Origin of the sequence: Pseudomonas sp. 86_A (assembly GCF_017491705.1) — a bacterium.
GTDB lineage: Bacteria > Pseudomonadota > Gammaproteobacteria > Pseudomonadales > Pseudomonadaceae > Aquipseudomonas > Aquipseudomonas koreensis.
In genome coordinates, this window is sequence record NZ_JAFGYS010000003.1 from 56,076 (window position 1) to 112,764 (window position 56,689).

Here is a 56,689-nt window from a genome sequence, read left to right on the forward strand (position 1 = left end):
ACGGGTCCACAAGGCGCTGGCGCGGTTGACGGTTTCCCATTCAACGGCAGGCTTCTCTTCGCCTTCGGCAGCGGCCACTTCTTTCGGCAGCTCGATCGGCAGCGCGATGTGGTCGGAGTACTTCTTGATGATGTTGCGCAGACGCCAGCCATCGGCGAACTCGTCTTCACCGGATTTCAGGTGCAGGACGATGCGGGTACCGCGCTCTGGCTTGTCGATAGTGGCAACTTCGAACTCGCCCTCGCCTTTCGACGACCAGTGCACGCCTTCGCTGGCAGCAGTGCCGGCGCGACGGCTGTACACATCAACTTTGTCGGCCACGATGAAGGCCGAGTAGAAGCCGACGCCGAACTGGCCAATCAGGTGCGAATCTTTCTTCTGATCGCCCGAGAGATTCTTCATGAAATCGGCGGTGCCCGATTTGGCGATGGTCCCCAGATGGGTGATCACATCGTCACGGTTCATGCCGATACCGTTGTCTTCGAGGGTGACGGTCTTGGCGTCCTTGTCGAAGCTCACCCGGATTTTCAGCTCGGCGCCACCTTCAAGCAACTCAGGCTTGGCCAGGGCTTCGAAGCGCAGCTTGTCGACAGCGTCAGAGGCGTTCGAGATCAATTCGCGAAGGAAAATTTCCTTGTTGGAATACAGCGAATGGATCATGAGGTGCAGCAGCTGCTTTACCTCGGTCTGGAAGCCCAGGGTTTCCTTTTGAGTTTCCACACTCATGGTCATCAAACTCCAATCAGATGGCAGTGGCCGCGACCCAGAAGGTCGGCGGCGGGTTGTTCACTGAGTTTGGGGCAGCGTTCAGGATTTCAAGGGCTCATCGATTTTGAAATGCGCGCGGGCGGTGGCAATCGGTTCGCTCTCGGTGCTTTGCCAGGCCGTGATAGCGACGTTGGCCACGCGCCGGCCCTGGCGACAGACCTGACACTTGGCCCAGGTGTCGCGAAACTGCCCGGCGCGCAGGTAATCCAGAGAGAAGTCGATGATCTTCGGCACCCCGGGCGCCCCGGTGAAGATCAGCAGATGCAACGCGGCCGCCAGCTCCATGAACCCGGCGATCACCCCGCCGTGAATGGCCGGCAATAAAGGGTTACCAATGTTGTCCTTGTTCGCCGGCAGCTTGAACAGCAATTCATCACCGACTCGCGAGCATTCGACGCCGATCAGCCCGGCGTAGGGAATCATCCCCAGCAGCGGTGCGTAATCGCCCTGGGCGTGGGCCAGCAGCAATTGTTGCTTCCAGTCATCGCTCATGAGCGCTCTCCTTTGATCCTGCCGCCAAACCCGTGAGTGCCCTTCAGGCCCTTGCCCATGCGCATGAATGTGCCGACGACATGGGCGATCGGCTGCTGCGGGTCATCCTGATAGGCAAAGCCGCGGGCGAAGATCACGTCGGTGGTGACCCGGTAACACTGGGCAAAGCCGTAGACAGCCTTGTTGGGTTCGGCGGCGTGCATATAGTCGATGCGCAGATCCAGGGTCGGGCAGACTTCGAATTCCGGCAGCACGCACAACGTGGACATGCCGCACGCAGTGTCCATCAGCGAAGTGATGGCGCCGCCATGGATGACCCCGGTCTGCGGGTTGCCGACGATTTGCGCGCTGTACGGCAGCTTCACCGTCAGCCCTTCGTTGCTGGCGCTGTGCAGCGTCAAACCAAGCACCTGACAGTGACGCAACGCCGAAAGAAATCGTGTCGCGCGCTCAAAAACGGGGTTCTCAGCCATTTGATAATTACTCTCGTTAGAGCCTTGTGCCAGTAGTAGGAAATACGGCAAAAGTTCCACTAAAAAACAAACTTATATATCTGAACGAAATGAGGAACTTAACCTTTGGGGCTGCGCTCTTAAGGCCAGTAGTTAATTTCCATAAGGAGAAACACCCCATGCGTAAGACTTTAGCTATTGCCTTGATGTTGACCGCTTCCCTCGGTCTCGCTGCCTGCGATAAAAAATCCGAGGACAAAGCTCAAGATGCCAACAAACATGCTGAGCAAGCTCAGCAAGACATGAACAAAGCTCAGGATAAAGTGAACGACGCAGCAAAAGAAAACGCCGAAGCTGCCAAAGCTCAGGCTGAATCGAATCAAGCCGCTCAGGAAGAAGCTGCCAAGAAGCAATAATTGCGACTTGATGCAGAAAAAGAAAACCCGCCAAGTGCGGGTTTTCTTTTGCCTGTGATTTTTTGTCAGTGTTCGCTTCGAGGCTGTATTAGAGCAATACAGTTCTAAAAGTCGGACTAATCATGAGCAACAAACTGCAAATCAGGCCGACCAGCCACATCAGGCTACGCGCGGACGGCTTATCGGCCAGATAGAGCCACAGGTAGAGAATTCGCGCGATCACGAAGATGATCGCCAGGGCATCAATCAACCATCCCTGAGTCTGCGTGGTGTGCGCCATCAGCACGCCGACGGCAAACAGGATGAACGCTTCAATGCTGTTCTGATGCGCCGCCAGTGCTCGCGCGCCATAACCAGTGAGTTGCGCCTGTTGCTGGCGCGGCAGGTGGTTGTTGTAACCGCCCTGCTCTTTCATGGCTTTGCCCACCGGCATACGCGCGATGTAAATCAACAATGCACTGATAAACACACACCAGAACGGAATACTCATCAAGCAGCCTCTTTATTGGATTCGGGCAACGACGCCTCTGTAGGGGTATAGACCATCACGTCAAGAACGTCGGAATGAAACTCGCGGCGATACAACACCAGCACGACCCCGGCACTCATCAACATGAACAGCCACGGGCTGACAAACCACGCCAGCATGCTCATCCCGAAGTAATAAGAGCGCAGGCCGAAGTTGAACTGGTTGGCCGCCATCGAAATAACCCGCGCCGCCCGCAGCGCGAAGGCTTTGCGCTCCTGCTCGGAAACCTGACGCTCACCGATCATCGGCGCCGAGCCGACCAGCACCGCCGCAAAGTTGTACTGGCGCATGCACCAGCTGAACGTGAAGAAGGCGTAGACAAACACCAGCGCCAGGCACAGCAACTTGATCTCTGACATGCCCTGCGACGCCTGCTGGACCATCGGAATGTCCGCCAGCAACGACACGGCGCGCTCGGAGGCCCCCAGTACGGTGAGAATGCCGGCGAGGATGATCAGGGTGCTGGAGGCAAAGAACGAGGCGTTACGCTCCAGATTGCCGATCACACTGGCGTCGGCAATGCGGTTGTCGCGCAGCAGCATGCGGCGCATCCAGTCTTCGCGGTACAGGTGCAACACGCTGGCCAGGCAAGCCGTGTCGCGGGCTTTCCACGACGCATAACGGGTGTAGCCGCCCCAGCAGATGACAAACCAGAGCGCGGCCAGCAGATGGATCAGGTTGGCTTGGATGAACGACATTCGTTTTCCTGTGAAGTGTGAATGCATTACATAAAATCTTTGCAGTGCTTCGACGCTGACTCAGAGAAAAAGACACTGCCAGACGCCCATAAAAAATGCCCCGTATCGATTGATACGGGGCATTTCTGTTTAAGCGCTGAAGACCCGCTTGTGGCGGGTCAGACAACGTCAGGCAACCGCTTCACTGCGCTTGCCCAGCAGACGATCGCAGACCACGGCGACCACCAGGGTCATGACACAAGGCACCAGCCACGCCAGGCCCTGCTCGCTCAGCGGCAGATGCGACAGCTGCGACGGCATCCAGTCAGCCAGACCGGCGCCCTTCAGCGCGTCGATGGTGCCGAACACGAACGACACCAGCATCACCGGGCCGAGGATGCGGCCGTGTTCATGCCAGAAGTCCTTGCAGAAGCTCAGGGCCACCAGAACGATGCACGGCGGGTAGATCGCAGTCAGTACCGGGATCGAGAAGGCAATCAGCTTGGTCAGGCCCAGGTTTGACACCAGCAGCGAGAACGCGGCCAGGATGATCACCAGAGTCTTGTAGGACAGTGGCAGCACGCGGCTGAAGTATTCCGCGCAGGCACAGGTCAGGCCGACCGCCGTCACCAGGCATGCGAGCGAGATCAGCACTGCAAGGAAACCACTGCCCAGCGAACCGAAGGTGTGTTGCACATAAGCGTGCAGCACCGCCACGCCGTTGGTGGCACCCGCAGCGACTTCATGGCTGCCGGAACCGAGGCGGAACAGGCTGATGTAAACCAGCGCCAGGCCGACACCGGCGATCAGGCCGGCAATGATTGCGTAACGGGTGATCAGCGCAGGCGAGTCAACGCCACGGGAGCGGATCGCGTTGACAATGACGATGCCGAACACCAGGGCGCCCAAGGTATCCATGGTCAGGTAACCATTGATGAAACCCTGGGAGAACGGCGCCGCGACGTATTCAGGCGTGGCCTGACCGATATCACCGGCCGGCAAGGCGAACGCAGCAATACCGAGCACCGCCAGGGCGATGATCTTCAGTGGCGCGAGAAAACGGCCAACGGTATCGAGCAGACGGCCCGGATACAGCGAGATGAAGAACACCAGCAGGAAGTACACCGAGCTGTAGAGGAACAGCGCCAGCGGGCTTTCGCCGGTCAGCGGCGCCAGGCCCACTTCGAACGACACGGTCGCGGTCCGCGGGGTGGCGAACAGCGGACCAACCGCCAGGTAGCACGCAGCGGCGAGCACACCGCCGGCGACCTTGCCGATCGGGCTACTCAGCGCGTCCATCGCGCCGCCAACCTTGGCCAGGGCAACGACAGTGACCACCGGCAGACCGACCGCCGTGATCAGGAAGCCCAGCGCCGCCATCCAGACGTTGGGTCCGGACTGCAAGCCGACGATCGGCGGGAAGATGATGTTACCGGCCCCGACGAACAGGGCAAATGTCATAAAACCAAGTGCCAGGATGTCCTGACCTTTCAAAACTTTCATTAAGGAAATACCACACTACTGAATCGGAATTTAGAGGGGGATTTCCCTGTGGGGTTAGGGAAATGCTGTCAGTCCGTATAAGACTGACCCGTTTAGCGCGTTGCATGCCTTGTGGGCGGCAGACGCAAAAATGGCTGCTAGCCTAACGAATTTGTCTGACAAACGCACTGTTTGAGGGCGAACTATCCGATACGCGACGTGTCTGTGTCGCGTTTACGCATTTATTTTTCCTAACCATAACCCTGTGGCGAGGGAGCTTGCTCCCGCTGGGTTGCGAAGCAGCCCCAATGCAGACGACCGGGCTCTTTCCGTTAATCCGCTGTCAGATGGTTTACGCCTGCTGCGCAGTCGAGCGGGAGCAAGCTCCCTCGCCACAAAAACCCGTTATGTTCCAGATTGCAGAAACGACAAAGGCCACCCGAAGGTGGCCTTTGTTTGGTGAAGCGTCAGCTAAGCGCGAGGCTTACTTGACAGCCCAACCGGTCAGCTCGGCCAGGGCCTTGCCGATGTCTGCCAGCGAACGCACGGTTTTTACGCCTGCGTCTTGCAGCGCAGCGAATTTCTCGTCTGCAGTGCCTTTGCCGCCAGAGATGATTGCGCCAGCATGGCCCATGCGCTTGCCCGGAGGAGCAGTCACACCAGCGATGTAGGAAACAACCGGCTTGGTCACGTGTGCCTTGATGTAGGCAGCCGCTTCTTCTTCAGCCGAACCGCCGATCTCGCCGATCATCACGATCGCTTCGGTCTTCGGGTCTTCCTGGAACAGCTTCAGGATGTCGATGAAGTTCGAACCCGGGATCGGGTCACCACCGATGCCGACGCAAGTCGACTGACCGAAACCGGCGTCAGTAGTTTGCTTCACAGCTTCGTAGGTCAGGGTGCCGGAACGCGAAACGATACCGACCTTGCCTGGCAAGTGAATGTGACCTGGCATGATGCCGATCTTGCATTCGCCTGGGGTGATCACGCCTGGGCAGTTAGGGCCGATCAGGGTAACACCCAGCTCGTCGCACTTAACTTTAGCGTCCAGCATGTCCAGGGTAGGAATGCCTTCGGTGATGCAGACGATCAGCTTGATGCCACCGAAAGCCGCTTCCAGGATCGAATCCTTGCAGAAAGGAGCTGGAACGTAGATCACGCTGGCGGTAGCGCCAGTGGCGGCTACTGCGTCTTTAACGGTGTTGAACACTGGCAGACCCAGGTGCTCGGTGCCGCCTTTGCCTGGAGTAACACCACCGACCATCTTGGTGCCGTACTCGATGGCTTGCTGGGTGTGGAAACTACCTTGCGAACCGGTAATACCCTGGCAGATAACTTTGGTGTCTTTATTGATCAGGACGCTCATTATTTGCCCTCCGCAGCTTTGACAACTTGTTGAGCAGCGTCGGTCAGGCTGGTAGCAGCGATGATGTTCAAACCGCTTTCTGCCAGTACTTTAGCGCCCAGCTCAGCGTTGTTGCCTTCAAGGCGAACAACAACCGGGATTTTCACGCCGACTTCTTTCACGGCGCCGATGATGCCTTCGGCAATCATGTCGCAACGAACGATGCCGCCGAAGATGTTAACCAGTACTGCAGCGACGTTGGTGTCGGACAGGATGATCTTGAACGCTTCAGTTACGCGTTCCTTGGTTGCACCACCACCTACGTCGAGGAAGTTGGCTGGCTTGCCGCCGTGCAGGTTGACGATGTCCATGGTACCCATGGCCAGACCGGCACCGTTGACCATGCAGCCGATGTTGCCTTCCAGCGCTACGTAGTTCAGTTCGAACTTGGCAGCGTGCGCTTCGCGCGGATCGTCTTGCGACGGATCGTGGAAAGTCTTCAGCTTAGGCTGACGGTACATGGCGTTGGCGTCGATGTTGATCTTGGCGTCCAGGCAGTGCAGATCGCCGTCAGCCTTGATCACCAGCGGGTTCACTTCCAGCAGAGCCAGATCGTGATCCTGGAACAGTTTGGCCAGACCTACGAAGATCTTGGCGAACTGGGCAACTTGCTTGCCTTCCAGACCCAGTTGGAACGCCAGCTCGCGACCCTGGAATGGCTGAGCACCAACCAGTGGATCGATAGTGGCTTTCAGAATTTTTTCTGGAGTGTCGTGAGCGATTTTCTCGATGTCCACGCCACCTTCGGTGGAAGCCATGAACACGATGCGACGGCTCGAACGGTCAACGACAGCGCCCAGGTACAGCTCTTTAGCGATATCAGTGCACGATTCAACCAGGATCTTGGTGACTGGCTGACCATTGGCGTCAGTCTGGTAAGTCACCAGACGCTTGCCCAGCCACTGCTGTGCGAAGGCCTTGGCGTCTTCTTTGTTGCGAACCAGCTTGACGCCGCCCGCTTTACCGCGACCACCGGCGTGGACCTGGGCTTTGACAACCCACTCGCTGCCGCCGATTTTGTCGCAAGCTTCTGCTGCTGCTTCCGGGGTGTCTACTGCGTAACCAGTGGAAACTGGCAGGCCGTATTCAGCGAACAGCTGCTTACCCTGATACTCGTGAAGATTCATGCTTTTTACCGTCTTCGTTAGGTACTGCGCATTCGGCGCTGCGCTCTTGATGAGTGCCGCGCCACCTGTGACTGCTGCTTGCGTAGCCTTTCCGGGTACCCGGTGCAGCTACGCAAGACTGCGTCCAGCGGACATTCCGCGGTGAGACTTGCTCGCAAGGCTCACGACGGGCCGTTACCGCCGTGGTTTCTTATTGTGTCTTAACGCTTCTTGCGGTTGGCAATGTGGATGGCGCCGCCATTCACCGCCAGAGCAGCTTCGTGCAAGGCTTCAGACAGGGTCGGATGGGAGAAAACCATCATGCCCAGGTCTTCAGCGCTGGTGCCGAATTCCATACCGATCGCGCCCTGCTGAACCAGTTCTGCAGCGCTCGGGCCAATCACGTGCACGCCCAATACGCGGTCGGTCTTGGCATCAGCGATGACCTTGACGAAACCACCGGTATCGTTGGCGGCCATGGCACGGCCGGAAGCGGCGAACGGGAAGGTGCCGACGTTAACTTCAACGCCTTCGGCTTTCAAGGCCTGCTCGGTTTTGCCAACCCACGCGATTTCCGGGTGAGTATAAATAACCGAAGGGATCAGGTCATAGTTCATCTGGGCTTTATGACCCTTGATGCGCTCGACAACCATGATGCCCTCTTCCGAGGCTTTGTGCGCCAGCATCATGCCGCGAACCACGTCACCGATGGCGTAGACGCCCGGTACGGTGGTGGCGCAGTGATCGTCAACGTGCACGAAACCGCGCTCGTCCAGGGTCACGCCGCTGTCGGCAGCCAGCAGATCAGTGGTCACCGGACGGCGACCAACGGCTACGATCAGCTTGTCGAACGTGATGGACTGTTCGCCGTTGGCATCGGTGTAGTTCACAACGACTTCGTCGCCGTTGACTTTCGAACCGGTTACGCGAGCGCCCAGCTTGATGTCCAGACCCTGTTTGGTCAGGGTTTTCAGCGCTTCCTTGGAAACAGCGGTATCCGCTGCCATCAGGAAGGTGTCCAGCGCTTCGAGGACAACCACTTCGGAGCCCAGACGCGACCATACCGAACCCAGTTCCAGACCGATCACGCCAGCGCCGATGACGCCCAGACGTTTTGGTACGGATTGGAATTCCAGCGCGCCAGTCGAATCGACGATGACTTTCTGATCGACCGGAGCCGGTGGAATGTCGATCGGACGCGAGCCTGGAGCCAGGATGACGTTTTCAGCTTCGATGACTTCAACCGAGCCGTCTGGCTTGGTGACTTCGACTTTCTTGCCAGCCAGCAGCTTGCCGTGGCCCTGGATCGAAGTAACGCCGTTGGCCTTGAACAGGGTGGCAACGCCGCCGGTCAGGTTCTTGACGATGCCAGCCTTGCGGCCAATCATCGCAGCGACGTCCATTTTGACTTCGCCAGTCGAGATACCGTGAACGTTGAAGCTCTCTTTGGCTTCCTTGTACTTCCAGGAGCTGTCCAGCAGCGCCTTGGACGGAATGCAGCCGACGTTCAGGCAAGTACCGCCGAGGGCTTGCTTGCCTTCAGCGTCGGTGTACTTCTCGATGCAGGCAGTGGTGAGACCCAACTGCGCGGCCTTGATGGCAGCTACATAGCCGCCAGGGCCGGCACCGATCACTACTACGTCAAATTTCTGCGACATTCAAAAAATCCTCTTTAGCGAAAAGCTTCAAGCCGCGCGCTGCAGGCCGTACCGCCGTTTCCGGCGGTACGCCACCTGCAGCGCATGGCTGCTTCTATCAGATATCCAGCAACAGACGCGCCGGATCTTCCAGCAGGTTCTTGATGGTCACCAGGAAAGTCACAGCTTCTTTGCCATCGATCAGACGGTGATCGTAGGACAGTGCCAGGTACATCATCGGACGGATCACGACCTGACCGTTGATGGCCATAGGACGCTGGATGATGTTGTGCATGCCCAGAATCGCTGCCTGCGGCGGGTTGACGATCGGGGTCGACATCATCGAACCGAAGGTACCACCGTTGGTGATGGTGAAGGTACCGCCGGTCATCTCTTCCATCGACAGTTTGCCGTCACGGGCTTTCTTGCCGAAAGTGGCGATGCCGCCTTCGATTTCAGCCAGGCTCATCAGCTCGGCGTTACGCAGAACCGGTACAACCAGGCCACGGTCGCTGGAAACGGCAACACCGATGTCGGCGTAGCCGTGGTAAACGATGTCCGCGCCGTCGATCGAAGCGTTGACTGCCGGGAAGCGCTTCAGTGCTTCGGTGGCGGCTTTCACGAAGAACGACATGAAGCCCAGGCGTACGCCGTTGTGGGACTTCTCGAACAGGTCCTTGTACTTCGAACGCAGTGCCATGACTTCGGTCATGTCGACTTCGTTGAAAGTGGTCAGCATGGCCATGTTCGACTGGGCTTCAACCAGACGCTCGGCAACCTTGGCACGCAGACGGGTCATCGGTACGCGCTTCTCAACGCGGTCGCCGGCAGCGAATACCGGAGCAGCAGCGGCTGGGGCAGCGGCTTTCGCAGGAGCAGCAGCCGGAGCGGCTTTCTTCGCGGCAACAGCAGCGACCACGTCTTCCTTGGTCACACGACCGCCTTTGCCGGTACCGGCAACGGAAGCGATGTTGATGCCGTTTTCTTCAGCCAGCTTGCGCGCAGCCGGAGCAGCAACAGGATCGTCTTCGCCTTCGGCAGCAGCCGGGGCAGCGGCAGCAGCGGCCGGAGCAGCAGCGGCGGCTGGAGCAGCGGCAGCAGCGCCGCCCGCTTCGATGGAGCCCAGGACTTCGTCGGACAGAACGGTGTCGCCTTCGTTCTTGACGATTGCGCCCAGCACGCCGTCGGCGGTCGCCAGCACTTCCAGTACGACTTTGTCGGTTTCGATGTCGACGATCAGGTCGTCACGCTTGACGGCGTCGCCCGGTTTTTTGTGCCAGGTGGCAACGGTGCCATCGGCAACCGATTCCGGGAAAGTGGGGGCTTTGATCTCGATAGCCATTATCTGTGGTTCCTTAAATTCGGTTTCAGGTGCGCGAAGGCATTAAACGGTAAACGCGTCTTGCAGCAGTTTTTCCTGCTGCTCGGCGTGCATCGATGCGTAACCACAAGCTGGGGCAGCAGAAGCCTCACGGCCCGCGTACTCGAGTACGAGAGACTTGTCGAGGTTACCGATGCTGCGACGCAGGTGGTGCTGGCTGCAGTACCAGGCGCCCTGGTTCATCGGCTCTTCCTGACACCAAACGGCATGCTTGACGTTGGTGTAAGGCGCCAGGACTTCTTTCAAGTCGTCCTCAGGGAATGGATACAGCTGCTCGATACGCACGATGGCGATATCGTCACGGCCTTCGGCACGACGTTTTTCCAGCAGGTCGTAGTAGACCTTGCCGCTACACAGAACTACGCGCTCGACCTTTTTCGGGTCCAGGGCATCGATTTCCGGGATCACGGTCTGGAACGAACCTTCAGCCAGATCTTCCAGAGTCGAGACGGCCAGCTTGTGGCGCAGCAGCGACTTAGGCGTCAGCACTACCAGAGGTTTGCGCAGCGGGCGAATCACCTGACGACGCAGCAAGTGGTAGATCTGGGCCGGGGTGGTCGGCATGCACACCTGAATGTTGTGCTCGGCGCACAGCTGCAGGTAACGCTCAAGACGTGCCGAGCTGTGCTCAGGGCCCTGACCTTCGTAGCCGTGTGGCAACAGCATGGTCAGACCGCAGAGACGGCCCCACTTGTGCTCACCGCTGGTGATGAACTGGTCGATAACAACCTGTGCACCGTTGGCGAAGTCGCCGAACTGGGCTTCCCAGATCACCAGCGCGTTTGGCGTGGTGGTCGAGTAACCGTATTCGAAGGCCAGTACCGCTTCTTCCGACAGGAACGAGTCGTACAGGTCAAAGCGTGGCTGACCGTCGTACAGGTTCTGCAGCGGAATGTAGGTGCCCGCGTCTTTCTGGTTGTGCAAGACAGCGTGACGGTGCGAGAACGTACCGCGGCCGATGTCCTGACCGGTCATGCGGATCGGGTGACCTTCGAACGCCAGGGTCGCGTACGCCATGGTTTCGGCGTAACCCCAGTTGATCGGCAGGCCGCCGGCTTGCATCTTCTGACGGTCTTCGTAGATCTTCGCGACCTGACGCTGAACCACGAAGCCTTCCGGAATTTCCAGCAGCTTGGCGGACAGTTCTTGCAGGGTCTTCAGATCGAAGCGCGTGTCGTGACGCGCAGTCCAGGCGTGGCCCAGATACGGACGCCAGTCCACGAACAGCTCTTTGTTCGGCTCTTTGACCAGCGATTTCACTACGTGCAGACCGTTGTCCAGCGCGTTGCGGTACTCGTCGACCTTGGCCTGAACACGCTCAGCGTCCAGTACACCGGCCTGAGTCAGACGATCAGCGTACAGCTCACGGGTAGTGCGCTGCTTGGTGATCTGCTGGTACATCAGAGGCTGGGTGCCGCTTGGCTCGTCGGCCTCGTTGTGGCCGCGACGACGGTAGCAGACCAGGTCGATCACCACGTCACGCTTGAACTGCATGCGGTAGTCGATGGCCAGCTGGGTCACGAACAGCACGGCTTCCGGATCATCACCATTCACATGGAGGATCGGCGCCTGGATCATCTTCGCAACGTCGGTGGCGTACTCGGTCGAACGCGAGTCCAGCGGGTTGCTGATGGTGAAACCAACCTGGTTGTTGATCACGATGTGCACGGTACCGCCGGTCTTGAAACCGCGGGTCTGCGACATCTGGAAGGTTTCCATGACCACGCCCTGACCGGCGAATGCCGCGTCACCGTGGATGGAGATCGGCAGAACCTTTTCACCCGTCGGGTCGTTACGACGATCCTGACGAGCGCGAACCGAACCTTCTACCACCGGGGAAACGATTTCCAGGTGGGACGGGTTGAACGCCATGGCCAGGTGAACTTCACCGCCGGCGGTCATCACGTTGGACGAGAAGCCCTGGTGGTATTTAACGTCACCGGAACCCAGTTCGACCTTCTTCTTGCCTTCGAACTCGTCGAACAGCTCGCGCGGGTTCTTGCCGAAGGTGTTGACCAGCACGTTCAGACGACCACGGTGGGCCATGCCGATGACGACTTCCTTGGTGCCGTAGGAACCGGAACGCTGGATCAGCTCGTCGAGCATCGGGATCAGGCTTTCGCCGCCTTCCAGACCGAAACGCTTGGTGCCCGGGTATTTGGTGCCCAGGTATTTTTCCAGGCCTTCACCGGCAGTCACGCGCTCAAGCAGGTGGCTCTTGATGTCGGCGGAGTACGTCGGACGACCACGCACGCTTTCCAGACGCTGCTGGAACCACTGGCGCTGCTCGGAATCGGTGATGTGCGTAAATTCAGCGCCGATGGTGCGGCAATATGTCTGCTGCAACGCTTCGTGAATTTCGCGTAGGCTCGCTTCCTCTTTGCCGATGAACAGGTCGCCGGCACGGAAGGTCGTATCAAGATCGGCATTGGTCAAGCCGTAATGATTGATCGACAGGTCTGCAGGTGCAGGACGCTGCCACAGCCCCAGCGGGTCAAGCTGGGCTGCCTGGTGGCCACGCATACGGTAGGCCTGGATCAATCGCAGCACTTCAACTTGCTTCTTCTCGTGCTCACTGCTCACGCTGCCGGCGGAAACCGGTTGGGCGCGGCGCTGGTTCTTTGCCAGCAGCACGAAATGATCGCGAATTGTGGAGTGCGAAACATCAGTGGCAGAGCTGCCGTCGGCTGGCAGCTTCTGAAAGTAGGTGCGCCACTCTTCTGGCACAGCGTTAGGGTCGTGCAGGTAGAGCTCATAAAGCTCTTCCACATAGGCAGCGTTTCCACCTGAAAGGTAGGCGCTGTTCCACATGCGCTGCATCACGCTTTCTTGCATGCTTGGTCACCCTCGGTTAGGGGAACACCATCGGCGTCAATACCGAGCAAACTTGCAGAAGTCCGAATGCAGCGACCAAAACAAGCCACTTAGGATCACGCTGATAGTCCGGGTACCAGCCCGGATGCCCCTGCTTGTCTCATTTCTTCAAAATAAGAGCTGCAGCTTGTGGCTACTGCTCTGGTTATAGCCATGACGCGGGTTGAAGCCCGCGCCACAGCCTCTTCGGTACAGCGGTTCTACGGTTACAGCAGCTGAATCACACGCCGCTCGAGAGCAACATGTTACGGATGTGACCGATGGCCTTAGTCGGGTTCAGGCCTTTCGGACATACGTTGACGCAGTTCATGATGCCCCGGCAGCGGAAGACGCTGAACGGGTCATCGAGCGAAGCCAGACGCTCGGACGTCTTGGTGTCACGGCTGTCTGCCAGGAAGCGGTAAGCTTGCAGCAGTGCGGCCGGGCCCAGGAACTTGTCCGGATTCCACCAGAAGGACGGGCACGAGGTCGAGCAGCAGGCGCACAGGATGCACTCGTACAGACCGTCGAGCTTTTCACGCTCTTCAGGGGACTGCAGACGCTCGATGGCCGGAGCCGGCGTGTCGTTCTGCAGGTAAGGCTTAACCTTCTCGTATTGCTTGTAGAAGATGCTCATATCGACAACCAGGTCACGGATAACCGGCAAACCTGGCAGCGGACGAACGATCAACTTGTTGCCTTTTACGACGGCGGACAGCGGCGTGATGCACGCCAGACCGTTTTTGCCGTTGATGTTCATGCCGTCGGAGCCGCAGACACCTTCACGGCAAGAGCGACGATAGGAGAAACCCTCGTCCTGCTCTTTGATCAGGGCCAGCACGTCCAGCACCATCAGGTCTTTACCACCGGTATCGACCTGGAATTCCTGCATGAACGGCGCAGCGTCCTGATCAGGGTTGTAGCGATAAACACTGACTTGCAACATGGCGGTCACCCTTAATAAGTCCGGACTTTAGGTTCGAAAGTCGGAACAGTCTTCGGCGAGAAGTTTACGGCACGCTTGGCGACGCGTTTCTCACCCGGGAAGTACAGGGTGTGGCACAGCCAGTTTTCGTCGTCACGGTCTTCGAAGTCTTCACGGGCGTGAGCGCCGCGGGACTCTTTACGTACTTCGGCCGCGATGGCGGTAGCTTCAGCCACTTCCAGCAGGTTTTGCAGTTCCAGAGCTTCGATACGCGCGGTGTTGAACGCTTGCGACTTATCGTTGATCTTCACGTTGGCGATGCGCTTGCGCAGATCGGCCAGCTGAGCGATACCCTTCTGCATGTATTCGCCAGTACGGAATACACCGAAGTAGTTCTGCATGCAGCTTTGCAGCTCGCGACGCAGGGTAGCCACGTCTTCACCATCGGTGCGGCCGTTCAGCGCGTTCAGACGCGACAGGGCAGCTTCGATGTCGGATTCAGTAGCGTCGTCGTATTCGATACCGTCGGTCAGCGCCTTTTCAAGGTGCAGGCCGGCAGCGCGGCCGAATACCACCAGGTCGAGCAGCGAGTTGCCGCCCAGACGGTTGGCACCGTGCACCGATACGCAAGCCACCTCGCCTACCGCGAACAGACCTGGAATGATCTGGTCCACGCCTTCGGCGTTCTGGGTGATCGCCTGACCATGAATGTTGGTGGCAACGCCGCCCATCATGTAGTGGCAGGTCGGAACAACCGGAACCGGCGCAACCACCGGGTCAACGTGAGCGAACGTCTTCGACAGCTCGCAAATGCCTGGCAGACGGCTGTGCAGCACTTCCTCGCCCAGGTGGTCGAGTTTGAGCATCACGTGGTCGCCATTCGGACCGCAACCGTTGCCGGCGATGATTTCTTTAACCATCGAACGGGCAACCACGTCACGACCGGCCAGGTCTTTCGCGTTCGGAGCATAACGCTCCATGAAACGCTCGCCGTGCTTGTTGATCAGGTAACCACCTTCACCACGGCAACCTTCGGTCACCAGTACACCGGCGCCGGCGATGCCGGTCGGGTGGAACTGCCACATTTCGATGTCTTGTACCGGTACGCCGGCACGCAGAGCCATACCAACGCCGTCACCGGTGTTGATCAGGGCGTTGGTGGTGGAGGCGTAGATACGGCCAGCACCGCCAGTCGCCAGCACAGTCGCTTTGGCGCGGATGTACGAGGTTTCGCCGGTTTCGATGCAGATCGCGATCACACCGACGAATTCGCCTTCCTGGTTCTTCACCAGGTCGACAGCGTAGTACTCGTTCAGGAACGTGGTGCCGGCTTTCAGGTTGCCCTGATAAAGCGTGTGCAGCAGCGCGTGACCGGTACGGTCGGACGCTGCGCAGGTACGGGCAGCCTGGCCGCCTTTACCGTAGTCCTTGGACTGACCACCGAACGGACGCTGGTAGATACGACCCTGTTCGGTACGCGAGAACGGCAGACCCATGTGGTCCAGCTCGAAAACGGCAGCCGGGCCTTCCTGACACATGTATTCGATAGCGTCCTGGTCACCGATATAGTCGGAACCCTTGACGGTATCGTACATGTGCCAGCGCCAGTCATCGTTCGGGTCGGCGGACGCGATTGCGCAGGTGATGCCGCCCTGGGCGGATACAGTGTGCGAACGGGTCGGGAAGACCTTGGTGATCACCGCAGTCTTGTGACCGCCCTGTGCCAGCTGCAGCGCAGCGCGCATGCCGGCACCGCCACCACCAATGATGATGGCGTCGAAAGAAATCGTTGGAATGTTAGCCATGACTCAGATACCCCAGAGAATCTGCACACCCCAGACGAAGTAAGCGAACATCGCAACGCCGCATACTGCCTGGAAAAGGAAACGTATAGCCGTCGCGGACTTGCCGAACGCCATTGGCGTCAGGTAGTCAGTCGCGATGGTCCACATGCCGACCCAGGCGTGAGCGCCGAGGGCAACAAGGGCCAGGAGGCTGAAAATACGCATCCCGTTGTGGGCGAACAGTTCATGCCACTGGGCATACTCGAGGCCTGGGTGGGCCACGACGTATCCGATCAGAAAGATGAAGTAAGCCGCGAGAACGACCGCCGACACACGTTGCGCCATCCAGTCATAGAGGCCCGAACGCGAGAGGTTCGTGACGTTAGTTACCATATCCAAACTCCTGCCAGAACGATTACCACCACGGAAACGGCGATAACGATTTTCGAGCCCAGCTTGCCGCCTTCCAGCGTCTCACCGATGCCCATGTCCATGATCAAATGGCGCACACCGGCAACCAGGTGATACAGCAGAGCGGACAGGATGCCCCAAATCACTAGCTTGGCTAGCGGACTGGTCAGACACGCTTTCACCTGACCGAAGCCTTCCTCGGAGCTCAGCGACTTGTCCAATGCGTAAAGCATGATGGCAAGGCACACAAAGAGGATGACACCGGAGATTCGGTGAAGAATGGACGTGTAAGCAGTGACTGGGAGTTTGATGGTCCTTAGGTCTAGGTTTACAGGTCGTTGGCTTTTCACGGCTTTTTTTTCACACTGAAGAGCCCCTAACAATCAGGGCAAAGTTGTTGGGGAGTGCACTGGTCAGGTAACCACCACCCAGGGATGCGACCCCCAATGAAAGCAAGCCCAAAAGCCCTTGGCGGTCGGTGGCCGAGTATAGACAGTTAGGCTACTAATGACAACGCAATCACCTACCCCCAATAGCTGATTGCACAAGTCGCATAAAAGGCGTAAATGGCAGTCAATTTCGAGGAAAAAGTGCGCTTAAAGCCTTCTGGAGCAAGACTTTAGGCAAATTGACATTCGAATTTATCTCACTATAGTGGTGCGGGCCCTGCGTGGGGGGTCTGTCTGATGGTTCAAGCATAAATAGGAGGCCACATGGCTGACAAAAAAGCGCAGTTGATCATCGAGGGCGCAGCCCCCGTCGAGCTGCCCATTTTAACCGGCACCGTTGGTCCCGATGTAATTGATGTTCGGGGCCTGACGGCCACGGGCCGCTTCACTTTCGACCCGGGTTTCATGTCGACCGCCTCGTGCGAATCGAAAATCACCTATATCGACGGCGACAACGGCATTCTGTTGCACCGCGGCTACCCGATCGAACAGCTGGCTGAAAAGTCGGACTACCTGGAAACCTGCTACCTGCTGCTCAACGGCGAACTGCCGACCGCAGAACAGAAGGCCCAGTTCGTCAGCACCGTGAAAAACCACACCATGGTTCACGAGCAGCTGAAAACCTTCTTCAACGGCTTCCGTCGCGACGCCCACCCAATGGCCGTCATGTGCGGCGTAGTCGGCGCCCTCTCAGCCTTCTACCACGACTCCCTGGACATCAATAACCCGCAGCATCGCGAAATTTCCGCGATTCGTCTGGTTGCCAAGATGCCGACCCTGGCAGCGATGGTTTACAAGTACTCCATGGGTCAACCCATGATGTACCCGCGCAACGATCTGACGTACGCGGAAAACTTCCTGCACATGATGTTCAACACCCCGTGCGAGATCAAACCGATCAGCCCGGTGCTCGCCAAGGCCATGGACCGGATCTTCATCCTCCATGCCGACCACGAGCAGAACGCGTCGACTTCCACCGTGCGCCTGGCCGGCTCTTCGGGTGCCAACCCGTTCGCCTGTATCGCCGCCGGCATCGCCGCACTGTGGGGCCCTGCCCACGGCGGTGCGAACGAAGCCGTATTGACCATGCTCGACGAGATTGGCGATGTGTCCAACATCGACAAGTTCATCGCCAAGGCCAAGGACAAGAACGATCCGTTCAAGCTGATGGGCTTCGGTCACCGCGTTTACAAGAACCGCGACCCTCGCGCGACTGTCATGAAGCAGACTTGCGACGAAGTACTGAAAGAACTGGGCATCAACAACGATCCGCAACTCGAACTGGCCATGCGCCTGGAAGAGATCGCTCTGACCGACCCGTACTTCATCGAACGCTCGCTGTACCCGAACGTCGACTTCTACTCGGGGATCATCCTCAAGGCGATCGGCATTCCAACCAGCATGTTCACCGTGATCTTCGCCCTGGCACGTACTGTTGGCTGGATCTCCCACTGGAAAGAGATGCTCTCCAGCCCGTACAAGATCGGCCGTCCGCGCCAGCTGTACACCGGCTACGAGTCGCGTGATATCACCAAGTTGGAAGACCGCAAATAAGACCTGTCTTGCGATAACGTCTTGAAGTTGTACCGGGAACGGCCTCTATTTATGTAGGGGCCGTTTTTGTTTGTTTGGTCTCAGCGGCCTGCGGGCCGACTGTGACTGTGGTTAGGGGGCATATCCGTTTCTGCGGTAACGGCCTCCTATGGTTCCGCCCTTACGGCGGGTCACTTTTGACAAACGCCTCAAAAGTAACCAAAAAGTCTTGCCCCGGCGTACGGCACTTCGCTGAGGCTCAGTGTTCCCTCGCTACGGTGTCCATCAGGGGGCATCGCCTACGGTTTGCTTCGCTGCACCTCCTCTCGATGTGTTCGACTTCGTCGAACGGCGCTGCGCGCCTACCCCCCGGATGAACACCTTCGCTCGGCCTGCCGAAAGGGGCAAAAGATCAAAAGCCAAAGCAAGATCAAGAGCCAGATCAAGAACCCCTCACCCTAGCCCTCTCCCGGAGAGAGAGGGGACTGACCGCGTGAACTGGGAGAGATGCGCCGACTTGGGATACCGAGTCGGACGCTAATTCCGAACTGCCCCTCACCCCAGCCCTCTCCCTCCGGGAGAGGGCTGGGGTGAGGGGCAGTAACAACACAAATCCAAAGCCAGGCACGCTGTTGCTCCTCACCACTCAACAGGATGAGCGTTAGCTCGGCTGCAGCTCTTGATCTGTAAGGCGACGTCGGAAGGCTGAGCGGAGGGATTGATCCGGGGGTGGGAGCGCAGCGACCGTTTGGCGCAGCCAAACACAGCGAGAGGAGGTGCAGCGAAGCAAACCGTAGACGCTGCGCCCGGATCGATCCCGGAGCGAAGGGACCCCGAGCCCCAGCGAGCGGGCCGTACGTGGGAGCAAGCGTTTTTTTGCTTACTTTTTTGAGGCGTTTGTCAAAAAAGTGAGTCGCCGTAAGGGCGAAACCCTAAGCCGCCGTTACCGCAGCAATGGATATGTACACAATTCCAGCCCGATAACCGCCCACAAAAAAATACCCCGATCTCTCAACCGGGGCATTCAGCACAACATTTACAAAACCATCAAGATTTACAAAACCATCAAGCGATCAGTGCGAAACCGCCCCACTCGCCCCCAACCCCGTCTGCGAACGCACAAACTGCGGGAAGAACAGCGCCCGCTCGTTCTCGGCAGCCGCTGACTTGTCGGTGATCGAGAAGAACCAGATGCCAATGAACGCAATGACCATCGAAAACAGCGCCGGGTACTCGTAAGGGAAGATCGCCTTCTCGTGATGCAGAATCTGCACCCAGATGGTCGGACCAAGGATCATCAGCCCCACCGCACTCACCAGCCCCAGCCAGCCGCCGATCATCGCACCACGGGTGGTCAGCTTCTTCCAGTACATCGAAAGCAGCAGCACCGGGAAGTTGCAGCTTGCCGCGATGGAGAACGCCAAGCCGACCATGAACGCGATGTTCTGGCTTTCGAACAGGATGCCCAGGCCGATGGCCAGCACGCCCAGTGCGATGGTGGTGATCTTCGATACGCGAATTTCATCCTTGTCGTTGGCCTTGCCCTTCTTGATCACGCTGGCATACAGGTCGTGCGACACCGCGGACGCACCGGCCAGGGTCAGACCCGCCACAACCGCCAGAATGGTCGCGAACGCCACCGCCGAGATGAAGCCGAGGAAGATACTGCCACCCACCGCGTCAGCCAGGTGCACCGCCGCCATGTTGTTGCCGCCGAGCAGAGCGCCCGCTGCATCTTTAAAGGCCGGGTTGGTGCTGACCAGCAGGATCGCGCCGAAGCCGATGATGAAGGTCAGGATGTAGAAGTAGCCAATGAAACCCGTGGCGTACAACACGCTCTTGCGTGCTTCCTTGGCGTCACTCACGGTGAAGAAGCGCATCAGGATGTGCGGCAGGCCGGCGGTACCGAACATCAGCGCCAACCCCAGGGAGAACGCCGAAATCGGATCTTTCACCAGACCGCCCGGGCTCATGATCGCCTCACCTTTAGGGTGAACCTTGATCGCTTCGGAGAACAGCATGTTGAAGTCGAAGTTGACGTGTTTCATCACCATCAGCGCCATGAACGAGGCACCGGACAGCAACAGCACAGCCTTGATGATCTGCACCCAGGTGGTCGCCAGCATGCCGCCGAACAGCACATACATGCACATCAGGATACCGACCAGAATCACCGCGACGTAGTAGTCGAGGCCGAACAGCAGCTGGATCAGCTTGCCGGCACCGACCATTTGCGCGATCAGGTAGAACGCCACCACCACCAGCGAACCACAGGCAGACAGGGTGCGGATCTGGGTTTGCCCGAGGCGGTAGGACGCCACGTCGGCAAAGGTGTATTTGCCCAGGTTACGCAGGCGCTCGGCGATCAGGAACAGAATGATCGGCCAGCCCACCAGGAAGCCGATCGAATAGATCAGGCCATCGTAGCCGGAGGTGAACACCAGCGCGGAAATCCCCAGGAAGGACGCCGCCGACATGTAGTCACCGGCAATCGCCAGACCGTTCTGGAAACCGGTGATCTTGCCGCCCGCCGCATAGTAGTCGGCGGCCGATTTGTTGCGCTTGGACGCCCAGTAGGTAATGCACAGGGTGGCCCCGACGAATACCACGAACATGGCGATCGCGGAGACGTTGAGTGGTTGTTTGTGGACTTCGCCCGTCAAGGCGTCAGCGGCCCAGACGGCCGGGGCGAACGCTGCGATGCTCAAAAGAGCCAGTAGACGCCGGATCATTGCTGAGCCTCCTTGAGAATCGCATTGTTCAGGTCGTCAAACTCGCCGTTGGCGCGCCGTACGTAGATCGCGGTCAGGATGAAGGCCGAGACAATCAGGCCGACACCGATCGGAATGCCCCAGGTGATCGAAGACCCGGGACTGAGCTTCGCCCCGAGCACTTGCGGCCCGTACGCGATCAGCAAGATGAATCCGGAGTACAGCCCGAGCATGATCGCCGAGAGTATCCAGGCGAACTTTTCTCTTTTTCTCACCAGCTCCTTGAAGCGCGGGCTGTTTTGAATCGAGAGGTAAATGCTGTCGTTCATTGTTTTTATCCTCGCAGCACAGATTATTGTTGGAACGTATCCACTGTATGCGGCTGCGGAACGGCTTCCAGACGACCTTAGTATTAGAACGACATGACATTTTCGCCAATTTTCGGACTGTAATTAGCCGAAATATTTGGAAAGAGGCGTCGAGACAGCCGCAAACCCTGAAAGTAGGGGCTGGCCAGAAACGAATGTAGGAGTGAGCCTGCTCGCGATGGCGTCATATCAGTCGACATCTCAGTCACTGAAAGACCGCAATCGCGAGCAGGCTCACTCCTACAAGGTGTACTGCATCAGGTGTGGTTATTTGGTCCAGTCAGCCACGCGATCCGGGTGCTTGGCGACCCAATCCTTGGCCGCTGCTTCAGGCTTGGCGCCGTCTTGAATCGCCAGCATGACTTCGCCGATCTCGTCTTTCGACGCCCACTGGAAGTTTTTCAGGAACTTGGCCACTTCCGGAGCCTTGGCATCCAGCCCTTTGCTGCCGATGCTGTTCACGGTTTCAGCCGCGCCGTACACGCCTTTCGGGTCGTCGAGGAAGCGCAGTTTCCACTTGGCGAACATCCAGTGCGGCACCCAACCGGTGACGGCAATCGATTCGTTCTTCTTCTCGGCGCGGGTCAGCTCGGCAATCATGCCGGCGCCGGAACTGGCCTTGAGCGTGTATTTGTCGAGGCCGTAATCCTTGATCGCCTGATCGGTCTTGAGCATCACGCCTGAACCGGCGTCGATGCCGACGATGCGGTTTTTGAAGGTGTCGTCGGTTTTCAGGTCTTCGATCGATTTCGCTTTGACGTACTCCGGCACGATCAGGCCGATTTTCGCGTCCTTGAAGTTCGGGCCGTAATCGACGACCAGATCCTTGTTCTTCGCCCAGTATTCGCCATGGGTGACCGGCAGCCAGGCCGAGAGCATCGCGTCGAGTTTGCCGGTGGCCACGCCCTGCCACATGATCCCGGTAGCGACGGCTTGCAGCTTCACGTCGTAGCCGAGTTTCTGCTTGATCACTTCGGCCGCCACATGGGTGGTCGCGACGCTGTCGGACCAGCCGTCAACGTAACCGATGTTCAGGGTCTGTTTTTCAGCGCTGGCGAATGTGGAGCTCATCGCAAGCACCAGAGCGGCACCTGCGCCTAAAAGTCGTCGCATCTTCATCGTTACTTCCCCGAAATGCTGCGCCCGACGGATGCCGGGCATCGTCAACGTATTGTTATGGTGCACAGCGCCCCCATCACGCCTGACCGCAAACTCGTCCGAACATCAGTCGTCTTTTCTATAAGGGTACTGACGCTTTCGATCATCGGCCTGACGCCAAACGTGACCTGCTCTGGCAGCGACCTCAAGACAACGAGAAACGACATCAGAAAGCCATTAATCGCGGTTGAATAAATGACGCCAGATAATCCGCCCGAACTTTGCATGGCAAATCATGCCGGCCACCAACCCGCGGATAAATGCAGGTAACATGCGTCGCTTTGCAGCCACTCGGCCTGACCATGTCCGCGACGTCCCGCTTCCCGTTTGTTCCTTATCTCTTCGCTTGCCTGCTCGGCCTGTTTGCCCTTGGCGGTTTCTGGTACGGCCTCGGCAAACCGGTGATCCTGCCGGACGCCGCGACCCCGACGCACAAGTTGCAATGCGCCTCCTACACGCCGTTCGACAAGGATCAGTCGCCGTTCGACGTGCCGTTCAAACTGCGCCCGGAGCGCATGGACGCCGACCTCGCCCTGCTGGCGACGCGCTTCGAATGCATCCGCACCTATTCGATGACCGGCCTCGAAGCCCTGCCGGAACTGGCGCGCAAGCACGGCTTGAAATTGATGATCGGCGCCTGGGTCAACAGCAACCCGGTCGACACCGAGAAGGAAGTCGACCTGCTGATCGCCTCGGCCAACGCCAACCCGGACGTGGTCAGCGCAGTGATCGTCGGCAACGAAGCCTTGCTGCGCAAGGAAGTCACCGGCGCGCAACTGGCGAAGCTGATCAACAAGGTCAAAAGCCAGGTCAGGCAACCCGTCACCTATGCCGATGTCTGGGAGTTCTGGCTCAAGCATCCGGAAGTCGCGCCGGCGGTGGATTTCCTGACCATTCACCTGCTGCCGTACTGGGAAGACGATCCGTCGAACATCGACGTTGCCCTGCAACACGTAGCAGATGTGCGTCAGGTGTTCGGCAACAAGTTCGCGCCCAAGGACGTGATGATCGGCGAAACCGGCTGGCCCAGCGAAGGGCGCCAGCGTGAGACCGCGCTGCCGAGCCGGGTCAATGAGGCCAAGTTTATTCGCGGTTTTGTCGCGATGGCCGAGAAGGAAGGCTGGCATTACAACCTGATCGAAGCGTTTGACCAGCCATGGAAACGTGGCAGCGAAGGCGCAGTCGGTGGCTACTGGGGCCTGTTCGACGCGGATCGCCAGGACAAGGGCGTGCTCGCCGGGCCGGTGACCAACGTGCCGTACTGGAAGCAATGGCTGGGCGTCGGCGGATTGATTTTCCTCGGCACGCTGCTGCTCGGCGGGCGGGTGCGCAGCACTCAATCGGCATTGATCCTGCCGCTGCTGGGCGCGGTCGCCGCTTGCTCGATCGGCGCCTGGGGCGATCTGGCGCGGGTGACCACGCGGTTTGCCAGCGAATGGCTGTGGGTCGGTTTGCTGACGGTATTGAATCTCTGGGTGCTGGCGCACGCGGCGCTGACCTTGAGCGCCCGCCAGGGTTGGCGTGAACGCGCCTTCAACTGGCTGGAGCGTCGCGCCGGCTGGCTGGTCGCTGTCGCCGGGTTTGCGGCGGCGGTGATGATGCTGGAGATGGTGTTCGATGCGCGTTATCGCAGCTTCGCCAGCATGGCGTTCATTCTGCCGGCGCTGGTTTACGTGTGCCGTCCGATCAGCGTGCCGCGCCGGGAAATCGCCCTGCTGACCTTCATCATCGGTGCCGGCATTGCGCCGCAGCTGTTCGAGGAAGGGCTGCAGAACCAGCAGGCCTGGGGCTGGGCACTGGTCAGCGGATTGATGGTGGCGGCGTTGTGGCGTTGCCTGCGGGTTCGCAGTCGCTGATTAAACAGCAAGATCAAAAGATCGCAGCCTTCGGCAGCTCCTACATTGGGTTCGGTGTAAGCCTGTTGGAGCTGCCGAAGGCTGCGATCTTTATCTATCAGGCGCTGCGGGACGCCCGGACGAGGCGCAACCCGGCGATCACCACCGCAAACACCGCCAGGGTGGTGTTGTACAACGCCAATGCCGGCAGCCCGAACACCAGCGCCAGCACCGCCAGCCACCACCCTGCCCGGCCGGGCAAGACAAACCCGAGCAGCGCCGCACCCAGCGCAGTCCAGCCCAATACCTTGAAGTGAATCATCAGCCCCAGGTTCGAACGCAGCGAGCATTCCCAGCGGCTCGCCTCATCGACGCAGATGCCGACCCACTGCCCATCCTCCATGAAGCCATAACGCGCGCCATAACTGGCGGCCAGCCACAGCGGCAACAGCACGAGCAACAGGATCACGGGCAAGCGGCGGGACATGAATCTCTCCAATCAACGAAATCGGCGGCCAGCTTAATCTGCCCGCACGCATTGGCAAGCACTAACAACTGTTAACTGGTCATGTGAGGCGTGCAAAGTGTATCGTCCAGCTACTATTACTCCGAATTCTGCCTGTTTGGTGCCGCGGCATGGCACTTTGGCGCGCGGCCGGTGGTCATAGCCTGCGAACTTCATTCGGCACCTTCCTTTAAGGGATCCAGTCATGCTCCGTTCCTTGCGCTTCGCCGCGCTGTTCAGCGGCCTTATTTTGAGTGCGTCCGCACTGGCGGTGGATATCGATGCCGCCAGTTATGGCTATCCCCTGACCAACCCGTTCGAGGCGACTATCGCCACGACGCCGCCGGACCTGCGCCCGGAGTTGCCGTCCAACGACGACATCAACCAGTCCGACCACAGCATCACGTTGCGCCCGGAACGGGCCTTCATTCTCCCGGACAATTTCTGGGCGGTGAAGAAACTCACTTACCGCATCGCCGAGCAGGACAAACCGGCGCCGCTGATCTTCCTGATCGCCGGCACCGGCGCCCGCTTTGACAGCACGCTCAACGAATACCTGAAGAAGCTCTACTACAAGGCCGGCTACCACGTCGTGCAGTTGTCGTCGCCGACCAGTTTCGACTTCATCAGCGCCGCTTCGCGCTTCGCCACACCCGGTATCACCAAGGAAGATGCCGAAGACATGTATCGGGTGATGCAGGCCGTGCGCGCGCAACATCCGAAATTGCCGGTCACCGAGTACTACCTCAGCGGCTATAGCCTCGGTGCCCTGGATGCCGCATTCGTTGCGCACCTGGACGAAACCCGACGCAGCTTCAACTTCAAGAAAGTCCTGCTGCTCAACCCGCCGGTCAACCTCTATACCTCGATCACCAACCTCGACAAGCTGGTGCAGACCGAAGTGAAGGGCATCAACAACAGCACCACCTTCTATGAACTGGTGCTGAGCAAGCTGACCCGCTACTTCCAGCAGAAAGGCTACATCGACCTCAATGACGCGCTGCTCTACGACTTCCAGCAGTCCAAGCAGCACCTGACCAACGAGCAGATGGCGATGCTGATCGGCACCTCGTTCCGCTTTTCGGCGGCCGACATTGCCTTTACCTCGGACCTGATCAACCGTCGTGGCCTGATCACCCCGCCGAAATTCCCGATCACCGAAGGCACCAGCCTCACGCCGTTCCTCAAGCGTGCGCTGCAATGCGACTTCGATTGCTACCTGACCGAACAGGTGATCCCGATGTGGCGCGCCCGTACCGACGGCGGCAGCCTGCTGCAACTGATCGATCAGGTCAGCCTGTACGCGCTCAAGGATTACCTGCATGACAGCCCGAAAATCGCCGTCATGCACAACGCCGACGACGTGATCCTGGGCCCTGGCGACCTGGGCTTCCTGCGCAAGACCTTCGGTGATCGCCTCACCGTTTATCCACTGGGCGGCCATTGCGGCAACCTTAACTACCGCGTCAACAGCGACGCCATGCTGGAGTTCTTCCGTGGCTAAATATCTCCTGCTGATTGCAGCGCTTCTCAGTGCAGGCGTGGCCCAGGCCGACAACAGCAAAGCCAACGCGCCGGTGGTGGTCGACAGCGACGGCTTCAAGGAGCCGCTGTCCAAACTCAAGTTCAACCCGGGGCTGGACCAGCGTGAGTTCGAGCGTTCGACACTCAACGCGCTCAACGTCTATGACCCGCTGGAGTCGTGGAACCGCCGCGTCTACCACTTCAACTACCGCTTCGACCAATGGGTGTTCCTGCCGGTGGTCGACGGTTATCGCTACGTGACGCCAAGCTTCCTGCGCACCGGGGTCAGCAACTTCTTCAACAACCTCGGCGACGTGCCGAATCTGGTCAACAGCCTGCTGCAGTTCAAGGGCAAGCGCTCGATGGAAACCACCGCGCGCCTGCTGCTCAACACCACCATCGGCATTGCCGGCCTGTGGGACCCGGCGACCGCCATGGGCCTGCCGCGCCAGAGCGAAGACTTCGGCCAGACCCTGGGCTTCTACGGCGTACCGGGCGGCGCCTACTTTGTGCTGCCGATCCTCGGCCCGTCGAACATCCGCGACACCGCCGGCCTGGCCGTGGACTACACCGCCGAATCGGCGATCAACTACCTGAACGTGTCGGAAGTCAGCTCCAACCACCCGGAAATCTGGGCCCTGCGCGCCGTCGACAAGCGCTACCAGACCAACTTCCGCTACGGCCAGATGAACTCGCCGTTCGAGTACGAGAAAGTGCGCTACGTCTACACCGAGGCGCGCAAGCTGCAGATTGCCGAGTAACACCGGCGGCAACCAAAAAGGGCCATTCGATGCGAGTCGAATGGCCCTTTTTCATGGCACAACCAAATTCAAACTGTAGGAGTGAGCCTGCTCGCGATAGCGGTGTATCAGACACATAAAAGGTGACTGACACAGCCTCATCGCGAGCAGGCTCACTCCTACAGAGAAACCGTGCTCAGCCCTTGATCGCGCGCCAGATTTTGCCGACCAGCGAAACCACGGCCAGCACTGCCGCGCCGGCGATGATCCCCGCGACGCCGTTGAGCAACACAGGCACCGCAAACCCGGCGCCGCCCGCCGCTGCGCCAACGCCTTCAATCCAGTGATGCACCAGCGGAATGCCGTGGGTCAGGATGCCGCCGCCGACGAGGAACATCGCCGCCGTACCGATCACCGACAGGCCTTTCATCATGTACGGCGCGGCGCGCAGGATCGCGTTACCGATGCTTTTCGCCGCCGAGGCGGATTTCTGCGTCAGCCACAGGCCCAGGTCGTCGAGTTTGACGATGCCGGCCACCAGGCCATAGACGCCGACAGTCATGACAATCGCGATGCCGGACATCACGATCACTTGCTGGGTCAACGAGGCGTCGGCCACGGTGCCGAGGGTGATGGCAATAATTTCCGCCGAAAGGATGAAGTCGGTGCGGATCGCCCCTTTGATCTTGTCCTTCTCGTAGGCCACCAGATCGGTGCTCGGTTCGGCCACCGCCGCGCTCAGTTGCGCGTGGTCGGCGTCATCCTCGGCCTTGCTGTGCAGAAACTTGTGCGCGAGCTTCTCGAAACCTTCGAAGCACAGGTACGCACCGCCGACCATCAGCAGCGGCGTCACCAGCCACGGCACGAACGCACTGATCGCCAGCGCCGACGGCACCAGAATCAGCTTGTTGAGGAACGAGCCCTTGGCGACCGCCCAGACCACGGGAATTTCCCGCTCGGCGCGCACCCCGGAGACCTGCTGGGCATTGAGCGCCAGATCGTCGCCGAGCACCCCGGCGGTCTTCTTCGCGGCCATTTTGCTCATCAACGCCACATCATCCAGAACCGTAGCGATGTCGTCGATCAGCACCAGCAAACTGCTTCCTGCCATGAATCTTGTTTCCTTATGTGAATAATGCCGCGCAGCATACCGCGACTGCAGGCCACACGGGGCATTCTTGAGCCACGCGCGAGGCCGGTGCTACCATGCGCAACCGCCAGAACAGGCAAGGAACCACCGGGTTTATGAGCACAATCCGCGAGCGCAACAAAGAACTGATCCTGCGTGCTGCCAGTGAGGAGTTTGCCGACAAGGGCTTCGCTGCGACCAAAACCAGCGACATCGCCGCCAAGGCAGGATTGCCCAAGCCCAACGTCTACTACTACTTCAAGTCCAAGGAAAACCTCTACCGCGAGGTCCTGGAAAGCATCATCGTGCCGATCCTGCAGGCTTCGACCCCGTTCAACCCGGACGGCGTGCCGAGCGAAGTGCTCAGCGGCTACATCCGCTCCAAGATCCGCATCTCCCGCGACCTGCCCTTCGCCTCCAAGGTGTTCGCCAGCGAAATCATGCACGGCGCCCCGCACCTGAGCGCCGACCTGGTCGAGCAGCTCAACAGCCAGGCCAAGCACAACATCGACTGCATCCAGAGCTGGATCGACCGCGGCCAGATCGCCCCGATCGACCCTAACCACCTGATGTTCAGCATTTGGGCCGCGACCCAGACCTACGCCGACTTCGACTGGCAGATTTCTGCGGTGACCGGCAAGGACAAGCTGGACGAAGCGGATTACGAGGCGGCGGCGCAGACGATTATTCGGTTGGTGTTGAAAGGGTGTGAGCCGGACTGAGACCTAGTCGCAGCCATCGCGAGCAGGCTCACTCCTACAGGGAAACGCATTCCAAATGTAGGAGTAAGCCTGCTCGCGATCGAGGCGACACGGTTTCGGCTCAAACCCAAATCGCATCCCACAGCGGATAGTCGCCAAGCTTTTCAACCAGACCAGCCCGCAACGGGTTGGCGACGACATACCTTGCCATCTTCACTAAATCCTCCTCCCGCCGCAGTGCCCGGTCATGAAATCCTCTTTGCCAGAGGCAAACATTTCTGCCGGTAGCCTGATTCACCGCTTTGGTACTCAGCGACTTGGTCTTCTGCATCAGTTCGCTCAACGATCCTCTCTGCAATTCAATTAACCAATGAAAATGATCCGGCATCACCACCCACGCCAGTGAGTTCGCCAAGCCGAGATCTTGTGCCCGCCGAAATTGATGAACCACTAATCGGCCCAAAGCGAAATCGGTAAAGATCGGTTTGCGATCAAGTGTGTTGGTCGTCAGTAGGGAGATTCGATTGGGCTCGGCATAGCGACCGGCTCGTAATCGGTGTGCAGCGGGTAGATCCGGCATTCCTTTGCCTCCCATGATCAGCTCATGAGAAGACTAGTTCTGCGTGCTCAAGTTGATGGGACAGACTGTTGGCTGGATGTTTCTGGGAGAGAGCTATCGCGAGCAGGCTCACTCCTACAGGGGGTTGTGGTGTTCAGACATTTTGTGTCCAACCAAGATCCCTTGTAGGAGTGAGCCTGCTCGCGATAACGGTTGATCAATCAACACAGATTCAAGCCGCCACCCCCGCATCCGCTTTCAACTCCAGCGCCTCCACCGCTTTGATTGCTACCTGTTCATCAATATCCGACAGATCGCCGCTGATGCCGATCGCGCCCAGCACGTTCCCCGCCTGATCACGAATCAACACACCACCCGGTGCCGGCACGACGCTGCCCTGGCCCATGCTGTTCAGCGCAGCAATAAACGCCGGGCGTTGCTGGGCGTCCAGTGCCAGCAGGCGTGAGCCCTTGCCCAGCGCGATGGCGCCCCAGGCTTTGCCGATGGCGATCTGCGGGCGCAGCAGGCTTGCGCCGTCTTCGCGTTGCAGGGTGATCAGGTGGCCGCCGGTATCGAGTACCGCGATGGTCAGCGGCGCGGCGTTGATGCCGCGCCCGACGCTGATGGCTTCGTTGACCAGGTTGACTGCGACTTTCAAGGTTAAAGCGCTCATGGTGCCGTCCTCATTTTGTTATTGGGAAAGTCGTGGAGCTGCGCGGTTGTGCCGCAGCTCGATGCCACAAATAGAACACAATGAACTATTTTTTTGTATACAATAATTCTCGAAAAGCGCCACATGCGACGAAAAGCCACAGCAGAACTTGGCTTCCGACGAATGAAACAGGCGCTTGAGAAAATGGATTGACCTGCGCCGTCCGCCGTGAATACACTCTGCGCAAAGCCACTTGTATACAATTACAAAACGTAAAGAGGCACAAAACCATGAGCAAAATGAGAGCAATCGAAGCCGCCGTTCTGGTGATGCGCCGTGAAGGGGTTGATACCGCTTTTGGCATTCCGGGTGCTGCGATCAACCCGCTGTACTCCGCACTGAAAAAAGTCGGTGGCATCGATCACGTCCTCGCTCGCCACGTTGAAGGCGCGTCGCACATGGCCGAGGGTTACACCCGGACCAAGGCCGGCAACATCGGCGTGTGCATCGGTACATCCGGCCCGGCCGGTACCGACATGGTCACCGGGCTCTACAGCGCCTCGGCCGACTCGATTCCCATCCTCTGCATTACCGGCCAGGCACCCCGCGCCCGTATGCACAAGGAAGACTTCCAGGCGGTCGACATCACCAGCATCGTCAAGCCCGTCACCAAGTGGGCGACCACGGTTCTGGAGCCGGGCCAGGTGCCTTACGCGTTCCAGAAAGCCTTCTATGAAATGCGCTCCGGCCGTCCTGGCCCGGTGCTGATCGATCTGCCGTTCGACGTGCAGATGGCTGAAATCGAATTCGACATCGACGCTTACCAGCCTTTGCCGCTGGCCAAGCCGACCGCGACCCGCGTTCAGGTCGAGAAGGCTTTGGCCCTGCTCGATCAGGCTGAGCGTCCATTGCTGGTGGCCGGTGGCGGCATCATCAACGCCGACGCCAGCGACCTGCTGGTCGAGTTCGCCGAACTGACCGGCATCCCGGTTATCCCGACCCTGATGGGCTGGGGCACCATCCCGGACGATCACCCGTTGATGGTCGGCATGGTCGGTCTGCAGACGTCGCACCGTTACGGCAACGCGACGATGCTCAAATCCGACGTGGTGCTGGGTATCGGTAACCGTTGGGCCAACCGTCACACCGGCTCGGTCGACGTGTACACCGAAGGTCGCAAGTTCATTCACGTCGACATCGAAGGCACGCAGATCGGCCGCGTGTTCACCCCGGATCTGGGCATCGTGTCCGACGCCGCTGCCGCGCTGACCGTGTTCATTGAAGTGGCGCGTGAGTGGCAAGCCGCCGGCAAGCTGAAAAACCGCAGTGCCTGGTTGCAGGACTGCCAGCAGCGCAAAGCCAGCCTGCAGCGCAAGACCCACTTCGACAACGTGCCGGTCAAGCCGCAGCGCGTGTATGAAGAGATGAACCAAGTATTCGGCAAAGACACCTGCTACGTCAGCACCATTGGTCTGTCGCAGATTGCCGGCGCGCAGTTCCTGCACGTCTACAAGCCGCGTCACTGGATCAACTGCGGTCAGGCCGGCCCTCTGGGCTGGACCATTCCGGCAGCGCTGGGCGTGGTCAAGGCCGATCCGAACCGTAAAGTCGTGGCCCTGTCGGGGGACTATGACTTCCAGTTCATGATCGAGGAGCTGGCGGTCGGCGCTCAGTTCAAACTGCCTTACATCCACGTCGTGGTGAACAACTCGTACTTGGGGCTGATCCGTCAGGCCCAGCGCGGGTTCGAAATGGACTACTGCGTGCAGCTGTCCTTCGATAACCTGAACGCGCCGGAACTCAACGGTTACGGTGTCGACCATGTCGCGGTTGCCGAAGGCCTGGGCTGCAAGGCGCTGCGTGTGTTCGAACCGGCTGACATCGCCCCTGCCCTGCGCAAGGCCGAACAGATGATCGAAGAGTTCAAGGTGCCGGTGATCGTCGAGATCATTCTGGAGCGTGTGACCAACATCTCCATGGGGACCGAGATCAACGCCGTCAACGAATTCGAAGACCTGGCGCTGGTCGGCAACGATGCGCCAACGGCGATTTCGCTGCTTGATTGATCGTTTTTAGCCCCCTCTCCCATGGGGAGAGGGCTGGGGTGAGGGAAAGGTTTTGCGATGCTCGCACAATCGGGATCAGACTCAGGATCCCCCTCACCCTAACCCTCTCCCCCAGGAGAGGGGACTGATCGCGTTCAGTCTGACCAACCGTGCCACATCCGTTTTTAGGAGACCACCATGCCGCGTTTCGCAGCCAACCTGTCCATGCTGTTCACCGAACAGGATTTCCTTGCCCGTTTCGACGCCGCCGCCAAAGCCGGTTTCAGTGGCGTGGAATACCTGTTCCCGTACGACTTCAGCTCCGCCGAAATCAAGGCCAAACTGGATGCCAACGGTCTGACTCAAGTGCTGTTCAACCTCCCGGCCGGTGACTGGGCCAAGGGCGAGCGCGGTATTGCGTGCCTGCCGGATCGGGTCGAGGAGTTCCGCGCCGGTGTCGATCTGGCGATTGCCTACGCGCAAGTGCTGGGCAACACCCAGGTCAACTGCCTGGCCGGCATCCGTCCGCAAGGCGTGGACGATGCCACCGTGGAAAAGACCTTTGTCGCCAACCTCAAGTACGCAGCCGACAAGCTGCAGGCGGCGGGTATCAAACTGGTGATGGAAGCGATCAACACCCGCGACATCCCGGGCTTCTACCTGAACAACACGGCGCAAGCCCTGTCGATTCGCGAGCAGGTCGGCAGCGCCAATCTGTTCCTGCAATACGACATCTATCACATGCAAATCATGGAAGGCGATCTGGCCCGCACCCTGCAATCGCACCTGGGCGAGATCAACCATGTGCAGCTCGCGGACAACCCGGGACGCAACGAGCCAGGCACCGGTGAGATCAACTACCGCTTCCTGTTCGAACACCTGGACCGCATCGGTTATCAGGGTTGGGTTGGCTGTGAATACAAGCCGCTGACTACCACTGAGGCGGGCCTCGGCTGGCTGAAGACCCACAACGCAATTTAAGAACACTGCAAAACCCTTGTGGCGAGGGAGCTTGCTCCCGCTCGGCTGCGCAGCAGTCGTAAACCCTGCAAACCGATTTTGTCTGACACACCACAGTGGCTGGTTTTGGGGGTGCTTCGCCCCCCAGCGGGAGCAAGCTCCCTCGCCACAAAGTGTGTTCGGCAGATTATTTGGCTACACAAAAACAAGAGGATTTTCTCATGGCTAAAATCGGATTTATCGGCACCGGCATCATGGGCCACCCAATGGCGGCGAACCTGCAGAAAGCCGGTCACAGCCTGTTCCTGTCGGCGCATCACGACGCCGCCCCGGCCGATCTGGTGGCTGCTGGCGCCGTCGCCCTGGCCAACCCGCGCGACGTGGCGCAGGAAGCTGAATTCATCATCGTCATGGTCCCGGATACCCCGCAGGTCGACGACGTGCTGTTCCGCGCCGACGGCGTTGCTGCCGGTATCGGCAAAGGCAAAGTGGTGATCGACATGAGTTCGATCTCGCCGACCGCCACCAAGGCGTTCGCCGCCAAGATCAACGAGAAAGGCGCGCAATACCTCGACGCGCCCGTTTCCGGCGGTGAAGTCGGTGCCAAGGCTGCGACCCTGAGCATCATGGTCGGTGGCGACGCCGATGCCTTCGAACGCGCGCTGCCGCTGTTCCAGGCCATGGGCAAGAACATCACCCTGGTCGGTGGCAATGGCGACGGTCAGACCGCCAAAGTGGCGAACCAGATCATCGTCGCGCTGAACATTCAGGCCGTGGCCGAAGCCCTGCTGTTCGCGTCGAAAAACGGTGCTGATCCAGCCAAGGTGCGTGAAGCGCTGATGGGCGGTTTCGCTTCGTCGAAGATTCTCGAAGTGCACGGCGAGCGCATGATCAAAGGCACCTTCGATCCGGGCTTCCGCATCAGCCTGCACCAGAAGGACCTGAACCTGGCGCTGCAAGGTGCCAAGGAGCTGAACATCAACCTGCCGAACACCGCCAACGCCCAGCAAGTGTTCAGCACCTGCGCGGCCATCGGTGGCAGCAACTGGGACCACTCGGCGCTGATCAAGGGCCTGGAACACATGGCCAACTTCTCGATTCGCGACAAAAAATAAAGCCTTCATCAAACCTGTAGGAGTGAGCCTGCTCGCGATGAATTCATCTCGGTGTACCTGATACACCGCGCCGCCTGAATCGCGAGCAGGCTCACTCCTACAGTGATCTGAGTTGCCCTTTCGAATAACAAGAATTCCGGGAGCCCGCCATGTCGGTCGATCCGCAACAACTGCTGCGCGAGCTGTTTGCCACAGCCATCGACGCGGCCCATCCGAACCAAGTCCTCGAAGCCCATCTGCCCGCCGATCGCACTGGCCGGGTGATTGTCATCGGCGCCGGTAAAGCGGCCGCCGCCATGGCGCAAGTGGTCGAGCGCTGCTGGCAGGGTGACGTCTCTGGTCTGGTGGTGACCCGTTACGGTCACGGCGCTCCGTGCGAAAAAATCGAAGTGGTCGAAGCCGCGCATCCGGTGCCGGACGCCGCTGGTCTGGCCGTGGCCAAACGGGTGCTCGAACTGGTCAGCAACCTGACCGAAGACGACCGCGTGATCTTCCTGTTGTCCGGCGGCGGCTCTGCACTGCTCGCCCTGCCAGCCGAAGGCATCACCCTCGCCGACAAGCAGTCGATCAATAAAGCCCTGCTCAAATCCGGCGCGACCATCGGCGAGATGAACTGCGTGCGCAAGCACCTCTCGGCGATCAAGGGTGGGCGTCTGGGCAAGGCCTGCTGGCCGGCCACTGTTTACACCTACGCGATTTCCGATGTGCCGGGTGACCTCGCCACGGTCATCGCTTCCGGCCCGACGGTGGCCGACCCGAGCACTTCGGCCGAAGCGTTGGCGATCCTCAAACGCTACGGCATCGAAGTTCCGGCCTCAGTGCGCACCTGGCTGCAAAGCCCGGAATCGGAAACCGTCAAACCCGGCGATCCGAGCCTCGCCCGCAGTCATTTCCAGTTGATCGCCCGTCCTCAGCAATCGCTGGATGCCGCCGCAGTGAAATGCCGTCAGGCCGGTTTCAGCACGCTGATCCTTGGCGACCTGGAAGGTGAATCCCGCGAAGTGGCGAAGGTCCACGCCGGCATCGCCCGGCAGATCATCAACCATGGCCAGCCACTGGCGGCGCCGTGCGTGATTCTTTCCGGTGGCGAAACCACCGTGACCGTGCGCGGCAATGGCCGTGGCGGACGCAACGCCGAATTCCTCCTCAGCCTCACCGACAGCCTCAAGGGTCAGCCCGGCGTCTATGCGCTGGCCGGTGACACCGATGGCATCGACGGCTCGGAAGACAACGCCGGCGCCATCATGACCCCGGACAGCTACGCCCGCGCCGCCGCCCTCGGTTTGAGTGCCAGCGACGAGCTGGATAACAACAACGGTTACGGCTACTTCGAGGCGCTCGATGCGTTGATCGTCACCGAGCCGACCCGCACCAACGTCAACGACTTCCGCGCCATCCTGATCCTCGAGAGCTCTAAATCATGACGCCTGATAAAAAGGTCAAAATCCTCGCCACCCTCGGGCCTGCTGTCGATGGCATCGAAGACATCCGTGAACTGGTCGAGGCCGGGGTCAACATCTTCCGCCTCAACTTCAGCCACGGTGATCACGCCGACCATGCCAAGCGCTATCAGTGGATCCGCGAAGTCGAGCGCCAGCTCAACTACCCGCTGGGCATCCTGATGGACTTGCAGGGGCCGAAACTGCGGGTCGGCAAGTTCGCCGACGGCAAGGTGCAGTTGCATCGCGGCCAGGCGTTCCGCCTCGATCTGGACGCAACACCGGGCGATGAACGCCGGGTGAACCTGCCGCATCCGGAGATCATCGCTGCGCTGGAAGCCGGCATGGACCTGCTGCTCGATGACGGCAAACTGCGCCTGCGCGTGGTCACCAAATACAGCGATGCGATCGACACCACCGTGCTCAACGGCGGCGAACTGTCGGACCGCAAAGGCGTGAACGTGCCGCAGGCGGTGCTCGATTTGAGCCCGCTGACCGCCAAGGATCGCCGCGACCTGAGCTTCGGTCTGGAGCTGGGTGTGGACTGGGTGGCGCTGTCGTTCGTACAACGTCCGCAAGACATTCTCGAGGCCCGCGAACTGATCGGCGACAAGGCGTTCCTGATGGCGAAAATCGAGAAGCCGTCAGCGGTTGAACAACTGCGCGAAATCGCCGAACTGAGCGACGCGATCATGGTGGCCCGTGGTGACCTCGGCGTTGAAGTCCCGGCCGAGAGCGTGCCGCAGATTCAGAAAAACATCATCACCACCTGCCGTGAACTCGGCAAACCGGTGGTGGTGGCGACCCAGATGCTGGAATCGATGCGCTTCTCCCCGGCCCCGACCCGCGCCGAAGTCACCGACGTCGCCAACGCCGTGGCCGAAGGTGCCGATGCGGTGATGCTCTCGGCCGAAACCGCGTCTGGCGAATATCCGCTCGAAGCGGTGCAGATGATGAGCAAGATCATCCGCCAGGTGGAAAACGGTCCGGACTATCAGACCCAGCTCGACGTCAGCCGACCGAAAGCCGAAGCGACCGTCTCCGATGCGATCAGCTGCGCAATCCGCCGCATCAGCAACGTGCTGCCGGTGGCGGTGCTGGTCAACTACAGCGAGTCGGGCGCGTCGAGCTTGCGTGCTTCGCGGGAACGGCCGAAAGCGCCGATCCTCAACCTGACGCCGAACTTGCAAACGGCGCGGCGTTTGAGTGTGGCGTGGGGCATTCACTCGGTGGTCAACGATCGCCTGCGTCAGGTTGATGAAGTCTGCTCGACGGCACTGGAAATCGCCCAGGCGCAGGGTATGGCCGAGCGCGGTGACACGCTGCTGATCACGGCGGGTGTGCCGTTCGGGCAGCCGGGTTCGACCAACTCGCTGCGGATCGAAACGTTGATCTGAAGAAAGCTACACAACCTGTGGCGAGGGAGCTCGTCGAGTCGTCGCTTTTAGGGCATGACGGTTTTCACAGAAGAACCGCATCAACCCATGTTGGGGCCGCTACGCGACCCAGCGGGAGCAAGCTCCCTCACCACAGTTATTGGCAAGACCTTTTGATTTTCCAACTGCCCAGATTTTCTCGACATGCCTGCCAATCATTTCAACACCCACTGCCCCGACTGGGCCGAGGCCCTGCTCAACGGTTTCAGTCAGATATTCCTCCAGCGCCATCCGCTGTGCGGCCTGCTGTGCCTGCTGGCGATCCTGCTGACTGCGCCGGTGCTGTTTGCCGGTGCGCTGCTCGGCGCGGTCGCCGGATTGCTCACCGCGCAACGGCGTAACTACTCCAAGGCCGATCGTCAGGCCGGATTGTTCAGTTACAACGGTGTGCTGCTCGGTTTGTTGCTGAGCCTGTATTTCCCCTGGTCGCCGATGCTGCCGCCGCTGATTCTCGCGGCCGGTGGCCTGAGCGCGATGGCCACGCAGCAATGGCTCAAACACGTGTACCGTAGCCGGTCGATACCGGCCTACACCTCGCCGTTCGTAGCGATGAGCTGGATCCTGCTGCTGTTCGCCGAACCGTCCGCGCCGACGGCTCACATCGAGATGAACACGCTGAACCTGCTCGCCGCGGAGCTGCGTGGATTGGGCCAGGTGATGTTCCTCGGTCATCCGCTGGCCGGCGCATTGATTGCCGGCGGCTTGCTGATCGCTGATCGCCGCGCGTTCTGCTGGGCGATGCTGGCTTCGGCCATCGGCCTCGGCTCCAGCCTGCTGCACCACGAAAGCAGCACTGCGCTGCTCGGCCTTGGCAGTTACAACGCCGTGCTCGCCGCCCTCGCCTTCAGCACGCAACGTCAACAACCGTGGCTGCCGCTGCTGGGTATCGTCCTTGCGCTGCTGGTCACGCCGCTGTTCGTCGCCCTCGGCCTGGCGACACTGACGGCGCCGTTCATCCTCGCCGGCTGGCTGATCCGCGCCGGGATTCAGATGCTCGGCAAAGCCGCCGTCGACGGCACGCCTTGCGCTCATGGGGAGAATCAACCTAGGCTGCGCTGATCTTTGATTCAGGCGTTATCCATGGACAGCAGCAACAGTTGGCGTGAACGGCTTTACGTCATGATTTTCCAGAGCGACACCCTTGCCGGGCGGCGCTTCGACGGCATCTTGCTGTTGATCATCCTCGCCAGTCTGGTGATCGTGATGCTCGACAGCATCGACAGCGTTCACCGCAACTACGCCGATGTGCTGGCGTACATCGAGTGGGGCTTCACGGTCATCTTTCTCGGCGAGTACATCCTGCGTTTGTATTGCTCACCGAAGCCGCTGCGCTATGCCTTCAGTTTCTACGGGCTGGTGGATTTGCTGGCGATCGTGCCCGGGATCCTCGCGCTGTATTACAGCGATGCCCAATACCTGCTGATCATCCGCATCATCCGCATGCTGCGGATCTTCCGGGTGCTCAAGCTCAGCCCGTACCTCAAGCAAGCCAACTACCTGATGTCGGCGCTGCGCGGCAGCAAGCAGAAGATCGTGGTGTTTCTGGTCAGCGTCTGCACCCTGGTAACGGTGTTCGGCACGCTGATGTACGTGATCGAAGGCCCGGAACATGGCTTCACCAGCATCCCCAAGGGCATCTATTGGGCTATCGTGACCCTGACCACGGTCGGCTTCGGCGACATCGTGCCGAAGACCCCGCTGGGTCAGGTGATTTCGTCGCTGGTGATGATCACCGGTTACTCGATCATCGCCGTGCCCACCGGGATTTTCACTGCGGAACTGGCCAACGCCATGCGCGGTGAACAGCTGCAACACGACTGCCCGGTGTGCAAGAAAAGCAGCCATGAAAACAGTGCGGCGTTTTGCTCGCGGTGTGGCAGTCAGCTGTTCAAGAAAATGGAATAAGCACAGAGCTTTTTAATCTTTAAACGACTATGCGTGCCCCGTTATAGTCAGTGGCAATTGAACATCACCCCCTGTAGGAGCTGCCGCAGGCTGCGATCTTTTGATGTTGGTTTTATAAGCTCAAGATCAAAAGATCGCAGCCTGCGGCAGCTCCTGCACATACATAGACAACAAGGAATGCGCAGTGAAAAAACTCTTTGGCGCCTCACTTCTCGCCGCCGGTCTTGCCTTTGGCAGCGTGGCTCAAGCTGCACCGACCCTGCTCAACGTCTCCTACGACGTGATGCGCGATTTCTACAAGGACTACAACACTGCGTTCCAGAAACACTGGCAGGCCGAACACAACGAAAACATCACCGTGCAGATGTCCTTCGGCGGTTCGAGCAAGCAGGCGCGTTCGGTGATCGATGGCCTGCCGGCGGACGTCATCACCATGAACATGGCCACCGACATCAACGCCCTCGCCGACAACGGCAAACTGGTCCCGGAAAACTGGGTCACCCGTCTGCCGAACAACAGTGCGCCGTTCACCTCGGCCACCGTGTTCATCGTGCGCAAAGGCAATCCGAAAGCCCTGAAAGACTGGCCGGACCTGCTCAAGGACGGCGTGCAGGTGATCGTGCCGAACCCGAAAACCTCGGGCAACGGCCGCTACACCTACCTCTCGGCCTGGGGCTACGTGCTGAAGAACGGCGGTGACGAGAACAAGGCCAAGGACTTCGTCGGCAAACTGTTCAAGCAGGCACCAGTGCTGGATACCGGTGGCCGCGCCGCGACCACCACGTTCATGACCAACCAGATCGGTGACGTGCTGGTGACCTTCGAAAACGAAGCCGAGATGATCGCTCGCGAGTTCGGTCGCGATCAGTTCGAAGTGATCTACCCAAGCGTCTCCGCCGAAGCCGAGCCACCGGTTTCCGTGGTCGATAAAGTGGTCGACAAGAAAGGCACCCGCGCTGCGGCCGATGAATACCTGAAGTACCTGTGGTCGCCGGAAGGCCAGGAAATCGCTGCCTCCAACTACCTGCGCCCGCGCGACCCCGCGGTGCTGGCGAAGTACACCGACCGCTTCCCGAAAGTCGACTTCCTCTCGGTGGAGAAAACCTTCGGTGACTGGCGCTCGGTGCAGAAGACCCACTTCAATGATGGCGGGATCTTTGATCAGATTTATACCGGCCAGTAGGGCTTGGGCAGTAACGAAAAGGCGACCTTGAGAGGTCGCCTTTTTTATGACTAAGCCCTTGTAGGAGCTGCCGAAGGCTCGAGCCTTCGGCAGCTCCTACAGAGGCCCATGCGCTGACAGTTACATCGGCGGGGTCACACCGTCTTTACCGGCGGATATCGATTGCGCCGTCAACGTGCCGTCCGCGCCCTGCGTCACGAACGTGACAATCTTCACCCCAACCTTGAGCAAGCTGCGATCCCCCGGCGTCAGGTTGACGATCGGCACGTCCTCCGGCACCAGGATCTTCTGCTGCCCGCCCTTGTAGTTGACGGTCAGCACCCGGCCATTGCTCACCACCAGATCGCCGACGCTGCCATTGGTCATGCTGCTGCCCTTGGCCAGGTCGAACGGCCGATGCCCGTCACCGCTACCAGCCAGTTCCGGCGGGAATACGTGCACTTCCATTGCCTTGAGCGTGCCATCCTCCTGGGGCATGGCCGCCGAGCCGATGTAGCTGCCGGGTTTGATGTCTTCAATATTGGCCAGCGTGACGGCGCGGACCTTGGTGTCGCCGGTCAACTGAATCACCACGTTCTCGCCGCTGTTGACGTGCACTTTCAACGAATCGGTGCTGACCCCGGTGATCTCGCCGCGCACGCCGAGGCGCGTACCCGGGGCATCAGCGGCCTGCACCGCAGTGACGCCGAGCAGGCCGATCAAGGCAATCGTGGTGGTGTGACGCAGCAGCTGACGCAACATGGCATTCCTCCAGTGATAAACAGTAAGAGAGCAGCGGTAAACATAAGCACGCTATCGAAGAAGATGTAAGTGAATGTATCATCACACCTCCCCGGCCGGACGCAAGGTTCGCCGATGGACGCCACCCTGCGGCAAGCCAATCATTCCGCAACGGAATAACTGATATCGACACAAGGCTTCTACCGCCGCCTCGGTGCGTCCCTTAGCCTCACCGCATTCCCTTTCGCTGGATCGAGAAACCTTATGAACGCCACAACTCACGCAATGACCCGAGGCATGGTGCTGCTGTTCGCCTTCTGCTGCGGTGCGATCGTCGCCAACATCTACTACGCGCAGCCGATCATCGGCCTGATCGCGCCGGACATCGGCCTCTCCGACACCATGGCCAGCTTCATCGTCTCGCTGACGCAGATCGGTTATGCGCTGGGCCTGTTCTTCCTGGTGCCGCTGGGCGACCTGCTGGAAAACCGTCGGTTGATGATCATCACCACCGTGGTGGCGATTGCCAGCCTGCTCGGCGCGGCGTTCACCAGTCAGCCGAATGTGTTCCTGCTGATCTCGTTGCTGGTGGGCTTCAGTTCGGTGTCGGTGCAGATCCTGATTCCCCTGGCCGCGCATCTGGCGCCGGAAGAATCCCGTGGCCGGGTGGTCGGCGGGATCATGGGCGGTCTGCTGCTGGGCATTCTGCTGGCGCGCCCCGTGTCGAGCGTGGTGGCTGACCATTTCGGCTGGCGCGCGATGTTCATGATCGCCGCCGGATTGATGGCGGCGATCAGCGTGGTGCTGGCGTTGACCGTGCCCAAGCGCCAGCCGGATCACAGCGCCACCTATGGCCAGTTGATCGGTTCGCTGTGGACGCTGCTGCGCCAACAACCGGTGCTGCGTCAGCGAGCGTTTTATCAGGGCTGCATGTTCGCCACGTTCAGCCTGTTCTGGACCGCCGTACCGCTGGAACTGGCGCGTAACCATGGCTTGTCGCAAAGCGAGATCGCAATCTTCGCCCTGGTCGGTGCCATCGGCGCCATCGCCGCGCCGATCAGCGGACGCCTGGCCGACGCCGGCCACACCCGCATTGCCTCGCTGCTGGCAATGCTGTTCGCCAGCCTGAGCTTCCTGCCGGCATTCATCCACCCGGCCTACAGCGTAATCGGTTTGGCCGTGACCGGCGTGGTGCTGGATTTCTGCGTACAGATGAACATGGTCCTCGGCCAGCGTGCGGTCTATTCGCTGGACGCCAAAAGCCGCGGTCGCCTGAATGCGCTGTACATGACCAGCATCTTCATCGGCGGCGCCTTCGGCTCCTCGGTCGCCAGTGCGGTGTATGAACACGGCGGCTGGTTGTGGATCGTGATTGTCGGCAGCGCGTTCCCGCTGCTGGCACTGTTGCGGTTTTTGAGTGTTTCGCAGCGCGGTTCATTGGCAACGGCGTAAGACGTCAAGCTTCGCGAGCAGGCTCGCTCCCACAGGGGCCATGATCCCTTCAAGATTGCGCAAGGAACTGAGATGGACCGCCTCGCCGCCATGGAAACCTTCGTCTACGTCGTCGAAACCGGCTCGTTTTCCGCCGCCGCGCGACGGCTGAATATCGGCCAGCCCGCCGTGTCGAAAACCATCGCCCAACTGGAAAAGCGCCTGGCCGTCAGCCTGTTGCTGCGCTCGACCCGCGGCCTGACCCCGACCGAGGCCGGGCTGGCCTATTTCGAACGGGCCAAGCGCGCCATCGACGAAGCCAACGAGGCCGACAACGCCGCCCGGGGCAGCGCCACCGGTTTGAGCGGCAACCTGCGCATCAGCGCTGCGGTGACCTTCGGCCGTCTGCACGTCGTCCCGCACCTGGGGGCATTTCTCGATCAGCATCCGCAACTGAACATCGACCTGATGCTTGACGATCGCAACATCAACCTCGTCGAGGAAGGCATCGATGTCGCCCTGCGCTTGGGCGCACTGACCGATTCGGGCCTGACCGCCCGCAAGATCGCCGACTGCCGCCGCGTGGTGCTCGGCACCCCCGCGTACTTCGCCAAACACGGCGAACCGACCTGCCCTGCCGAACTGAGCAAGCACCAGGCCGTCGTCTACAACCTCGGCGGCGGCACCACCTGGCAGTTCACCAAAGGCGCAGAACAACAACCGGTGATCATCAGCGGTCGCCTGCGCGTCAGCGCGGCCGAGGGCGTGCGCGAAGCCGTACTGGCCGACCACGGCCTGACGCTCGCCTCCGAATGGATGTTCGCCCCGGAGCTGGCCAGCGGCGCAGTCAAGACCGTCATGCACGACTGGACACTGCCCGATCTGGATCTATGGGCGGTTTTTCCGACGGGAAGGCTGGTGAGTGCCAAGGCGCGGGCGTTTGTTGAGTACATGGAAAATTTGATCAAAGCACACGTCTGAGCAGATCATTTCGTTTATTGCGATTTTCGTTTAATTCGAATAACGTCCCGGCATCTCCTGTTCAGAATGCTGGAACTCACTATGTCGATTGTTCTTCACCCCTCTCTCAACCTCCCGGTGGAGCGCGAAGTCAAAGCCGCCATTGAAGGCAAACGCGCGCTCGCCGCCTACCTGGCAACCCGATTCGAAACCCAGCACATCCAGATTTTCGATGAGCAGAACCAGGCGCATCAGGTCGAGCTTCCGACGTCGGCACTGCGGCTACTGATGGATATTCTGGCGGAGCTGGCGGAAGGCAACGCCGTCAAAGTCGTACCGGTGCACGCCGAACTGACCACGCAAGAAGCCGCCGATCTGCTCAACGTCTCACGCCCGCACCTGATAAAACTGCTGGAAAGCGGCGAGTTGTCCTACCACAAAACCGGCAAGCACCGACGTGTGCGCTTTGCTGATTTGATGGACTATAAAACCCGGCGCGACACCGCCAGCGAGCAGGCAATGGCGCTTCTCGCAGATCAGGCACAGGCGTTAAGGACAGGATACGAGTGAGGCATTCCTCTTTCACCGCTGTATACGATGCATGTGTTTTGTACCCCGCCCCACTGAGAGATTTCTTGATGTGGCTGGCACTCTCAGGACGGTTTCGGGCCCGATGGACCAAGGAGATTCACGTCGAATGGAAACGAAATTTACTGAAGAACCGGGCAGATCTGACCATGGCACAACTGGATCGCACGTCTGAACTGATGGATCGTGCGATCCCCGAAGCCTGCGTCCATGACTTTGAGGACCTGATTGCCGGACTCTCTCTTCCTGACAGCAATGACCGCCATGTATTGGCAGCGGCCATACGCTGCGGTGCCGGGGTCATCGTGACCTTCAATCTGAAAGACTTTCCCGACTCCAGCCTGGCGCCGTATGGCGTAGAAGCTCAACACCCTGATGAGTTTGTCGAAAATCTGCTTCACCTGGATCCGGCTGCAGTCATCGCTGCAGCGCAACGGCAGCGCCAGCAGCTGAAATTGCCGCCAATGGCGGTCGAGCCGTTTCTGGATCTCCTGCGGCGCCAGGGACTGATTGAGTCAGTCCGCGCGCTAAGCACCTATCGGGCGATTCTCTGAACAGTCATTTTTTTAAACACCCCACAACCAAACGGCGATCCGAAGATCGCCGTTTTTCATTACTGTCCGAACTGCTTGCCCAACCCCGGCGGCACGCCGTGGATGTCGGTGTCTTCCCAAGGGCCGTTGGGGCTGACGGAGCGGGTCCAGCCGTTGTTCCAGCGGAAGTAGGTGCGCTGGCGGTAGAAGGTGTTGGGCTGGTCGTCGAGGACGTAGACCCCGAGCTTCTGGTCCCAGTGGCTGTTGCCACCCGGTGGCGGGGCGAAGCTGGCGGAGGTGCGGGGCACCGGTTTGGACGGTTTGGCCGGGATGCTTTTGCCCGGCGTCGGCGAGGTCGACGGAGTCGGGCTCGGTTGCGACGGCGGGATCGGCGGCAGGTTGGTGGTGGGTTCCGGTCGGTGCACCGTACATGCGCTCATGCCCAGGGCCAATGTGATGACGGTGATGCGGGCGAGGCTGTGCATGGCGGTGCTTTCCTGTGGGTCCGGGTGGTTATTTGTCCGGGCTGTCGATGATCAGTTTCTGTGGCGCGGTGGTGCTGCTGGCCAGCGGGCCGCTGCGACCTACCCACTCCCCGGCGGTCGGCTGACCGGCGCGAGAGATGCGTGCAACCAGTTGGACTTCAGGAAAGTTCGACAGTTTCAACTGCGGCATCATGGCGTCGGCATCGCCCAGTTCGACGGTCACCGGCAGGTCCGCCACGGTCAGACGCTTGGCGGCCAGCGGTGCCGGTGGGCCGGAAATGGCACGGGCGAAGATGAACACGCTGTCGCCCGGCTGCACCTTGCTTCTGAGCTCACTGGACAGGTCAACCTGCACCTTGAGCAGTGCCGCGACCTTGGCGGCCGGCGCTTCGGCAAGCGTTCCACCACTGGCCTTCAGGCGTTCGGCAGCACGCTCGATCCCGCCTTGCAGCGCGGCGCGGGAGTTGTCGTCGGCCGGCAGTTGCGCCAGCAGGCGATTCCAGTAATCGATGGCTTGCTGATACCGCTCGCCTTCGAACGCGGCGATCCCGAGCAGGCCGAGGCTGGTGACTTCTTTCGGATCGGCTTTCAACGCTTCGTCGGTCAGCGCCTGGATCTTGTCCGACCACTTCTTGCCGTCGGCAAAGTATTGCGCCTGCGCCCACTGGCCAAGCAGCTCCGGCTGACGGCCAGCGAGGTTGGCCGCGCGCTCGAACATCTTCGCCGCGTCCGCCGGACGATCCTGAGCCATGTAGGTGCGACCGAGAAAGTACAGGCCTTCCGCCGAATCCGGTTGTGCAGCAACGGCACGCTCCAGACGTCGGGTCATCTCTTCCATCGACTGCGGGGCCTGGGCGAATTCGCGGGTCAGCTCGACCTTGTCGGCGGCGCCGAAGTGCAGGTACAGGCCCAGGCCCAACACCGGCACCAATACGGCGGCCAGCAGGGGCAACGGCTTGCCCAGTTTCGAGACACGCGACGCGGCAACGCCTTCGGTGTCGGCGAGCAGTTCTCGCGCCGCTTCGGCGCGACCGCTGTCCATTTGCGCGGCATCGAGTACACCTTCGGCCTGCTGCGATTGCAGCTCGGCCACGCGTTCCTGATACAGCGCGACGTTCAGGGCGGTTCGATCCTCCTCACGCTGGGCGCGACGCCCACGCAGAACCGGGATCAGCAGAAAACTCAGGGCGACCAGAAGCAACAGCCCTGCGGCAAGCCAGAAATCAATCATTCTTGGTTTTTATCCAACAGTTGGTCGAGGCGCTGACGCTCTTCGATGGACAGCGATTGCGGAGTCTCGGTGCGCTGGCTGCGACGGCGGCGCACGATCACCACGATCACCACCAGGCCGCCCAGCAGCAGCCCGGCCGGACCGAACCACAGCAGCGCGGTCTTGGCATTGAGCGCCGGTTTGTAGCGGACGAAATCACCGTAGCGGTCGACCATGAAATCGATGATCTGCTGATTGTCCTTGCCCTCGCCGAGCATGCGGAAGATCTCCTTGCGCAGGTCGGCGGCAATCGGCGCGTTGGAGTCGGCGATGTCCTGGTTCTGGCACTTGGGGCAGCGCAGTTCCTTGGTCAGTTCACGGAATCGCTCGCGATCGCCTTCCTTGGCGAACTCGTAAGTGTCAATCGCGGCGTGAGCCACACCGACCAGACTCAGGCCCAATACCACAGCGGCGAGCAAGCGCTTCATGGCTTGGCCTCATCGACCAGCGCCTGATACTTGGCCGCGAGTTTTTCGCGCCAGACCTGCTCGTCGATCACCCCGACGTACTTGTCGCGAATGATGCCCTTGGCGTCGATGAAGAAGGTTTCCGGCGCACCGTACACGCCGAGGTTCAACCCCAGCGAGCCTTCGTCGTCGCGGATGTCCAGCACATACGGATTGTGGAATTCGGCCAGCCACTTCAAGGCATCGGCGTTGGTGTCCTTGTAGTTGATGCCGTAGATCACCACGCCGCGCTCGGCCAGTTTGTTCAACACCGGGTGCTCGACCCGGCAGGAAATGCACCAGGTGCCCCAGACGTTGACCAGCGCCGGTTTGCCGAGAATGTCGGCCTTGGTCAGGGTCTTGTCGCCCTGCACGTTCGGCAGGGTGAAGTCCGGGAATGGCTTGTTGATCATCGCCGACGGCAGTTCCGCCGGATCGAGGTACAGACCGCGATAAAGAAACACCGCCACCAGCAGGAAAATCGCCAGGGGTACCAGCATCAACCAACGTCTCATGCAGCCGCTCCTTGCAGGCCGAGGGCTTCACGCACCTTGGCTTTGACCTTGACTCGATAACGCCGATCCAGCGCCGCCAGCAATCCGCCCAGACCGGTCAGCAGACCGCCGAACCAGATCCAGCGCACGAACGGTTTGACGTGGACCCGCACCGCCCAGGCGCCGTTTTCCAGCGGTTCGCCCAGGGCGACATACAGGTCGCGGGTGAAACCGGCGTCGATCCCGGCTTCGGTCATCATCGAACTCTGTACGGTGTACAGACGTTTTTCCGGGTGCAGCACGCTGACTTCCTTGCCGTCGCGGATCACCCGGACGGTGCCCTTGTCGGAGGTGAAGTTCGGCCCTTCGAAATGCCTGGCACCTTCGAAAATGAAGTGATACCCGGCCAGGTCCATCGACTCGCCCGGCGCCAGGCGCAGGTCGCGCTCGGCGCTGTTCTGGCTCGACAGCACCACACCGAGCGCGCACACGGCGATACCGAGGTGAGCGATCTGCATGCCCCAGTAGCTGCGGGTCAGGGTTGGCAGGCCCTTGATCAGGCCTTTGTGGCGAGTCTTGTCGAAGATGTCGCGCACACCGGCCAGCAACACCCACGCGGCGAGCAGGAATGTGGCGATCACCGCCCAGTTGAAATCGCCGTAGGCGATACCGGCTACCACGGCCAATGCGACGCTGCCGAGCAACACCGGGGTCAGCATGTTCGCCAGCCATTTCACCGGGGTGTCTTTCCAGCGCACGATCACGCCAACCGCCATCACCAGCATCAGCAATGCCATCAGCGGGATGAACAACGCATTGAAGTACGGCGGGCCGACCGACAGTTTGGCGCCGCTCAACGCATCGAGAATCAGCGGATACAAAGTGCCGAGCAGGATCATCGACGCCGCCACTACCAACACCAGGTTGTTACCCAGCAGCAGCGTTTCCCGCGACCACAGGTTGAAGCCGACCTGGCTCTTAACCACTGGCGCACGCAACGCGAACAGGGTCAGCGAGCCGCCGACCACGAACAGCAGGAAGATCAGGATGAACACGCCGCGCTCAGGGTCCGAAGCAAACGCATGGACCGAGGTCAACACGCCGGAACGCACGAGGAACGTGCCGAGCAGACTGAGCGAGAACGCAGCAATCGCCAGCAACACCGTCCAGCTCTTGAACACGCCACGTTTTTCCGTGACCGCCAGCGAGTGGATCAGCGCGGTACCAACCAGCCATGGCATGAACGAGGCGTTTTCCACCGGGTCCCAGAACCACCAGCCGCCCCAGCCGAGTTCGTAGTAGGCCCACCACGAGCCGAGGGTGATGCCGATGCCGAGAAACGCCCAGGCGACGATGGTCCATGGACGCGACCAGCGTGCCCACGCGGCGTCAAGACGACCACCGAGCAAGGCGGCGATGGCGAACGCGAAGGCCACGGAGAAACCGACATAACCCATGTACAGCATCGGCGGATGGACGATCAGGCCGATGTCTTGCAGCAGCGGGTTGAGGTCACGCCCATCGGCCGGGATCTGCGGCAGGATCCGCGAGAACGGGTTGGAGGTGAGGATCAGGAACAACAGGAAACCGGTGCTGATCATGCCCATCACCGCCAGCACGCGGGCGAGCATGACTTGCGGCAACTGGCGGGAGAACACCGACACGGCGAAGGTCCAGCCACCGAGGATCAACGCCCACAGCAGCAGCGACCCTTCGTGGGCGCCCCACACCGCGCTGAACTTGTAGTACCACGGCAGCGCGCTGTTGGAGTTCATTGCCACGTAGCCGACCGAGAAATCGTCGGTCATGAACGCGTAGGTCAACGCGCCAAACGCGAACAGCAGGAATGCGAACTGGCCCCACGCTGCCGGCTGGGCCAGGCCCATCCACAGACGGTCGCCGCGCCACGCGCCGAGCAACGGCACCACGGCCTGCACCAGCGCAAAACACAGCGCCAGAATCATCGCCAGATGACCGAGCTCGGGAATATACAGTGCGGACGTCATCGATCAACCCTCCTTCGCTGGGGTCGGCGCGGATTGACCACTGTCTTTCAAGGCCTTGGTCACTTCCGGCGGCATGTACTTTTCGTCGTGCTTGGCCAGCACTTCATCGGCCACCACCACGCCGTCGGCGTTGAGCTTGCCGAGGGCGACGATGCCCTGCCCTTCGCGGAACAGATCCGGAAGGATCCCGCGATAGGTGATGGTCACGGCTTTGTTGAAGTCGGTAACAACGAATTTGACGTCCAGCGAGTCTGGCGAACGTTGCAGCGAGCCCTTCTCGACCATGCCGCCGGCGCGGATGCGCGTGTCTTGCGGCGCTTCGCCGTTGGCGATCTGGGTCGGCGTGTAAAACAGGTTGATGTTTTCCTGCAGGGCGCTCAGGGCCAGGCCGACGGCAGCGCCGACCCCGACCAGAATGGCCACAATGATGATCAGACGTTTTTTGCGCAGCGGATTCACTTGCCGTTCTCCCGGCGCAGACGACGCGCCTCTTGTTGCAGGTAACGCTTGCGGGCCGCGATCGGCGCCACCACGTTGAGGATCAGCACCGCCAGGCAGATGCCGTAGGCCGACCAGACATACAGGCCATGATGGCCCATGGCGAGGAAGTCGCCGAATGAAGCAAAACTCATCGAGCGGCCTCCAGACTGTTCTGCACTTCTTCTTTGACCCAACTGGCGCGGGCTTCGCGCTTGAGCACTTCAAGGCGCATGCGCAGCAACAGCACGGCGCCGAAGAAGCAGTAGAAACCCAGCACCGTCAGCAACAGCGGCAGCCACATTTCGGCGGGCATCGCCGGTTTTTCGGTAAGGGTGAAGGTCGCGCCTTGGTGCAGGGTGTTCCACCACTCCACCGAGTACTTGATGATCGGGATGTTGATCACCCCGACGATGGCCAGCACCGCGCAGGCCTTGGCGGCGCTGTCGCGGTTGCTGATGGCGTTGCCCAAAGCGATCACGCCGAAATACAGGAACAGCAGAATCAGCATCGAGGTCAGGCGTGCGTCCCAGACCCACCACGAGCCCCAGGTCGGCTTGCCCCAGATCGCCCCGGTGACCAGCGCAACGGCGGTCATCCACGCACCGATCGGTGCCGCGCATTGCAGGGCGACATCGGCCAGTTTCATTTTCCACACCAGCCCGACCACGCCGCACACCGCCAGCATCACGTAGATCGACTGCGCGAGCATCGCCGCAGGCACGTGGATGTAGATGATGCGGAAGCTGTTGCCCTGCTGATAATCCGGCGGCGCGAAGGCCAGACCCCAGACGACGCCGACGGTGATCAGCAGCAGCGCTGCAATGCTCAGCCACGGCAGAAACTTGCTGCTGATGCCGTAGAACCACTTGGGCGAGCCGAGCTTGTGAAACCAGGTCCAGTTCATACTGTTTCCATCACGGGTGCCGCTCATCGGTGTGAGCAGTCTCAGGGTCTTTGCTGGTTAAATTTTAACCAGACCTCATTATTCGCCGACGCTGATCTTCAGGCCAGCAGCTATTGCAAACGGTGTCAGGGTGATCGCCAGAGCGGTCAGGCTACCCAGCCACAGCAGATACCCGGTCGCCGGCATGCCTTGCAAGGCGGCCTGCAAGGCGCCACTGCCCAGGATCAACACCGGGATGTACAACGGCAGAATCAGTAGCGCCAGCAACAGGCCGCCGCGCTTCAAACCCACCGTCAGCGCCGCGCCCACCGCACCGAGCAGGCTCAGCACCGGTGTACCCAGCAGTAACGACAACAGCAACACCGGCAGGCAGGCCACCGGCAAACCAAGCATCAACGCCAACAGGGGCGAGAGCAAAACCAGCGCCAGACCCGAGAACAGCCAGTGTGCCAGCACCTTGGCCAGCACCAGTAGTGGCAGCGGGTGCGGCGAAAGGACCCATTGTTCCAGGGAGCCGTCCTCGAAATCACTGCGGAACAGTCCGTCCAGCGAGAGCAGGACCGACAACAGCGCGGCCACCCAGACTAACCCCGGGGACAGGTTTTGCAAGACTTGAGTTTCCGGGCCGACGGCCAGCGGGAACAAAGCGATGACGATGGCGAAGAAAATCAGCGGATTGGCCAGTTCGGCCGGGCGCCGAAACAGCAGACGGGACTCACGGGCAACCAGCAGGCCGAACACACTCATACTGCCCAGTTCCCCAGATCGATATCGCGATAACCGGCCGGCATGCGGCTCAGCGTGTGGTGCGTGGTCAGGACCACCAGGCCGCCGCGTTCACAGTGTCCGGCCAGGTGTTCTTCCAGTTGCGCCACGCCCTGCTTGTCGAGCGCGGTGAACGGCTCGTCGAGAATCCACAAGGGCGGGCTGTCCAGATACAGCCGCGCCAGCGCCACGCGGCGTTGCTGCCCAGCAGACAGGGTGTGGCAGGGAACATCTTCGAAGCCGCGCAATCCTACCGCTGCCAATGCCTGCCAGATTGCCTCGCGTGCGACCGGCCGATGCAGGGCGCAGAGCCACGACAGGTTCTCTTCGGGGGTCAGCAAGTCCTTGATTCCGGCGGCGTGGCCGATCCACAACAGGTTGCGCGCCAGTTCGCCGGGCTGCGCAGTCAAAGGCTGGCCGTTGAGCAGCACCTGACCGCTGGTCGGCTGCATCAGCCCGGACAGCAGGCGCAGCAGGCTGGTCTTGCCGCTGCCGTTGGGACCGCTGATCTGCACCATATCGCCACTGGCCAGTCTCAATTCGAGATTTTCGAAGAGCAGCCGCAGGTCTCGTTCACAGGCGAGGGCAACGGTTTGCAGGACAGGACTGGTCAAGGGATCACGGGCCTTATACGGTTCAAGTCGGCTCTGGCGCGGCCGTTAAAGAGATGCAGGATAAATGCAATGACGGTGCGAATCAGAGAGCTGGATCAAACAATTGCTATGTTTTCTGAACGAAGCGCAAGACGCGCGGCATTATACATGCCGTGCCTTACTCCCAAGCGTGCAATTTCCTCAGGTTGTGTCCGCGTATGACAGGCGAAATAAACATCCTCCCGCTCCCGCCCACCACCCCGGCGAACGCGCGTCCGCTGGCGATGAGCGGTGAGTTGCTCAAGCTGCTGACCCCGGTCGAAGGCTTGATCGGCGCCGGGCAAAGCGCCCAGGCCGAGGTGCTGTCGCTCAAGCAGGCGGACCAGACCTTTCAATTGTTGCTCAAGGTGACCGTCGACGGCGGCCGCCAGACCACCGTGCAAGCCAGCAGCAACCTGCCGCTGCCGACCGGGACCAACCTGGCCGTCACTCAGCCGTCGGCGGGCAATCTGGCGATCACCGTGCAACAGGCCATCGCCAGCAGCGTCGCCGCCCTCACCCGCATCGACACCGCGCAATTGCCGGTCGGCACGCTGTTGCAAGGCAAGGTGCTGACCTCGCAGACGCTACCGCAAGTGCCGGGGCAGCCGACGGTGTACCGCTCGCTGGTGAGCCTGCTCAACACCGCGCAGAGCGGCGCCACGCTGGACATCGACAGCCCGACGCCCCTGCGCATCGGCACCCTGCTCTCGGCCTTGGTCGAGGATTCGCAGACGCTCAGGTTCGTGCCGCTGAGCAGCCGTCAGGATCAATTGGCGGTGAGCCAGCAACTGGTTGGCCAACAAAGCCGCCAGGGCTCGCTGGACGGTTTGCTCAACGCCTTGCAAAACCTGCCGAGCGACGACGATCAGACTTCGCAGGACCTGCGCACTGCCGTCGTGCGCCTGCTCGCCAACCTGCCCGACGTGCAGCAGATGAGCACCGCCAAAGGTGTCGCCCTGGCCCTGGCCAACAGCGGCGCCTTCCTCGAAGCCAAGCTGCTGACCGGACAGAATCCGACGCTGGCCCCGGACATGAAAGCCGATCTGCTCAAGCTGATCGCGCAGCTGTCGCCGGGTGTGCCGGGCAATTCCAGTTTCAATGCGATCATCGCCGCCAACACCTTGGCGCAGGCGTTGCCGAGTTTCGTGCGCAATGCCCTTGGCACACTCGGCCAGGTCAGCGCCAAACCGGTGCCGAGCAGTTTTCCGCTGCCTGACCGCTTGCTGCAAAGCCAGGACGGCGAAGGTGATCTGGAACATCTGCTGCGCCTCGCCGCGGCGGCCGTGTCGCGCCTGCAAAGCCATCAGTTGTCGAGCCTGGAACAGACCGGCGTCACCGACGATGGCCGGTTGATGAGCACCTGGCAACTGGAAATCCCCATGCGCAACCTGCAGGATATCGTGCCGCTGCAGGTCAAGTTCCAGCGCGAAGAAGCGCCGGAAAGAGAGCCGCAACCCAACGAACGCCGTGACGAGCGCGAGCCCAGGCAACAGCTGTGGCGCGTCGATCTGGCATTCGACATGGAACCGTTGGGGCCGATGCAGATTCAGGCCCAGTTGATTGCCGGCAGCCTGTCGAGCCAGCTCTGGGCCGAACGCCCGTACACCGCCGACCTGATCGAAACCAACCTGTTTGCGCTGCGCCAGCGTCTGCTCGATCGCGGGCTGAACGTCGGCGATCTCGACTGCCACCTCGGCACGCCGCCGCAAGGCAACCAGACTCGTCTCGAACACCGCTGGGTGGATGAAACCGCATGAACGATTCCACTGCTCCACGCCAGGCCATCGCGCTCAAGTACGACGGCAACCACGCCCCGACCCTCACCGCCAAGGGCGACGAGGAACTGGCCGAAGAAATCCTGCGGATCGCCCGCGACCGTGAAGTGCCGATCTACGAGAACGCCGAATTGGTGCGATTGTTGGCAAGGATGGAATTGGGCGACAGCATTCCCGAAGAGCTGTACCGCACGATTGCCGAGATCATCGCGTTTGCGTGGAATCTGAAGGGGAAATTCCCCGAGGGGCATGATCCGCAGGCGCCGATGGTCGAGAAGGACGTCACCGAGCGCGGGGATGATTATTAAGCACTAAAAGCAAAAGATCGCAGCCTTCGGCAGCTCCTACATGAGATCTCTGTAGGAGCTGCCGAAGGCTGCGATCTTTTGATCTTGCTTGCCGCTAAAAGCTCGAAGCTACTAGCTGCTTCTGTGCAGTTTGCGCATCAACTCCGCCTCAGCCTGGGTCAACCCGCAGGACTGAGTCAGCTCATCGACGCTCGCGCCCATCCCCACCAGTTTCGCCGCCTGAGCGAAAGACAGGCTCGATGGATCACGTTGTTCCAGCGCAACAATCTTGTCCGGCAACGGACCGACGACCGAGCGCAGCTCGTGCAGGGCTTCGCCCATGCGCACGTTGCCGTTCTGATAGTCGTCGACGCGCTTGGCCAGGTCCTTGATGCGCTGGTCACGCAGCGCATCGCCCTGTGCCTGTTGCGCCGCGATCAACCGCTGCGCCTTGATGTACGCCAGAAACATTGCCAGCGTGCCTGCCCAGAAGAGGAACAGGACAATGACCGCCACCTCGAGAATCAATCAGATGCTCTCCAGTTCCGACCATTCTTCTTCGCTCATCATCTTGTCCAGCTCGACCAGGATCAGCAACTCGTTGTTCTTGTTGCACACGCCCTGGATGAACTTGGCCGACTCTTCGTTACCGACGTTTGGCGCGGTCTCGATTTCCGACTGACGCAGGTAAACCACTTCAGCCACGCTGTCGACCATGATGCCAACGACTTGTTTGTCGGCTTCGATGATGACGATACGGGTGTTGTCGCTGATCTCACCGCTGTTCAGGCCGAAGCGCTGACGGGTGTCGATCACGGTGACCACGTTACCGCGCAGGTTGATGATGCCCAGCACGTAGCTTGGCGCACCCGGCACCGGAGCGATCTCGGTGTAGCGCAGCACTTCCTGAACGCGCATCACGTTGATGCCGTAGGTTTCGTTGTCCAGCTTGAAGGTCACCCATTGCAGGATCGGATCTTCAGAACCTTTTGCATTCGTCGCCTGACTACTCATACCCTGACCCCTCGAAAAAACCGCACTGGGCGGTGTGTGTTCTGTGTGGAGGCATTGAAAAATGCCATCGCCTGATTGTTATGTCGGCTGCTATGTCGATTTATGTAGCGGCTTGTGGCCGCCCAAGTGCTTTGCGCCGCCACTGGCGATCAACTCGGCCAGCGCGGATACATCAAGCAATGCACACATGTGCTCAATCACCGTGCCGGCGAGCCATGGCCGCTGACCCCGGTGACTTCTCCATTTGATTTCATTCGGGTCCAGGCGCAACGAACGGCTGACCTGATGCACGGCCAGACCCCATTCGTAACCTTGTACCGAAATCACGTACTGCAGGCCCTGACGGAAGTCATCGCGATAGCGATCCGGCATGACCCAACGCGCCGTGTCCAACACTTTCAGATTGCCGGCCTGGCTCGGCAGAATCCCGAGGAACCATTCCGGCTGACCGAACAGCGGCGTCAGCTCGTGCCCGGCCAGTGAATAAATCGAACCCAGGCACACCAGCGGCACCGCCAGGGTCAACCCGGCGACATCGAACAACAGGCATTCGAAGGCCTCGGACGCCCAGGCTGGACGGCCATCGGTTTCCACCGGTGGCGGCGTGTTGTTCGGTGGCAAGTGCACTTCTACAACCGGCGGCACCAGCGTTTGCTCCACAGGTGCCGGCGCTACCGGCGCAGGCTCGGCCACGACCGGTTCCGGCGCGGTTTTCAGCAACTGGGTTTGCAGCAGCGGTGCCAGGGTCGATACCGGCGCTCGTAGCGGCTCGGCCTCTTCAATCAATGCGACGGGTGCCTTGGCCACCGGCGCGGCGGCAGGCGCAGCGAGCGGCGCGGCAGGTTTGACGGCTTTTTGCGCATCACGCGCCTGCTCTTCCAGTACCGCAGCCTGGAACTCGTCCAGCGCCTCGGAGCTTTCGATCACCTCGACCGGCGCCTCGACTAGCGGCAACTCGTCAGGAATCTCCTGCAGCAAGCTGTCCAGATAGGACTGCAGCGCCAGTTGCGGCTTCGACGTCAACTTCAGCGGCCGATTCATACGCACCCCCCTGTAGGAGCTGCGGAACGCTGCGATCTTTTGATCTTTTCAGAAGCACCACAAAGCAAGATCAAAAGATCGCAGCCTGCGGCAGCTCCTACACGAAGAGAGATCATGCTCAAGCCACCTGCGGAACAAGTTGTTGCGCCAACAGATGCTTGAGCAGCGCGCGGTAAGCCAGCACGCCCCGGCTCTTGCCGTCGAATTGCGAAGGCGTGACACCGGCCCGGCTGGCGTCGCGCAGACGGGTATCAACCGGGATGTAGCCCTGCCAGATTTCCTCGGGGAATTTGTCCCGCAATACGCGCAAGGTGCCCAGCGACGCCTGGGTACGGCGGTCGAACAGGGTCGGCACGATGCTGAACGGCAGCGCCTGTTTACGCGAGCGGTTGATCATCGCCAAGGTGTTGACCATGCGTTCCAGGCCTTTGACGGCCAGGTGTTCGGTCTGCACCGGGATCACCAGTTGCTGGCTCGCGGCGAGGGCGTTGACCATCAGCACACCGAGCAGCGGCGGGCTGTCGATGATCGCGTAATCGAAGTCCTGCCACAGCTGCGCCAGACTCTTGGCGATCACCAGGCCGAGGCCA

General features: G+C 60.2%; 57 protein-coding genes (2 of these 57 only partly in view). 20 read left to right on the plus strand and 37 right to left on the minus strand.

What is annotated here, in order from left to right:
- From htpG to J5M57_RS05835, 3 genes are all read right to left on the minus strand, one after another.
- Window positions 1-726 carry the 5' end (the start) of a molecular chaperone HtpG gene (gene htpG / locus J5M57_RS05825; RefSeq protein WP_083369358.1) on the minus strand. The gene continues 1,179 nt to the left of window position 1, outside the view, so the window shows 726 of its 1,905 coding nt (coding positions 1-726); it begins with the start codon at window positions 724-726; its stop codon lies beyond the left edge, outside the window.
- A gap of 81 nt (window positions 727-807) precedes the next feature.
- On the minus strand, window positions 808-1,260 hold the full coding sequence (locus tag J5M57_RS05830) for a PaaI family thioesterase (RefSeq protein WP_064586638.1): 453 nt from the start codon (window positions 1,258-1,260) through the stop codon (window positions 808-810).
- Entirely contained in the window at window positions 1,257-1,733 is a 477-nt protein-coding gene (locus tag J5M57_RS05835; protein ID WP_207848191.1) for a PaaI family thioesterase, read from the minus strand. The genes J5M57_RS05830 and J5M57_RS05835 overlap by 4 nt, the downstream gene beginning before the upstream one ends.
- A gap of 158 nt (window positions 1,734-1,891) precedes the next feature.
- On the opposite strand from J5M57_RS05835, the gene J5M57_RS05840 reads away from it, so the two are divergent.
- Complete coding sequence (locus tag J5M57_RS05840) at window positions 1,892-2,128, plus strand: hypothetical protein (RefSeq protein WP_064586636.1); 237 nt, start codon at window positions 1,892-1,894, stop codon at window positions 2,126-2,128.
- Between the two features lie 88 nt (window positions 2,129-2,216).
- Here J5M57_RS05840 and J5M57_RS05845 read toward each other — a convergent pair whose 3' ends face one another.
- The 12 genes from J5M57_RS05845 to sdhC all read right to left on the minus strand — a co-directional run bounded on the left by J5M57_RS05845 (window position 2,217) and on the right by sdhC (window position 16,668).
- Entirely contained in the window at window positions 2,217-2,618 is a 402-nt protein-coding gene (locus tag J5M57_RS05845) for an MAPEG family protein (protein WP_064586635.1), read from the minus strand.
- Window positions 2,618-3,355 carry a DUF599 family protein gene (locus J5M57_RS05850; protein ID WP_064586634.1) on the minus strand — a complete coding sequence of 246 codons (738 nt, stop codon included), beginning with the start codon at window positions 3,353-3,355 and terminating at the stop codon, window positions 2,618-2,620. The genes J5M57_RS05845 and J5M57_RS05850 overlap by 1 nt, the downstream gene beginning before the upstream one ends.
- 168 nt (window positions 3,356-3,523) lie before the next feature.
- Window positions 3,524-4,837, minus strand: a complete 1,314-nt coding sequence (gene brnQ / locus J5M57_RS05855) for a branched-chain amino acid transport system II carrier protein (RefSeq protein WP_207848192.1) — start codon at window positions 4,835-4,837, stop codon at window positions 3,524-3,526.
- Window positions 4,838-5,300: 463 nt separating this feature from the next.
- The gene (gene sucD, locus J5M57_RS05860; RefSeq protein WP_003223019.1) at window positions 5,301-6,182 is read right to left on the minus strand and encodes a succinate--CoA ligase subunit alpha; all 882 of its coding nucleotides are present in this window, start codon (window positions 6,180-6,182) and stop codon (window positions 5,301-5,303) included.
- Window positions 6,182-7,348, minus strand: coding sequence for an ADP-forming succinate--CoA ligase subunit beta (gene sucC, locus J5M57_RS05865; protein WP_003223015.1), 1,167 nt, complete (start codon window positions 7,346-7,348; stop codon window positions 6,182-6,184). The genes sucD and sucC overlap by 1 nt, the downstream gene beginning before the upstream one ends.
- A gap of 200 nt (window positions 7,349-7,548) precedes the next feature.
- Window positions 7,549-8,985 carry a dihydrolipoyl dehydrogenase gene (lpdA, locus tag J5M57_RS05870; RefSeq protein WP_064586632.1) on the minus strand — a complete coding sequence of 479 codons (1,437 nt, stop codon included), beginning with the start codon at window positions 8,983-8,985 and terminating at the stop codon, window positions 7,549-7,551.
- Between the two features lie 97 nt (window positions 8,986-9,082).
- Window positions 9,083-10,306, minus strand: coding sequence for a 2-oxoglutarate dehydrogenase complex dihydrolipoyllysine-residue succinyltransferase (gene odhB, locus J5M57_RS05875; RefSeq protein ID WP_003223011.1), 1,224 nt, complete (start codon window positions 10,304-10,306; stop codon window positions 9,083-9,085).
- A gap of 42 nt (window positions 10,307-10,348) precedes the next feature.
- Window positions 10,349-13,180, minus strand: a complete 2,832-nt coding sequence (locus J5M57_RS05880; protein ID WP_064586630.1) for a 2-oxoglutarate dehydrogenase E1 component — start codon at window positions 13,178-13,180, stop codon at window positions 10,349-10,351.
- Between the two features lie 259 nt (window positions 13,181-13,439).
- Window positions 13,440-14,144, minus strand: a complete 705-nt coding sequence (locus J5M57_RS05885; RefSeq protein WP_003223007.1) for a succinate dehydrogenase iron-sulfur subunit — start codon at window positions 14,142-14,144, stop codon at window positions 13,440-13,442.
- An 11-nt stretch (window positions 14,145-14,155) separates the two neighbouring features.
- Window positions 14,156-15,928: a succinate dehydrogenase flavoprotein subunit gene (sdhA, locus tag J5M57_RS05890; protein WP_003223001.1), complete on the minus strand. Its 1,773-nt coding sequence runs from the start codon at window positions 15,926-15,928 to the stop codon at window positions 14,156-14,158.
- A gap of 3 nt (window positions 15,929-15,931) precedes the next feature.
- Entirely contained in the window at window positions 15,932-16,300 is a 369-nt protein-coding gene (gene sdhD / locus J5M57_RS05895; protein ID WP_003222999.1) for a succinate dehydrogenase, hydrophobic membrane anchor protein, read from the minus strand.
- Entirely contained in the window at window positions 16,294-16,668 is a 375-nt protein-coding gene (gene sdhC / locus J5M57_RS05900; protein WP_016773673.1) for a succinate dehydrogenase, cytochrome b556 subunit, read from the minus strand. Before sdhC ends, sdhD begins: the two co-directional genes overlap by 7 nt.
- A gap of 363 nt (window positions 16,669-17,031) precedes the next feature.
- Between sdhC and gltA the strand changes: the two genes are divergently transcribed.
- Complete coding sequence (gene gltA / locus J5M57_RS05905) at window positions 17,032-18,321, plus strand: citrate synthase (protein ID WP_003222994.1); 1,290 nt, start codon at window positions 17,032-17,034, stop codon at window positions 18,319-18,321.
- Window positions 18,322-19,373: 1,052 nt separating this feature from the next.
- Here gltA and J5M57_RS05910 read toward each other — a convergent pair.
- The 3 genes from J5M57_RS05910 to J5M57_RS05920 form a co-directional block, all read right to left on the minus strand.
- On the minus strand, window positions 19,374-21,032 hold the full coding sequence (locus J5M57_RS05910) for a cation acetate symporter (protein WP_064586629.1): 1,659 nt from the start codon (window positions 21,030-21,032) through the stop codon (window positions 19,374-19,376).
- Window positions 21,029-21,340 (minus strand): DUF485 domain-containing protein, encoded by a 312-nt coding sequence (locus J5M57_RS05915; RefSeq protein WP_027613950.1) that lies wholly within the window; start codon window positions 21,338-21,340, stop codon window positions 21,029-21,031. Before J5M57_RS05915 ends, J5M57_RS05910 begins: the two co-directional genes overlap by 4 nt.
- 306 nt (window positions 21,341-21,646) lie before the next feature.
- Window positions 21,647-22,498 (minus strand): glycine betaine ABC transporter substrate-binding protein, encoded by an 852-nt coding sequence (locus tag J5M57_RS05920; RefSeq protein ID WP_169840937.1) that lies wholly within the window; start codon window positions 22,496-22,498, stop codon window positions 21,647-21,649.
- A gap of 299 nt (window positions 22,499-22,797) precedes the next feature.
- Here J5M57_RS05920 and J5M57_RS05925 point away from each other — a divergent pair, with 299 nt between their 5' ends.
- A complete protein-coding gene (locus J5M57_RS05925) occupies window positions 22,798-24,393 on the plus strand; it encodes a beta (1-6) glucans synthase (protein WP_207848193.1) in 1,596 nt (531 codons plus the stop codon).
- 97 nt (window positions 24,394-24,490) lie between these two features.
- Here the strand turns inward: J5M57_RS05925 and J5M57_RS05930 are convergent, their stop codons facing one another.
- On the minus strand, window positions 24,491-24,859 hold the full coding sequence (locus tag J5M57_RS05930) for a hypothetical protein (protein WP_169840939.1): 369 nt from the start codon (window positions 24,857-24,859) through the stop codon (window positions 24,491-24,493).
- 223 nt (window positions 24,860-25,082) lie between these two features.
- On the opposite strand from J5M57_RS05930, the gene J5M57_RS05935 reads away from it, so the two are divergent.
- A complete protein-coding gene (locus tag J5M57_RS05935) occupies window positions 25,083-26,381 on the plus strand; it encodes a hypothetical protein (protein WP_064586625.1) in 1,299 nt (432 codons plus the stop codon).
- Window positions 26,374-27,162 carry a VacJ family lipoprotein gene (locus J5M57_RS05940; RefSeq protein ID WP_064586624.1) on the plus strand — a complete coding sequence of 263 codons (789 nt, stop codon included), beginning with the start codon at window positions 26,374-26,376 and terminating at the stop codon, window positions 27,160-27,162. The genes J5M57_RS05935 and J5M57_RS05940 overlap by 8 nt, the downstream gene beginning before the upstream one ends.
- 175 nt (window positions 27,163-27,337) lie before the next feature.
- Here the strand turns inward: J5M57_RS05940 and J5M57_RS05945 are convergent, their stop codons facing one another.
- Window positions 27,338-28,252: a DUF808 domain-containing protein gene (locus J5M57_RS05945; RefSeq protein ID WP_064586623.1), complete on the minus strand. Its 915-nt coding sequence runs from the start codon at window positions 28,250-28,252 to the stop codon at window positions 27,338-27,340.
- Between the two features lie 134 nt (window positions 28,253-28,386).
- On the opposite strand from J5M57_RS05945, the gene J5M57_RS05950 reads away from it, so the two are divergent.
- Window positions 28,387-28,992 (plus strand): TetR/AcrR family transcriptional regulator, encoded by a 606-nt coding sequence (locus tag J5M57_RS05950; RefSeq protein WP_007969638.1) that lies wholly within the window; start codon window positions 28,387-28,389, stop codon window positions 28,990-28,992.
- 100 nt (window positions 28,993-29,092) lie between these two features.
- On the opposite strand, the gene J5M57_RS05955 is transcribed toward J5M57_RS05950, so the two are convergent.
- Window positions 29,093-29,551 carry a transposase gene (locus tag J5M57_RS05955; protein ID WP_207848304.1) on the minus strand — a complete coding sequence of 153 codons (459 nt, stop codon included), beginning with the start codon at window positions 29,549-29,551 and terminating at the stop codon, window positions 29,093-29,095.
- A 211-nt stretch (window positions 29,552-29,762) separates the two neighbouring features.
- Window positions 29,763-30,203 (minus strand): heme-binding protein, encoded by a 441-nt coding sequence (locus tag J5M57_RS05960; protein ID WP_207848194.1) that lies wholly within the window; start codon window positions 30,201-30,203, stop codon window positions 29,763-29,765.
- Window positions 30,204-30,472: 269 nt separating this feature from the next.
- Between J5M57_RS05960 and gcl the strand changes: the two genes are divergently transcribed.
- From gcl to J5M57_RS06000, 8 genes are all read left to right on the plus strand, one after another.
- Window positions 30,473-32,248 (plus strand): glyoxylate carboligase, encoded by a 1,776-nt coding sequence (gene gcl, locus J5M57_RS05965; RefSeq protein WP_064586620.1) that lies wholly within the window; start codon window positions 30,473-30,475, stop codon window positions 32,246-32,248.
- 177 nt (window positions 32,249-32,425) lie between these two features.
- A complete protein-coding gene (gene hyi / locus J5M57_RS05970) occupies window positions 32,426-33,208 on the plus strand; it encodes a hydroxypyruvate isomerase (protein WP_025111893.1) in 783 nt (260 codons plus the stop codon).
- 200 nt (window positions 33,209-33,408) lie between these two features.
- Window positions 33,409-34,302, plus strand: coding sequence for a 2-hydroxy-3-oxopropionate reductase (locus J5M57_RS05975; protein WP_039769769.1), 894 nt, complete (start codon window positions 33,409-33,411; stop codon window positions 34,300-34,302).
- Window positions 34,303-34,451: 149 nt separating this feature from the next.
- A complete protein-coding gene (locus J5M57_RS05980) occupies window positions 34,452-35,726 on the plus strand; it encodes a glycerate kinase (RefSeq protein ID WP_169840942.1) in 1,275 nt (424 codons plus the stop codon).
- On the plus strand, window positions 35,723-37,138 hold the full coding sequence (pyk, locus tag J5M57_RS05985) for a pyruvate kinase (RefSeq protein ID WP_207848195.1): 1,416 nt from the start codon (window positions 35,723-35,725) through the stop codon (window positions 37,136-37,138). The genes J5M57_RS05980 and pyk overlap by 4 nt, the downstream gene beginning before the upstream one ends.
- Window positions 37,139-37,321: 183 nt before the next feature.
- A complete protein-coding gene (locus tag J5M57_RS05990) occupies window positions 37,322-38,236 on the plus strand; it encodes an urea transporter (RefSeq protein WP_064586617.1) in 915 nt (304 codons plus the stop codon).
- Between the two features lie 21 nt (window positions 38,237-38,257).
- Window positions 38,258-39,082 carry an ion transporter gene (locus J5M57_RS05995; RefSeq protein ID WP_064586616.1) on the plus strand — a complete coding sequence of 275 codons (825 nt, stop codon included), beginning with the start codon at window positions 38,258-38,260 and terminating at the stop codon, window positions 39,080-39,082.
- A 184-nt stretch (window positions 39,083-39,266) separates the two neighbouring features.
- Window positions 39,267-40,265 (plus strand): sulfate ABC transporter substrate-binding protein, encoded by a 999-nt coding sequence (locus J5M57_RS06000; RefSeq protein ID WP_207848196.1) that lies wholly within the window; start codon window positions 39,267-39,269, stop codon window positions 40,263-40,265.
- A 120-nt stretch (window positions 40,266-40,385) separates the two neighbouring features.
- On the opposite strand, the gene J5M57_RS06005 is transcribed toward J5M57_RS06000, so the two are convergent.
- A complete protein-coding gene (locus J5M57_RS06005; RefSeq protein ID WP_207848197.1) occupies window positions 40,386-41,006 on the minus strand; it encodes a hypothetical protein in 621 nt (206 codons plus the stop codon).
- Window positions 41,007-41,249: 243 nt separating this feature from the next.
- Between J5M57_RS06005 and J5M57_RS06010 the strand changes: the two genes are divergently transcribed.
- The 4 genes from J5M57_RS06010 (at window position 41,250) to J5M57_RS06025 (ending at window position 44,518) form a co-directional block, all read left to right on the plus strand.
- Window positions 41,250-42,437 (plus strand): MFS transporter, encoded by a 1,188-nt coding sequence (locus J5M57_RS06010; RefSeq protein ID WP_083366579.1) that lies wholly within the window; start codon window positions 41,250-41,252, stop codon window positions 42,435-42,437.
- Window positions 42,438-42,509: 72 nt separating this feature from the next.
- Complete coding sequence (locus J5M57_RS06015) at window positions 42,510-43,397, plus strand: LysR family transcriptional regulator (protein WP_207848198.1); 888 nt, start codon at window positions 42,510-42,512, stop codon at window positions 43,395-43,397.
- 81 nt (window positions 43,398-43,478) lie between these two features.
- Window positions 43,479-43,946, plus strand: a complete 468-nt coding sequence (locus J5M57_RS06020; protein ID WP_207848305.1) for a helix-turn-helix domain-containing protein — start codon at window positions 43,479-43,481, stop codon at window positions 43,944-43,946.
- A complete protein-coding gene (locus J5M57_RS06025; RefSeq protein WP_207848199.1) occupies window positions 43,943-44,518 on the plus strand; it encodes a PIN domain-containing protein in 576 nt (191 codons plus the stop codon). Before J5M57_RS06020 ends, J5M57_RS06025 begins: the two co-directional genes overlap by 4 nt.
- 59 nt (window positions 44,519-44,577) lie before the next feature.
- Here J5M57_RS06025 and J5M57_RS06030 read toward each other — a convergent pair whose 3' ends face one another.
- The 10 genes from J5M57_RS06030 to ccmA all read right to left on the minus strand — a co-directional run bounded on the left by J5M57_RS06030 (window position 44,578) and on the right by ccmA (window position 51,961).
- Window positions 44,578-44,982, minus strand: a complete 405-nt coding sequence (locus J5M57_RS06030) for a hypothetical protein (RefSeq protein ID WP_207848200.1) — start codon at window positions 44,980-44,982, stop codon at window positions 44,578-44,580.
- 28 nt (window positions 44,983-45,010) lie between these two features.
- On the minus strand, window positions 45,011-46,213 hold the full coding sequence (gene ccmI / locus J5M57_RS06035) for a c-type cytochrome biogenesis protein CcmI (RefSeq protein ID WP_207848201.1): 1,203 nt from the start codon (window positions 46,211-46,213) through the stop codon (window positions 45,011-45,013).
- Complete coding sequence (locus tag J5M57_RS06040) at window positions 46,210-46,680, minus strand: cytochrome c-type biogenesis protein (RefSeq protein ID WP_064586608.1); 471 nt, start codon at window positions 46,678-46,680, stop codon at window positions 46,210-46,212. Before J5M57_RS06040 ends, ccmI begins: the two co-directional genes overlap by 4 nt.
- A complete protein-coding gene (locus tag J5M57_RS06045; RefSeq protein WP_064586607.1) occupies window positions 46,677-47,213 on the minus strand; it encodes a DsbE family thiol:disulfide interchange protein in 537 nt (178 codons plus the stop codon). The genes J5M57_RS06040 and J5M57_RS06045 overlap by 4 nt, the downstream gene beginning before the upstream one ends.
- The gene (locus tag J5M57_RS06050) at window positions 47,210-49,198 is read right to left on the minus strand and encodes a heme lyase CcmF/NrfE family subunit (RefSeq protein ID WP_207848202.1); all 1,989 of its coding nucleotides are present in this window, start codon (window positions 49,196-49,198) and stop codon (window positions 47,210-47,212) included. Before J5M57_RS06050 ends, J5M57_RS06045 begins: the two co-directional genes overlap by 4 nt.
- Before the next feature lie 3 nt (window positions 49,199-49,201).
- Window positions 49,202-49,657: a cytochrome c maturation protein CcmE gene (gene ccmE, locus J5M57_RS06055; protein WP_169840955.1), complete on the minus strand. Its 456-nt coding sequence runs from the start codon at window positions 49,655-49,657 to the stop codon at window positions 49,202-49,204.
- Window positions 49,654-49,830, minus strand: a complete 177-nt coding sequence (ccmD, locus tag J5M57_RS06060; RefSeq protein ID WP_003222944.1) for a heme exporter protein CcmD — start codon at window positions 49,828-49,830, stop codon at window positions 49,654-49,656. The genes ccmE and ccmD overlap by 4 nt, the downstream gene beginning before the upstream one ends.
- Window positions 49,827-50,582, minus strand: a complete 756-nt coding sequence (locus tag J5M57_RS06065) for a heme ABC transporter permease (RefSeq protein ID WP_025111913.1) — start codon at window positions 50,580-50,582, stop codon at window positions 49,827-49,829. The genes ccmD and J5M57_RS06065 overlap by 4 nt, the downstream gene beginning before the upstream one ends.
- A 78-nt stretch (window positions 50,583-50,660) precedes the next feature.
- On the minus strand, window positions 50,661-51,329 hold the full coding sequence (ccmB, locus tag J5M57_RS06070) for a heme exporter protein CcmB (protein WP_003222942.1): 669 nt from the start codon (window positions 51,327-51,329) through the stop codon (window positions 50,661-50,663).
- A complete protein-coding gene (gene ccmA, locus J5M57_RS06075; protein WP_207848203.1) occupies window positions 51,326-51,961 on the minus strand; it encodes a cytochrome c biogenesis heme-transporting ATPase CcmA in 636 nt (211 codons plus the stop codon). Before ccmA ends, ccmB begins: the two co-directional genes overlap by 4 nt.
- Window positions 51,962-52,158: 197 nt before the next feature.
- On the opposite strand from ccmA, the gene J5M57_RS06080 reads away from it, so the two are divergent.
- Both J5M57_RS06080 and J5M57_RS06085 read left to right on the plus strand, forming a co-directional pair.
- Window positions 52,159-53,739, plus strand: coding sequence for a flagellar hook-length control protein FliK (locus J5M57_RS06080; protein ID WP_207848204.1), 1,581 nt, complete (start codon window positions 52,159-52,161; stop codon window positions 53,737-53,739).
- Window positions 53,736-54,065 (plus strand): EscU/YscU/HrcU family type III secretion system export apparatus switch protein, encoded by a 330-nt coding sequence (locus J5M57_RS06085; RefSeq protein WP_207848205.1) that lies wholly within the window; start codon window positions 53,736-53,738, stop codon window positions 54,063-54,065. The genes J5M57_RS06080 and J5M57_RS06085 overlap by 4 nt, the downstream gene beginning before the upstream one ends.
- 111 nt (window positions 54,066-54,176) lie before the next feature.
- Here the strand turns inward: J5M57_RS06085 and J5M57_RS06090 are convergent, their stop codons facing one another.
- The 4 genes from J5M57_RS06090 to J5M57_RS06105 form a co-directional block, all read right to left on the minus strand.
- The gene (locus J5M57_RS06090; RefSeq protein ID WP_207848206.1) at window positions 54,177-54,572 is read right to left on the minus strand and encodes a DUF2802 domain-containing protein; all 396 of its coding nucleotides are present in this window, start codon (window positions 54,570-54,572) and stop codon (window positions 54,177-54,179) included.
- Entirely contained in the window at window positions 54,573-55,058 is a 486-nt protein-coding gene (locus J5M57_RS06095) for a chemotaxis protein CheW (protein WP_003222936.1), read from the minus strand.
- Window positions 55,059-55,148: 90 nt separating this feature from the next.
- A complete protein-coding gene (locus J5M57_RS06100; RefSeq protein WP_207848207.1) occupies window positions 55,149-56,099 on the minus strand; it encodes a CheW domain-containing protein in 951 nt (316 codons plus the stop codon).
- A gap of 118 nt (window positions 56,100-56,217) precedes the next feature.
- On the minus strand, window positions 56,218-56,689 hold the 3' portion of the coding sequence (locus tag J5M57_RS06105) for a ParA family protein (protein WP_003222933.1). The gene runs 317 nt beyond the window's last position; 472 of the gene's 789 nt are visible here — the last part of the coding sequence; the start codon falls outside the window, past its right edge; it ends in the stop codon at window positions 56,218-56,220.

Bases quoted from the DNA above. Each gene is read 5' to 3' on its own strand.
- J5M57_RS05910 (WP_064586629.1), bottom strand. From the start codon at position 21,032: ATGATCCGGCGTCTACTGGCTCTTTTGAGCATCGCAGCGTTCGCCCCG.
- J5M57_RS05925 (WP_207848193.1), top strand. From the start codon at position 22,798: ATGCAGGTAACATGCGTCGCTTTGCAGCCACTCGGCCTGACCATGTCC.
- J5M57_RS05960 (WP_207848194.1), bottom strand. From the start codon at position 30,203: ATGAGCGCTTTAACCTTGAAAGTCGCAGTCAACCTGGTCAACGAAGCC.
- J5M57_RS06010 (WP_083366579.1), top strand. From the start codon at position 41,250: ATGAACGCCACAACTCACGCAATGACCCGAGGCATGGTGCTGCTGTTC.
- sucD (WP_003223019.1), bottom strand. From the start codon at position 6,182: ATGAGCGTCCTGATCAATAAAGACACCAAAGTTATCTGCCAGGGTATT.
- J5M57_RS06020 (WP_207848305.1), top strand. From the start codon at position 43,479: ATGTCGATTGTTCTTCACCCCTCTCTCAACCTCCCGGTGGAGCGCGAA.
- J5M57_RS05880 (WP_064586630.1), bottom strand. From the start codon at position 13,180: ATGCAAGAAAGCGTGATGCAGCGCATGTGGAACAGCGCCTACCTTTCA.
- J5M57_RS06040 (WP_064586608.1), bottom strand. From the start codon at position 46,680: ATGAAGCGCTTGCTCGCCGCTGTGGTATTGGGCCTGAGTCTGGTCGGT.
- lpdA (WP_064586632.1), bottom strand. From the start codon at position 8,985: ATGTCGCAGAAATTTGACGTAGTAGTGATCGGTGCCGGCCCTGGCGGC.
- ccmI (WP_207848201.1), bottom strand. From the start codon at position 46,213: ATGATTGATTTCTGGCTTGCCGCAGGGCTGTTGCTTCTGGTCGCCCTG.
- J5M57_RS05920 (WP_169840937.1), bottom strand. From the start codon at position 22,498: ATGAAGATGCGACGACTTTTAGGCGCAGGTGCCGCTCTGGTGCTTGCG.
- J5M57_RS05980 (WP_169840942.1), top strand. From the start codon at position 34,452: ATGTCGGTCGATCCGCAACAACTGCTGCGCGAGCTGTTTGCCACAGCC.
- J5M57_RS05845 (WP_064586635.1), bottom strand. From the start codon at position 2,618: ATGAGTATTCCGTTCTGGTGTGTGTTTATCAGTGCATTGTTGATTTAC.
- J5M57_RS05840 (WP_064586636.1), top strand. From the start codon at position 1,892: ATGCGTAAGACTTTAGCTATTGCCTTGATGTTGACCGCTTCCCTCGGT.
- J5M57_RS05945 (WP_064586623.1), bottom strand. From the start codon at position 28,252: ATGGCAGGAAGCAGTTTGCTGGTGCTGATCGACGACATCGCTACGGTT.
- J5M57_RS05950 (WP_007969638.1), top strand. From the start codon at position 28,387: ATGAGCACAATCCGCGAGCGCAACAAAGAACTGATCCTGCGTGCTGCC.
- J5M57_RS05990 (WP_064586617.1), top strand. From the start codon at position 37,322: ATGCCTGCCAATCATTTCAACACCCACTGCCCCGACTGGGCCGAGGCC.
- sdhA (WP_003223001.1), bottom strand. From the start codon at position 15,928: ATGGCTAACATTCCAACGATTTCTTTCGACGCCATCATCATTGGTGGT.
- J5M57_RS06045 (WP_064586607.1), bottom strand. From the start codon at position 47,213: ATGAGACGTTGGTTGATGCTGGTACCCCTGGCGATTTTCCTGCTGGTG.
- J5M57_RS06100 (WP_207848207.1), bottom strand. From the start codon at position 56,099: ATGAATCGGCCGCTGAAGTTGACGTCGAAGCCGCAACTGGCGCTGCAG.
- odhB (WP_003223011.1), bottom strand. From the start codon at position 10,306: ATGGCTATCGAGATCAAAGCCCCCACTTTCCCGGAATCGGTTGCCGAT.
- sucC (WP_003223015.1), bottom strand. From the start codon at position 7,348: ATGAATCTTCACGAGTATCAGGGTAAGCAGCTGTTCGCTGAATACGGC.
- J5M57_RS06095 (WP_003222936.1), bottom strand. From the start codon at position 55,058: ATGAGTAGTCAGGCGACGAATGCAAAAGGTTCTGAAGATCCGATCCTG.
- J5M57_RS05915 (WP_027613950.1), bottom strand. From the start codon at position 21,340: ATGAACGACAGCATTTACCTCTCGATTCAAAACAGCCCGCGCTTCAAG.
- J5M57_RS05935 (WP_064586625.1), top strand. From the start codon at position 25,083: ATGCTCCGTTCCTTGCGCTTCGCCGCGCTGTTCAGCGGCCTTATTTTG.
- J5M57_RS05995 (WP_064586616.1), top strand. From the start codon at position 38,258: ATGGACAGCAGCAACAGTTGGCGTGAACGGCTTTACGTCATGATTTTC.
- J5M57_RS05930 (WP_169840939.1), bottom strand. From the start codon at position 24,859: ATGTCCCGCCGCTTGCCCGTGATCCTGTTGCTCGTGCTGTTGCCGCTG.
- gltA (WP_003222994.1), top strand. From the start codon at position 17,032: ATGGCTGACAAAAAAGCGCAGTTGATCATCGAGGGCGCAGCCCCCGTC.
- ccmD (WP_003222944.1), bottom strand. From the start codon at position 49,830: ATGAGTTTTGCTTCATTCGGCGACTTCCTCGCCATGGGCCATCATGGC.
- ccmB (WP_003222942.1), bottom strand. From the start codon at position 51,329: ATGAGTGTGTTCGGCCTGCTGGTTGCCCGTGAGTCCCGTCTGCTGTTT.
- sdhD (WP_003222999.1), bottom strand. From the start codon at position 16,300: ATGGTAACTAACGTCACGAACCTCTCGCGTTCGGGCCTCTATGACTGG.
- J5M57_RS05955 (WP_207848304.1), bottom strand. From the start codon at position 29,551: ATGCCGGATCTACCCGCTGCACACCGATTACGAGCCGGTCGCTATGCC.
- J5M57_RS05835 (WP_207848191.1), bottom strand. From the start codon at position 1,733: ATGGCTGAGAACCCCGTTTTTGAGCGCGCGACACGATTTCTTTCGGCG.
- J5M57_RS06050 (WP_207848202.1), bottom strand. From the start codon at position 49,198: ATGACGTCCGCACTGTATATTCCCGAGCTCGGTCATCTGGCGATGATT.
- J5M57_RS05975 (WP_039769769.1), top strand. From the start codon at position 33,409: ATGGCTAAAATCGGATTTATCGGCACCGGCATCATGGGCCACCCAATG.
- J5M57_RS06085 (WP_207848205.1), top strand. From the start codon at position 53,736: ATGAACGATTCCACTGCTCCACGCCAGGCCATCGCGCTCAAGTACGAC.
- J5M57_RS06065 (WP_025111913.1), bottom strand. From the start codon at position 50,582: ATGAACTGGACCTGGTTTCACAAGCTCGGCTCGCCCAAGTGGTTCTAC.
- gcl (WP_064586620.1), top strand. From the start codon at position 30,473: ATGAGCAAAATGAGAGCAATCGAAGCCGCCGTTCTGGTGATGCGCCGT.
- J5M57_RS05830 (WP_064586638.1), bottom strand. From the start codon at position 1,260: ATGAGCGATGACTGGAAGCAACAATTGCTGCTGGCCCACGCCCAGGGC.
- J5M57_RS06015 (WP_207848198.1), top strand. From the start codon at position 42,510: ATGGACCGCCTCGCCGCCATGGAAACCTTCGTCTACGTCGTCGAAACC.
- J5M57_RS06030 (WP_207848200.1), bottom strand. From the start codon at position 44,982: ATGCACAGCCTCGCCCGCATCACCGTCATCACATTGGCCCTGGGCATG.
- J5M57_RS05850 (WP_064586634.1), bottom strand. From the start codon at position 3,355: ATGTCGTTCATCCAAGCCAACCTGATCCATCTGCTGGCCGCGCTCTGG.
- brnQ (WP_207848192.1), bottom strand. From the start codon at position 4,837: ATGAAAGTTTTGAAAGGTCAGGACATCCTGGCACTTGGTTTTATGACA.
- J5M57_RS06080 (WP_207848204.1), top strand. From the start codon at position 52,159: ATGACAGGCGAAATAAACATCCTCCCGCTCCCGCCCACCACCCCGGCG.
- hyi (WP_025111893.1), top strand. From the start codon at position 32,426: ATGCCGCGTTTCGCAGCCAACCTGTCCATGCTGTTCACCGAACAGGAT.
- J5M57_RS06005 (WP_207848197.1), bottom strand. From the start codon at position 41,006: ATGTTGCGTCAGCTGCTGCGTCACACCACCACGATTGCCTTGATCGGC.
- pyk (WP_207848195.1), top strand. From the start codon at position 35,723: ATGACGCCTGATAAAAAGGTCAAAATCCTCGCCACCCTCGGGCCTGCT.
- J5M57_RS05885 (WP_003223007.1), bottom strand. From the start codon at position 14,144: ATGTTGCAAGTCAGTGTTTATCGCTACAACCCTGATCAGGACGCTGCG.